General features: G+C 65.3%; 38 protein-coding genes (2 of these 38 only partly in view). 17 read left to right on the forward strand and 21 right to left on the reverse strand.

Annotated elements, in window-relative coordinates:
• Both ACSMEV_RS16360 and ACSMEV_RS16365 read right to left on the reverse strand, forming a co-directional pair.
• Positions 1-292, reverse strand: partial view of a hypothetical protein gene (locus tag ACSMEV_RS16360; protein WP_459206089.1) — the beginning only. Its footprint begins 503 nt before the window's first position; the window shows 292 of its 795 coding nt (coding positions 1-292); its start codon is at positions 290-292; the stop codon falls past the left edge of the window.
• A gap of 70 nt (positions 293-362) precedes the next feature.
• On the reverse strand, positions 363-830 hold the full coding sequence (locus ACSMEV_RS16365) for a DUF1289 domain-containing protein (RefSeq protein WP_459206090.1): 468 nt from the start codon (positions 828-830) through the stop codon (positions 363-365).
• A gap of 401 nt (positions 831-1,231) precedes the next feature.
• Between ACSMEV_RS16365 and acnB the strand changes: the two genes are divergently transcribed.
• Positions 1,232-3,841, forward strand: a complete 2,610-nt coding sequence (gene acnB / locus ACSMEV_RS16370; protein WP_459208367.1) for a bifunctional aconitate hydratase 2/2-methylisocitrate dehydratase — start codon at positions 1,232-1,234, stop codon at positions 3,839-3,841.
• Between the two features lie 120 nt (positions 3,842-3,961).
• Here the strand turns inward: acnB and ACSMEV_RS16375 are convergent, their stop codons facing one another.
• Genes ACSMEV_RS16375 through ACSMEV_RS16385 form a run of 3 tightly spaced genes read right to left on the reverse strand, consistent with a single transcriptional unit; the run spans position 3,962 to position 7,203 of the window.
• Positions 3,962-5,206, reverse strand: a complete 1,245-nt coding sequence (locus ACSMEV_RS16375; protein ID WP_459206091.1) for a lipoprotein-releasing ABC transporter permease subunit — start codon at positions 5,204-5,206, stop codon at positions 3,962-3,964.
• Between the two features lie 58 nt (positions 5,207-5,264).
• On the reverse strand, positions 5,265-5,948 hold the full coding sequence (gene lolD, locus ACSMEV_RS16380) for a lipoprotein-releasing ABC transporter ATP-binding protein LolD (RefSeq protein ID WP_459206092.1): 684 nt from the start codon (positions 5,946-5,948) through the stop codon (positions 5,265-5,267).
• Positions 5,949-5,955: 7 nt separating this feature from the next.
• On the reverse strand, positions 5,956-7,203 hold the full coding sequence (locus tag ACSMEV_RS16385; RefSeq protein WP_459206093.1) for a lipoprotein-releasing ABC transporter permease subunit: 1,248 nt from the start codon (positions 7,201-7,203) through the stop codon (positions 5,956-5,958).
• 93 nt (positions 7,204-7,296) lie between these two features.
• Between ACSMEV_RS16385 and ACSMEV_RS16390 the strand changes: the two genes are divergently transcribed.
• Both ACSMEV_RS16390 and ACSMEV_RS16395 read left to right on the forward strand, forming a co-directional pair.
• Positions 7,297-7,878: a PilZ domain-containing protein gene (locus ACSMEV_RS16390; protein ID WP_459206094.1), complete on the forward strand. Its 582-nt coding sequence runs from the start codon at positions 7,297-7,299 to the stop codon at positions 7,876-7,878.
• A 27-nt stretch (positions 7,879-7,905) separates the two neighbouring features.
• On the forward strand, positions 7,906-8,628 hold the full coding sequence (locus ACSMEV_RS16395; RefSeq protein WP_459206095.1) for a glycerophosphodiester phosphodiesterase: 723 nt from the start codon (positions 7,906-7,908) through the stop codon (positions 8,626-8,628).
• A 42-nt stretch (positions 8,629-8,670) separates the two neighbouring features.
• Here ACSMEV_RS16395 and sthA read toward each other — a convergent pair whose 3' ends face one another.
• A complete protein-coding gene (gene sthA, locus ACSMEV_RS16400) occupies positions 8,671-10,065 on the reverse strand; it encodes a Si-specific NAD(P)(+) transhydrogenase (RefSeq protein WP_314489968.1) in 1,395 nt (464 codons plus the stop codon).
• Between the two features lie 459 nt (positions 10,066-10,524).
• Entirely contained in the window at positions 10,525-11,988 is a 1,464-nt protein-coding gene (locus ACSMEV_RS16405) for a glyceraldehyde-3-phosphate dehydrogenase (RefSeq protein ID WP_459206096.1), read from the reverse strand.
• A gap of 167 nt (positions 11,989-12,155) precedes the next feature.
• Between ACSMEV_RS16405 and mfd the strand changes: the two genes are divergently transcribed.
• From mfd to ACSMEV_RS16420, 3 genes are read left to right on the forward strand one after another with little or no spacing between them, the layout of a single operon-like run.
• Entirely contained in the window at positions 12,156-15,605 is a 3,450-nt protein-coding gene (gene mfd / locus ACSMEV_RS16410; protein WP_459206097.1) for a transcription-repair coupling factor, read from the forward strand.
• Positions 15,606-15,615: 10 nt separating this feature from the next.
• Entirely contained in the window at positions 15,616-16,188 is a 573-nt protein-coding gene (locus tag ACSMEV_RS16415; RefSeq protein ID WP_459206098.1) for a CsiV family protein, read from the forward strand.
• A gap of 1 nt (position 16,189) precedes the next feature.
• Entirely contained in the window at positions 16,190-19,489 is a 3,300-nt protein-coding gene (locus tag ACSMEV_RS16420; RefSeq protein WP_459206099.1) for a DEAD/DEAH box helicase, read from the forward strand.
• Positions 19,490-19,493: 4 nt separating this feature from the next.
• Here the strand turns inward: ACSMEV_RS16420 and nagZ are convergent, their stop codons facing one another.
• Together nagZ and ACSMEV_RS16430 are read right to left on the reverse strand one after the other, a co-directional pair.
• Entirely contained in the window at positions 19,494-20,492 is a 999-nt protein-coding gene (nagZ, locus tag ACSMEV_RS16425; RefSeq protein WP_459208368.1) for a beta-N-acetylhexosaminidase, read from the reverse strand.
• Positions 20,493-20,535: 43 nt separating this feature from the next.
• Positions 20,536-21,249: a TetR/AcrR family transcriptional regulator gene (locus ACSMEV_RS16430; RefSeq protein WP_459206100.1), complete on the reverse strand. Its 714-nt coding sequence runs from the start codon at positions 21,247-21,249 to the stop codon at positions 20,536-20,538.
• A 247-nt stretch (positions 21,250-21,496) separates the two neighbouring features.
• On the opposite strand from ACSMEV_RS16430, the gene lexA reads away from it, so the two are divergent.
• Together lexA and sulA are read left to right on the forward strand one after the other, a co-directional pair.
• Entirely contained in the window at positions 21,497-22,105 is a 609-nt protein-coding gene (gene lexA / locus ACSMEV_RS16435; RefSeq protein ID WP_413047014.1) for a transcriptional repressor LexA, read from the forward strand.
• Between the two features lie 13 nt (positions 22,106-22,118).
• Complete coding sequence (gene sulA / locus ACSMEV_RS16440; RefSeq protein ID WP_459206101.1) at positions 22,119-22,595, forward strand: SOS-induced cell division inhibitor SulA; 477 nt, start codon at positions 22,119-22,121, stop codon at positions 22,593-22,595.
• 60 nt (positions 22,596-22,655) lie between these two features.
• Here the strand turns inward: sulA and ACSMEV_RS16445 are convergent, their stop codons facing one another.
• The 7 genes from ACSMEV_RS16445 to ACSMEV_RS16475 form a co-directional block, all read right to left on the reverse strand.
• Positions 22,656-22,889 carry a hypothetical protein gene (locus ACSMEV_RS16445; RefSeq protein WP_296269022.1) on the reverse strand — a complete coding sequence of 78 codons (234 nt, stop codon included), beginning with the start codon at positions 22,887-22,889 and terminating at the stop codon, positions 22,656-22,658.
• 50 nt (positions 22,890-22,939) lie between these two features.
• On the reverse strand, positions 22,940-23,461 hold the full coding sequence (locus ACSMEV_RS16450) for a DUF6586 family protein (protein WP_459206102.1): 522 nt from the start codon (positions 23,459-23,461) through the stop codon (positions 22,940-22,942).
• Between the two features lie 148 nt (positions 23,462-23,609).
• Positions 23,610-26,219 (reverse strand): type I DNA topoisomerase, encoded by a 2,610-nt coding sequence (topA, locus tag ACSMEV_RS16455; protein WP_459206103.1) that lies wholly within the window; start codon positions 26,217-26,219, stop codon positions 23,610-23,612.
• Between the two features lie 246 nt (positions 26,220-26,465).
• Positions 26,466-26,717 carry a DUF1653 domain-containing protein gene (locus tag ACSMEV_RS16460; protein ID WP_459206104.1) on the reverse strand — a complete coding sequence of 84 codons (252 nt, stop codon included), beginning with the start codon at positions 26,715-26,717 and terminating at the stop codon, positions 26,466-26,468.
• Between the two features lie 74 nt (positions 26,718-26,791).
• Positions 26,792-27,967 carry an acetyl-CoA C-acyltransferase FadA gene (gene fadA, locus ACSMEV_RS16465; protein WP_459206105.1) on the reverse strand — a complete coding sequence of 392 codons (1,176 nt, stop codon included), beginning with the start codon at positions 27,965-27,967 and terminating at the stop codon, positions 26,792-26,794.
• A gap of 31 nt (positions 27,968-27,998) precedes the next feature.
• Positions 27,999-30,146 (reverse strand): fatty acid oxidation complex subunit alpha FadB, encoded by a 2,148-nt coding sequence (gene fadB, locus ACSMEV_RS16470; protein WP_459206106.1) that lies wholly within the window; start codon positions 30,144-30,146, stop codon positions 27,999-28,001.
• Positions 30,147-30,626: 480 nt separating this feature from the next.
• On the reverse strand, positions 30,627-31,064 hold the full coding sequence (locus ACSMEV_RS16475) for a hypothetical protein (RefSeq protein ID WP_459206107.1): 438 nt from the start codon (positions 31,062-31,064) through the stop codon (positions 30,627-30,629).
• 110 nt (positions 31,065-31,174) lie between these two features.
• Here ACSMEV_RS16475 and ACSMEV_RS16480 point away from each other — a divergent pair, with 110 nt between their 5' ends.
• Positions 31,175-31,618, forward strand: coding sequence for a universal stress protein (locus ACSMEV_RS16480; RefSeq protein WP_459206108.1), 444 nt, complete (start codon positions 31,175-31,177; stop codon positions 31,616-31,618).
• 57 nt (positions 31,619-31,675) lie between these two features.
• Here the strand turns inward: ACSMEV_RS16480 and ACSMEV_RS16485 are convergent, their stop codons facing one another.
• On the reverse strand, positions 31,676-33,604 hold the full coding sequence (locus tag ACSMEV_RS16485) for an ATP-binding cassette domain-containing protein (protein ID WP_459206109.1): 1,929 nt from the start codon (positions 33,602-33,604) through the stop codon (positions 31,676-31,678).
• Positions 33,605-33,810: 206 nt separating this feature from the next.
• Between ACSMEV_RS16485 and ACSMEV_RS16490 the strand changes: the two genes are divergently transcribed.
• The 4 genes from ACSMEV_RS16490 (at position 33,811) to dsbG (ending at position 39,237) form a co-directional block, all read left to right on the forward strand.
• On the forward strand, positions 33,811-35,739 hold the full coding sequence (locus tag ACSMEV_RS16490) for a transglycosylase SLT domain-containing protein (protein ID WP_459206110.1): 1,929 nt from the start codon (positions 33,811-33,813) through the stop codon (positions 35,737-35,739).
• Positions 35,740-35,850: 111 nt separating this feature from the next.
• Positions 35,851-37,656 carry a protein-disulfide reductase DsbD gene (gene dsbD / locus ACSMEV_RS16495; RefSeq protein WP_459206111.1) on the forward strand — a complete coding sequence of 602 codons (1,806 nt, stop codon included), beginning with the start codon at positions 35,851-35,853 and terminating at the stop codon, positions 37,654-37,656.
• Positions 37,656-38,480: a TlpA family protein disulfide reductase gene (locus tag ACSMEV_RS16500; RefSeq protein ID WP_459206112.1), complete on the forward strand. Its 825-nt coding sequence runs from the start codon at positions 37,656-37,658 to the stop codon at positions 38,478-38,480. The genes dsbD and ACSMEV_RS16500 overlap by 1 nt, the downstream gene beginning before the upstream one ends.
• Before the next feature lies 1 nt (position 38,481).
• Positions 38,482-39,237 (forward strand): thiol:disulfide interchange protein DsbG, encoded by a 756-nt coding sequence (gene dsbG / locus ACSMEV_RS16505; protein ID WP_459206113.1) that lies wholly within the window; start codon positions 38,482-38,484, stop codon positions 39,235-39,237.
• A gap of 115 nt (positions 39,238-39,352) precedes the next feature.
• Here dsbG and ACSMEV_RS16510 read toward each other — a convergent pair whose 3' ends face one another.
• On the reverse strand, positions 39,353-52,303 hold the full coding sequence (locus ACSMEV_RS16510) for a non-ribosomal peptide synthase/polyketide synthase (RefSeq protein ID WP_459206114.1): 12,951 nt from the start codon (positions 52,301-52,303) through the stop codon (positions 39,353-39,355).
• A 418-nt stretch (positions 52,304-52,721) separates the two neighbouring features.
• Here ACSMEV_RS16510 and ACSMEV_RS16515 point away from each other — a divergent pair, with 418 nt between their 5' ends.
• Complete coding sequence (locus tag ACSMEV_RS16515; protein ID WP_296268633.1) at positions 52,722-53,252, forward strand: RNA polymerase factor sigma-70; 531 nt, start codon at positions 52,722-52,724, stop codon at positions 53,250-53,252.
• Between the two features lie 50 nt (positions 53,253-53,302).
• Here ACSMEV_RS16515 and ACSMEV_RS16520 read toward each other — a convergent pair whose 3' ends face one another.
• Together ACSMEV_RS16520 and ACSMEV_RS16525 are read right to left on the reverse strand one after the other, a co-directional pair.
• The gene (locus ACSMEV_RS16520; RefSeq protein ID WP_459206115.1) at positions 53,303-54,316 is read right to left on the reverse strand and encodes a GNAT family N-acetyltransferase; all 1,014 of its coding nucleotides are present in this window, start codon (positions 54,314-54,316) and stop codon (positions 53,303-53,305) included.
• A 57-nt stretch (positions 54,317-54,373) separates the two neighbouring features.
• Entirely contained in the window at positions 54,374-55,117 is a 744-nt protein-coding gene (locus ACSMEV_RS16525) for a substrate-binding periplasmic protein (RefSeq protein ID WP_459208369.1), read from the reverse strand.
• Positions 55,118-55,314: 197 nt separating this feature from the next.
• Here ACSMEV_RS16525 and ACSMEV_RS16530 point away from each other — a divergent pair, with 197 nt between their 5' ends.
• Both ACSMEV_RS16530 and ppnP read left to right on the forward strand, forming a co-directional pair.
• Complete coding sequence (locus tag ACSMEV_RS16530; RefSeq protein WP_459206116.1) at positions 55,315-55,878, forward strand: 3'-5' exonuclease; 564 nt, start codon at positions 55,315-55,317, stop codon at positions 55,876-55,878.
• Positions 55,879-55,996: 118 nt separating this feature from the next.
• Entirely contained in the window at positions 55,997-56,281 is a 285-nt protein-coding gene (gene ppnP, locus ACSMEV_RS16535; protein WP_459206117.1) for a pyrimidine/purine nucleoside phosphorylase, read from the forward strand.
• 38 nt (positions 56,282-56,319) lie between these two features.
• On the opposite strand, the gene ACSMEV_RS16540 is transcribed toward ppnP, so the two are convergent.
• The gene (locus ACSMEV_RS16540) at positions 56,320-57,012 is read right to left on the reverse strand and encodes an alpha/beta family hydrolase (protein WP_459206118.1); all 693 of its coding nucleotides are present in this window, start codon (positions 57,010-57,012) and stop codon (positions 56,320-56,322) included.
• A gap of 49 nt (positions 57,013-57,061) precedes the next feature.
• On the opposite strand from ACSMEV_RS16540, the gene ccoN reads away from it, so the two are divergent.
• Positions 57,062-57,671, forward strand: partial view of a cytochrome-c oxidase, cbb3-type subunit I gene (gene ccoN / locus ACSMEV_RS16545; RefSeq protein ID WP_459206119.1) — the 5' portion only. 815 nt of this gene lie beyond the right edge of the window; only the first 610 of its 1,425 coding nucleotides appear in the window; its start codon is at positions 57,062-57,064; the stop codon falls past the right edge of the window.

Genomic DNA, 57,671 nt, shown 5'->3' on the forward strand with positions numbered 1-57,671 from the left:
CGATTTGATAGACACCGAACCAGAAGTATTCGCAGTAGATGCGTTGACGGGGCTCGAGAAACGGCAGGTTGTCGTGCAGGGAGGACTGGATTTCTTCGGGGCGGTAGTCACGGCCTGACATCAGCCAGCCGTCATCACCGTTCCAGTCGTTGAATTCGACCCAGATCGGCTTGACCAGCTCACCTCGGGATTTCAGCAACTGGCGTGGGCTGATCGACTCTTCACCGAATTGCCAGAAGCACCTGGCATTGAAAGACAGCAGGGGTTGGAAAACGTATTCGCTCATGGGCATGCACCGCTGGTTGGAGACAAAGGCGGCGACTGTAGAGCGGCCGCTTTAGGCCAAGCAGCGGGAATCAGTTCTAACGCAATGCGTCTTCCAGAAAGGCCGGAGCGATGTAGCGCTCGTAATGCGCTTCGGACAGCAGAAAGAATTCGCGATCGATGGCGTCGCGCAGTTCCGGCAGTTCCCAATCGCGGAACTCCGGCAACAGCGCCATGCCATAGGCATCCAGGTCTCGGATCATGCGGGCGCCGCGGGCGATCAACTGATACGCCCAGCAGTATTCGGACTGCCGCGCGAGGTAGCGAATGGACCGCTGCTCCAACTGCTGACGCAGCCGCTCCTTATCGAACACTTCCAGCTTGGCCATCATCACCTGGCCGAGCAATTGTTCCAGACGCAGCCAGACCGCACGCTTGGCCTCTTCGTCGTAACTGTTCCAATGGATCACCTCGTGGTGAAAACGCTTGCAACCGCGGCACACCAGGTCGCCGTAAACGGTGGAACACAGGCCGACACAGGGGGTTTTGATGGACTTGCTGGACATGGGCAAACGACAGCTGGGCGGTGGCACACGGCGCCATGTTAGCCCTTTGTCTAACCAGGGTCACCCGTAAAGTCCCGCGGGGCGCCTTACCATCGCAGACTTTTTCCCGTAGAATCATCCGGCCTTTTCCAAGGCAACCATGTCCGTTGGAAGCTGTTTTCAAAGCGTCACGAGCACAGTCATCCGGTAGAACGGCGTTGGCCCGGCACATGCCCCGCATGCACGGCGCCAACCCCTCATCAGCCTTCCGTTCTACAGGCGTAAAACTTTGAAAACAGCTTCTGCAAGGATTTTCGGCACCCTGGCCTGACGGCCCACAACGCCGTCGCTGCGCAGCCTTGCCGGAAGCCTGGATGAGCGTCCCGGACTCCCTTTTGGGACCACTGATGAGGGTAATAACTGTGCTTGAAGCCTACCGCAAACACATCGAAGAGCGTGCCGCCCTGGGTATCGTGCCCCAGCCGCTGAACGCCGAACAAACCGCAGGCCTGGTCGAGCTGCTGAAGAATCCCCCCGCCGGCGAAGAAGCCTTCCTCCTCGAACTGATCACCGACCGCGTACCGCCAGGCGTCGACGAAGCTGCCTATGTCAAGGCCGGCTTCCTTTCGGCCGTGGCCAAGGGCGACGTGCAGTCGCCGCTGATCGACCGCAAACGCGCTACCGAACTGCTCGGCACCATGCAAGGCGGCTACAATATCGCGACCCTGGTCGAGCTGCTGGACGACGCCACCCTCGGCGCCGTCGCGGCCGAACAGCTCAAGCACACGCTGCTGATGTTCGACGCCTTCCACGACGTGGCGGAAAAAGCCAAGGCCGGCAATGCCAACGCCAAGGCCGTACTGGAATCCTGGGCCGCCGGTGAGTGGTTCACCAAACGTCCGGCCATCGCCGACAAATACACCCTGACCGTGTTCAAGGTGCCCGGCGAAACCAACACCGACGACCTCTCCCCTGCTCCAGACGCCTGGTCACGCCCGGACATCCCGCTGCACGCCCTGGCCATGCTGAAGATGGCCCGCGACGGCATCGAGCCCGAGCAACCCGGCTCGGTCGGCCCGCTCAAGCAAATCGCCGACATGCGCGCCAAGGGCTTCCCGGTCGCCTACGTCGGTGACGTGGTCGGTACCGGTTCCTCGCGTAAATCGGCCACCAACTCGGTGCTGTGGTTCTTCGGCGACGACATCCCCAACGTGCCGAACAAGCGCGCCGGTGGCTTCTGCTTCGGCACCAAGATCGCCCCGATCTTCTACAACACCATGGAAGACGCCGGCGCCCTGCCGATCGAGTTCGACTGCACCGACCTGAACATGGGCGACGTCATCGACGTGTACCCCTACAAAGGCGAAGTGCGCCGCCATGGCAGCGACGAGCTGGTCACCACCTTCGCGCTGAAAACCGAAGTGCTGCTCGACGAAGTCCGTGCCGGCGGTCGGATTCCGCTGATCGTCGGCCGCGGCCTGACCGACAAGGCCCGTGCCGAGCTGAACCTTGGTGCTACTGACCTGTTCAAGCTGCCCGAAGCGCCGGTCGACACCGGCAAAGGCTACACCCTGGCGCAGAAGATGGTCGGTCGCGCCTGCGGCCTGCCGGAAGGCCAAGGCGTGCGCCCTGGCACCTACTGCGAACCGAAGATGACCACCGTCGGCTCCCAGGACACCACCGGCCCGATGACCCGCGACGAGCTCAAAGACCTCGCCTGCCTGGGCTTCTCCGCCGACCTGGTGATGCAGTCGTTCTGCCACACCGCGGCCTATCCGAAGCCGATCGACGTCACCACCCACCACACCCTGCCCGACTTCATCCGCACCCGTGGCGGCGTGTCGCTGCGCCCAGGCGACGGCATCATCCACAGCTGGCTGAACCGCATGCTGATGCCCGACACCGTCGGCACCGGCGGCGATTCGCACACCCGCTTCCCGATCGGCATCTCGTTCCCGGCAGGTTCGGGCCTGGTGGCCTTCGCCGCCGCGACTGGCGTGATGCCGCTGGACATGCCCGAGTCGATCCTGGTGCGCTTCAAAGGCAAGCTGCAACCTGGCATCACCCTGCGCGACCTGGTCCACGCCATTCCGTACTACGCCATCCAGAGCGGCCTGCTGACCGTCGAGAAGAAGGGCAAGAAGAACGCCTTCTCCGGCCGCATCCTCGAGATCGAAGGCCTAGACGAGCTGACCGTCGAGCAAGCCTTCGAGCTGTCCGACGCTTCGGCCGAGCGTTCGGCGGCCGGCTGCACCATCAAACTGCCGGAAAAGGCCATCGCCGAGTACCTGCAATCCAACATCACCCTGCTGCGCTGGATGATCGGCGAAGGCTACGGCGACCCACGCACCCTGGAGCGCCGCGCACAAGCCATGGAAGCCTGGCTGGCCAACCCTGAGCTGCTGTCGGCCGACGCCGATGCCGAGTACGCCGAAATCATCGAAATCGACCTGGCCGACGTCAAGGAGCCCGTGCTCTGCGCGCCGAACGACCCGGACGACGCGCGTCTGTTGTCGAGCGTCCAGGGCGAGAAGATCGACGAAGTGTTCATCGGTTCGTGCATGACCAACATCGGCCACTTCCGCGCCGCCGGCAAGCTGCTGGACAAGGTCAAAGGCGGCATCCCTACCCGTCTGTGGCTGGCCCCGCCGACCAAGATGGACGCCCACCAGCTGACCGAAGAAGGCTACTACGGCATCTTCGGCAAGGCCGGCGCGCGCATGGAGATGCCAGGCTGCTCGCTGTGCATGGGCAACCAGGCACGCGTCCAGACCGGCTCCACCGTGGTCTCGACCTCGACCCGCAACTTCCCCAACCGCCTGGGCGACGCCACCAACGTCTACCTGGCTTCGGCGGAACTGGCGGCCGTGGCCTCGATCATCGGCAAACTGCCGACCGTAGAGGAGTACATGGAGTACGCCCAGAGCATCGACAGCATGGCGGCCGACGTCTACCGCTACCTGAGCTTCGACCAGATCGCGGAATTCCGCGACGCGGCAGAAGCGGCGAAGATCCCGGTAGTCCAGGCGTAAGCCAAAGGTTGTAACGCAGTACGAAAAAGCCCCGGCAGCGATGCCGGGGCTTTTTCGTTTCCAGGTCTTGAGGCCTATGAGCTCGGTTGACCAGGGGAAAAGCCATGGTCGCCCAAGGGATCACTCGTAACGCAAGGCCATGGCAGGTTCGACCTGGGAAGCGCGGTAGGCCGGGTACAAGGTCGCCAGGAAGCTCATCACCAACCCCGCCGTGCAGATCAGCGCCACATCGCCCCATTGCAGTTCCGAGGGCAGGCTGCTGATGAAGTACACGTCCGAGGTGAAGATGTGCTGGCCGCTGACGCGCTCCAGCCAGCCGACGATCTGGCTGACGTTGAGCGCAGCGACCACGCCCAGCGCACCGCCGATCAGGGTGCCGACGATACCGATCAGCGAGCCCTGGACCATGAAGGTGCCCATGATCTGCGCTGGGGTGGCGCCGATGGTGCGCAGAATGGCGATGTCAGCGCCCTTGTCGTTCACCACCATGATCAAGGTAGCGATGATGTTAAACGCCGCCACGGCGATGATCATCATCAGCAGCAGACCGATCATGGTCTTTTCCATCTTCATTGCGCTGAACAGGCTGCCCTGGGTGTGCGACCAGTCGTCCGCGCGGTAGGCGGCGCCCAATTCTGCGGCGATGGCTTTGGATACCTGCGGCGCCGCGTAGAGGTCGTGCAGCTTGAGGCGCACGCCTTGCACGCTACCCGCGGGCCAGTGCTGCATTTCGGCGGCGTCGGCGACGTTGATGTAGGCCTGCGCCCCGTCCAGCTCGGCGCCGACCTTGAAGATGCCGACCACGGTCAGGCGTTGCATGCGCGGGGTGATGCCACCTGGCGCCTTGCTGATCTCGGGCACGATGAGGGTCAATTTGTCACCCGTGTTGAGGCGGAAACGCCGCGCCGTGAGCTCGCCGATGACCACGCCGAATTCGCCGGGCACCAGGTCCTGCAAGCGACCCTGGACGATGTGTTGGCCGACGATGGACACCTTGCCCTCCTCGGCCGGCTCGATGCCGCTGATCTGGATCGGCTGCATGGCACCTTTGTACGAGAGCATGCCCTCCATGTCGGTGATGGGCGCTGCCGACATCACCGCCGGATTGCGCAGCGCGGTATCGGCCAAAGCGCGCCAGTTCTGCACGGGCTCCACGCCCAGCAAGCTGGCGTGGGGCACCAGACCGAGGATGCGCGAGCTCATCTCACGCTGGAAGCCGTTCATCACCGACAGCACCACGATCATGGCCAGCACGCCCAGCGATAGACCGATCATCGAGGTCATGGAGATGAACGAAATGAAGTGGTTGCGGCGCTTGGCGCGGGTGTAGCGGGCGCCGATGAACAAGGGCAAGGGTCTGAACATGGACGGGAATACCCAGTGAAGAAGTGAACGAGGGGCCGTAGCCGACCCCCTCCAAAACCTAGATCGGCACCAGGTGACCGTTTTCCAGGCGCAGCACGCGATCCATCTGGCGTGCCAGGTTGAGGTCGTGGGTCACCACCAGGAAGGCGGTGCGCGACGAGGCCGACAGCTCACGCATCAACTCCTGGATGCCCTGGGCGGTGTGATGGTCGAGGTTGCCGGTCGGCTCGTCGAGCATCACCAGGCCTGGCTGGTTGACCAGCGCCCGGGCGATGGCCACCCGCTGGCGCTCGCCACCCGACAGCTCGGCCGGCTTGTGGCTCAGACGATGTCCAAGGCCCACGCGCTTGAGGAGCGCGGTGGCACGCTCACGCGCTTCGGGAATCGGCGTGCGGCCGATCAGCAACGGCATGCACACATTCTCCAGCGCGGTGAACTCGGCCAGCAGGTGGTGGAACTGGTACACGAAGCCCAGCGCCCGGTTGCGCAGTAGGCCACGGGCCCGCTCGCCCAGGGCCGAAAGCTCTTCGCCCGCCAGCCAGACGCTGCCCTGGCTCGGCGTGTCGAGGCCGCCGAGCAGGTTGAGCAAGGTGCTTTTGCCCGAGCCCGAACTGCCGACGATGGCGACGCGCTCGCCGGGCAGCAGTTCGAGTTGCAGGTTAGCCAGCACCTGCACCGACTCAGGGCCTTCCTCGTAGGACTTGCCCAGGTTGCGGCAACTCAATACGGCTTTATCACTCATGCGCGACTCACTCATAACGTAGCGCCTCTGCAGGCTGGGTGCGCGCCGCGCGCCAGGCCGGGTACAGGGTGGCGAGGAAACTCAGGGCCAGGGCCGCGCCGCAGATCATCCAGACGTCTTGGGGCAGGATCTGCGAGGGCAGGTAATCGATGAAATACACGTCGGCATTGAGGAATTTGTGCCCGATCAAGCGCTCGATGCCGGCGATGGCGGCACTGACGTTGAGCGCCGCGAGAATGCCGACCGCCGCGCCGATCAAGGTGCCGACCACGCCGATCACCGTGCCTTGGACCATGAAGATGGCCATGATCTGCCGAGGTGTGGCGCCCAGTGTACGCAGGATGGCGATGTCACCGCGCTTATCGTTGACCACCATCACCAGGGTGGAAATGATGTTGAACGCCGCCACCGCGACGATCAGCAGCAACAGCAGGCCGATCATGGATTTCTCCATGCGGATGGCCTGATAGAGATTGCCGTGGGTGCGAGTCCAGTCCCGCGAGTAATACTCGCCGCCCAGGTGCTGGGCGATGTCGTAGGCCATGCGCGGCGCTTCGAACAGGTCGTCGAACTTTAAGCGCAGCCCCTGGACTTGGTCGGCCTTCCAACGGTGCAGGCGCGACAGGTCGGAAATGTTGGTCAGACCCAGGTAACCGTCGATTTCGCCGGCACCCACGTGGAAGGTGCCGACCACGGTGAAGCGCTTCATGCGCGGAAACATGCCGGCCGGGGTGATGCTGACTTCCGGGGCGACGAAGGTCAGCTTGTCGCCGATGTCCACGCCGAGCTTGGCCGCCGCCTTGTCGCCGATCATGATGCCCCACTCGCCTGGCGCGAGCTTGTCGAGCCCACCCTGCAGGGTGAATCGGTCGATGATCGAGACCTTGCGTTCCAGGTTCGGATCGACGCCGTTGAGCAGCACCTTTTGCACCTTGCCGTCGTGGGTCAGCAAGCCCTGCATCTGGGTGAACGGCGCCACGTCCAGTACCTGCGGGTTTTGCTTGACCCGTTCGGCCACCGCCGGCCAGTTGTCGATCGGCTGGCTCGACTCCAGGGTAGCGTGCGGGATCATGCCCAGCACGCGGGTACGCATCTCGTGGTCGAAGCCGTTCATCACCGACAGCACGACGATCATCACCACCACGCCAAGGGCGAGGCCGATCATCGAGGTCAGGGAAATGAACGAGACGAAATGGTTGCGACGCTTGGCACGGGTGTAGCGCGTACCAATGAATACGAAGAGAGGTCTGAACATGTCTGGGCTTGTTCGGATGAAAGGGAACGTCTTTGTGGCGGGGCGTGCTAGGCAGCTTTACACTCCGACCATTGCCGCCACCATGGGTTCACCATGACGACTCCAGACGCAGAAGAACGCCGCGAATACTACCGCATCGAAGACTGGATCGCACTGCAAATCCGCCCCTTGAGCGCCGCCGAACTGAGCGACGCCCCGCTGGCGCAGAGCGCCCCGCCCTTGATGGGCCTGCTCGGCGAATTGCACCTGGCCGACTTCGAAAGCCAGCACCTGCTGCGCCAGCTCAGCGACAAGGACCGCATCCTCGCCGCCTTTCTGCGCGCGCAGAACAAGCGCATCGACCTGCTCAGCGCCGTGGTGGCGCAGAGCATGCTCGGCCAGCTTGGCGAGCCGCAGGCGGTGATGCTCTCCGAAGGCGGGCTCGACTCGATCAGCGCCGAACCCTTCGCCGTAGGCACCCGCGTCGCCTTGCAGATGGTGCTGCTGCCCCGGGGTCACGGCTTGCTGCTGCGCGGACGGATCAGCCGCTGCGAGCCCAATGTCGACGGCGGCTATGCCCTGGGTACCGAATTCACCGACCTGACCGACGCCGAGCGGCAACTGCTGGCTCGCCACATCCTGCAGCACCAGCAGCAGCAGCGGCGTCAGGCACTGGAACAGCAAGACCCGACTTGAGCCCACCCCCTACCTGAAGGAACGACCGTGACACTCATCTATGGCCACCGCGGCGCCAAAGGCGAAGCCCCCGAGAACACGCTGAACAGTTTCCGCCAGTGCCTTTCCCACGGCGTCGACCGCTGCGAACTCGACCTGCACCTGTCAGCCGACAACGAATTGATGGTCATCCACGACACTACCCTCAAACGCACCACCGGTCGGCGCGGCAAAGTGGCCGAGCACACGGCGGCGGAGTTGGTGACCTACGACGCACGCCAGGGCGGCCCGAGCTGGGTGCAGCCCTGCCCTATTCCGACCTTGCAGACGCTGTTCGAGCAGTGCGCGTTCGAGCACTGGCAACTGGAGGTCAAGAGCGCGTCGCGCACCCGTGCCGCCAGCACCGTGCTGGCCATTCGCGAACTGGCCCAGGCCCACGGCCTGCTGGACAAGATCACCATTACTTCCAGCTCTCGCGAGGTGCTAGGCGCGGCATTGGAACTGGTGCCGGACGTAGCCCGCGGTCTGGTGGCCGAATATGCCTGGCTCGACCCATTGAAGGTCGCCCAGAACTATGGCTGCAATCTGCTGGCGCTGAACTGGACGCTGTGCACCCCGGAACGCCTGCACAAGGCTCAGGCGCTGGGCTTGCACGTGTCGGTATGGACGGTCAACGAGCCGGCACTGATGCACCGGCTGGCTGATTTTGGCGTCGACAGCCTGATCACAGACTTTCCCGGTTTGGCCAGGACCACCCTCGGAACAGACTGAAACCACTCTCCCCGACCGGCTCAGGCGACCGGCCGGAGCCGGTCAAAAAAGCCGGTTCAGGCCGTCGTAGGCGGCGACTCGATAGGCTTCGGCCATGGTCGGGTAGTTGAAGGTGGTGTTGACGAAGTACTTGAGGTTGTTCAACTCGCCGGGCTGGTTCATCACCGCCTGGCCGATGTGCACGATCTCCGACGCCTGATAGCCGAAGCAATGTACGCCCAGCACCTCCAGGGTTTCGCGGTGGAACAGGATCTTCAGCATGCCCTGCGGCTCACCGGCGATCTGCGCGCGGGCCATGCTCTTGAAGAAGGCCTTGCCCACTTCGTACGGCACCTTGGCCTGGGTCAGTTCCTGCTCGTTCTTGCCCAGCGAGCTGATCTCCGGAATGGTGTAGATACCGGTCGGCACGTCGTCGACGAAACGCCAGCTGCCGTTGTCGACGATGCTGCCCGCCGCCGAACGACCCTGATCATGGGCAGCACTGGCCAGGCTCGGCCAGCCGATCACATCGCCCGCGCCGTAGATGTTGCTGACCACGGTGCGATAGGCCTCGTCGACCTCGATCTGGCCACGGCTGTTGACCTTGATGCCGATGTTTTCCAGGCCCAGCTTGTCGGTGTTGCCGGTACGGCCGTTGCACCAGAGCAAGGCGTCAGCCTTGATCTTCTTGCCGGACTTCAGATGCAGCACCACGCCGTTGTCCAATCCTTCGACCCGCTCGTAGTCTTCGTTGTGGCGCACGGTGATGTTGTTGTTGCTGAAGTGGTAGCTCAACGCCTGGGAGATTTCCGAGTCCAGGAAGCTCAGCAACTGGCCACGGTTGTCGACCAGTTCGATCAGCACGCCCAAGCCACTGAAGATCGAGGCGTATTCGCAACCGATCACCCCGGCGCCGTAGATGATCAGCTTGCGCGGGGTGTGGCTGAGGCTGAGGATGGTGTCGCTGTCGTAGACCCGTGGGTGGCTGAAGTCGATGTCGACCGGGCGGTACGGGCGCGAACCGGTGGCGATGATGATGTGCTTGGCCACCAATTTTTCCACCACACCATTGGGGCAGACCACTTCGATGGTCTGCTCGTCGGCGAAGCTGCCGGTGCCGAAGAACAGGTCCACCCGGTTGCGCGCGTAGTAGCCGGTGCGCGAGGCGACCTGCTTGGCGATGACCTTCTCGGCGCTTTTCAATACGTTGGGGAAGGAGAACCAGCGCGGTTCGCCGATGGCGCGGAACATCGGGTTGGTGTTGAACTGCATGATCTGCCGCACCGAGTGACGCAGGGCCTTGGACGGAATGGTGCCCAAGTGGGTGCAGTTACCGCCGACCTGGCGACGGCTGTCGACCATCGCCACCTTGCGCCCCGCTTTGGCAGCGTTCATCGCCGCGCCTTCACCGGCCGGGCCGGAACCCAGCACCACCACGTCGTAGTTATAGACAGCCATGCGTACTCCTTCAGAACGGGCCCGGCGGCCGACTCGGCGGCGGGGCTTGGCCATGTCGCCGCAGCGCCATGGAAAAATTCGGGTTGCAGTCTAAACAAGCCTGAACGCCGCGCACATTAACCCTTGGTCGCGTCGTAGGCCAATTCTGCCTGCACTACATGTTCGTCAAGCGCCTATTCCCTGGTGATCTTGCATACTTCGAGTGCGCCGCCACAGCCCAGGCCCGGGCAGTCGACGCCGCACGAAAAACGAGAACCCTAGGGCTGGTGTCCGTCGGTTAAGCAATTGGGGCCGCTTAGCGGCCCATCGCGGCTGAAGCCGCTCCTAAAGGGCCATTATGATCCTGTAGGAGCGGCTTCAGCCGCGATGAGCTGCAAAGCAGCCCCAATCAACGCTATTTCGGCTCAACGGCCGGTCTCAACCCAAGGGCTCCCGTACCGTTGATGCGTTACACGCCGATCAGCGTGGGAAGGCTGGCGGGTTGACCCCGGCCATGTCTTCCATTACCCGCACGACCTGGCAGCTGTAGCCGAACTCGTTGTCGTACCAGACGTACAGCACGACGCGGTTGTCGTTGGCGATGGTCGCTTCGGCGTCCACCACGCCGGCGTAGCGCGAACCGACGAAATCGGTCGACACCACTTCCTGCGAGCTGACGTAGTCGATCTGCTTGTGCAGGTCGGAGTGCATGGCGGTCTGGCGCAGGTACTCGTTGATCTCCTCGCGGGAGGTCGGCTTTTCCAGGTTCAGGTTGAGGATGGCCATGGACACGTTCGGCGTCGGTACGCGGATGGCGTTGCCGGTCAGCTTGCCCTTGAGCACTGGCAGCGCCTTGGCGGCGGCCGTGGCGGCGCCGGTTTCGGTGATGACCATGTTCAGGGTGGCGGCACGGCCGCGGCGGCTGCCTTTATGGAAGTTGTCGATCAGGTTCTGGTCGTTGGTGAACGAGTGAACGGTTTCGACGTGGCCATTGATGATGCCGTACTTGTCGTTGACTGCCTTGAGCACCGGCACGATGGCGTTGGTGGTGCAGGAGGCGGCGGAAACGATCTTGTCGTCCGGGGTGATGTCGCCGTGGTTGATGCCGTGTACGACGTTCTTCAGCGCACCCTTGCCTGGGGCAGTGAGGATCACGCGGGCGGCGCCCGGGCAGGCCAGGTGCTGGCCCAGGCCGTCGGCGTCGCGCCAGACACCGGTGTTGTCGACGATCAGCGCATCCTTGATGCCGTACTGGGTGTAGTCGACGTCGCTCGGGTTCTTGGCGTAGATCACCTGAATCAGGTTGCCGTTGGCGGTGATGGTGTTGTTGGCTTCGTCGATGACGATGGTGCCGTCGAACGGGCCGTGCACCGAATCGCGGCGCAGCAGGCTGGCGCGCTTGGCCAGGTCGTTCTCGGCGCCCTTGCGCACGACGATGGCGCGCAGGCGCAGGCCGTCGCCACCACCGGTTTTCTCGATCAGGATGCGCGCCAACAGGCGGCCGATACGGCCAAAGCCGTACAGCACCACGTCGGTGCCTTTGGCTTCGCCAGCGCCCTGCTTGCCGACCACATCGGCCAGCTCTTCACGCACAAAGGCTTCGGCGCTGCGGCCGTTGCCTTGCTGCTTGAACTTGTTGGCCAGCTTGCCCAGGTCGACCGAAGCCGCGCCGAGCTTGAGTTCGCTCATGGCCTTGAGCAGGGGGAACGTCTCGTGCACGGACAGCTCGCATTCGTCGCTCTGACGGTGGCGGGCAAAGCGGTGCGCCTTGAGGATCGAGATCACCGAACGGTTGATCAGGCTGCGGCCATAGATCGAACTCACCACGTTGTTGTTGCGGTAGAGCTGACCAATCAGCGGAATCATCGCCTCGGCGAGCGCTTCACGATCGATCCACTCACCAAGGCACTGGTCGGGCTTCTGAGTCACGGGAACCTTCCACATGTAGGGACAGAAAAAAGGGGCTACATTATGCAGCGACTGGGGCTATCGGGCAATCGGCGACACGTGCGCAGGGTAGTAGCCGGGTAATACCACGCATGAGCCTGACAGCACTGCCCGCCCTCGGTACAATCGATCTCTTTGCCGCAACGCTTGGAGCCCGATCTCCCGTGTCAGTTCTGCGCCTCCCGAAAATGTCGGCTACGGCCGGCAAGCAAACCTGGGGCAATCTGCAGGGCGCCGCCCTGAGCCTTGCCATTGCCGAAGCCGCCAGCAGTGCCGGCCGCTTCACCTTGCTGCTGACCGCCGACAGCCAGGCCGCCGACCGCCTCGAACAGGAGCTGCGCTTCTTCGCGCCCAACCTGCCGGTGCTGCCATTTCCCGACTGGGAGACCCTGCCCTACGACCTGTTCTCGCCGCACCAGGACATCATTTCCCAACGCATCGCCAGCCTATATAGGCTTCCGGAGCTGGACCACGGCATTCTCGTGGTGCCCATCACCACCGCCCTGCACCGCCTGGCGCCGACGCGCTTCCTGCTGGGCAGCAGCCTGGTGCTGGACATCGGCCAGAAGATCGACGTCGAACAGATGCGCGCGCGTCTGGAAGCCAGCGGTTATCGCTGCGTCGACACGGTCTACGAGCATGGCGAATTCGCCGTGCGCGGCGCGTTGCTCGACCTGTTCCCGATGGGCAGCAAACAGCCCTATCGCATCGACCTGTTCGACGACGAGATCGAAACCCTGCGCACCTTCGACCCGGAAACCCAGCGCTCGGTGGACAAGGTCGACTCGGTGCGCCTGCTGCCGGCCCGCGAGTTCCCCATGCAGAAGGACGAAGTCACCCGTTTCAAGGCGCGCTTTCGCGAACGCTTCGACGTCGACTTCCGCCGCAGCGCGATCTTCCAGGACCTGGCCAGCGGCATCATTCCCGCCGGCATCGAGTACTACCTGCCGCTGTTCTTCGAAGACACCGCGACCCTGTTCGACTACCTGCCGAGCGACACCCAGGTGTTCTCGCTACCGGGCGTCGAGCAGGCCGCGGAAACCTTCTGGAACGATGTGCGCGGCCGCTACGAAGACCGTCGCGGCGACCTGAGCCGCCCGCTGCTGCCACCGGCCGAGCTGTTCCTGCCGGTCGAAGACTGCTTCGCCCGCCTCAAGCAGTGGCCCCGGGTGGTGGTCAGCCCTGAAGACGTGGGCAGCGGTAGTGGCCGCGAGCACTTCCCTACCCAGCGCCTGCCGGACCTGGCCATCGAAGCCAAGGCCAACCAGCCGCTGGCGGCGCTGTCGCAGTTCCTCGAGCAGTTCCCCGGCCGGGTGCTGTTCACGGCAGAATCGGCGGGCCGCCGCGAAGTGCTGCTCGAGCTGCTCGAACGGCTCAAGCTGCGGCCCAAGACGGTCGACAGCTGGGAAGACTTCCTTACCCACACGGCGCGCCTGGCCATCACCATCGCGCCCTTGGACGAAGGCTTGCTGCTGGAGCAGCCCGAGCTTGCGCTGATCGCCGAGAGTCCGCTGTTCGGCCAGCGCGTGATGCAGCGCCGGCGCCGCGAGAAACGTGGGGAAACGGCCAACGATGCGGTGATCAAGAACCTCACCGAGCTGCGCGAAGGCGCACCGGTGGTGCACATCGACCACGGCGTGGGCCGCTACCTGGGCCTGGCCACCCTGGAGATCGACGGTCAGGCGGCCGAGTTCCTGACCCTCGAATACGCCGAGAACGCCAAGCTCTACGTGCCGGTGGCCAACCTGCACCTGATCGCCCGCTACACCGGTAGCGACGACGCCCTGGCGCCGCTGCACCGACTCGGCTCGGAAACCTGGCAGAAAGCCAAGCGCAAGGCCGCCGAGCAAGTGCGCGACGTCGCCGCCGAACTGCTCGACATCTATGCCCGCCGCGCCGCGCGCAAGGGCCATGCCTTCGCCGATCCGGCCGCCGACTACGCAAGCTTCAGCGCCGGCTTCCCCTTCGAGGAAACCCCAGACCAGCAGTCGGCCATCGAAGCGGTGCGCCAGGACATGCTGGCTGCCAAGCCCATGGACCGCCTGGTGTGCGGCGACGTCGGCTTCGGCAAGACCGAAGTGGCCATGCGCGCGGCGTTCATCGCCGTGCACAGCGGCCGCCAGGTGGCGCTGCTGGTGCCCACCACCCTGCTGGCCCAGCAGCACTACAACAGCTTCCGCGACCGCTTCGCCGAGTGGCCGGTGAAGGTCGAGGTGATGAGCCGCTTCAAGACCGCCAAGGACATCACCGCCGCCGCCGACGCGCTGGCCGAGGGCAAGATCGACATCCTCATCGGCACCCACAAGCTGCTGCAGGACGACGTCAAGTTCAAAGACCTGGGCCTGGTCATCATCGACGAGGAACACCGTTTCGGTGTGCGCCAGAAAGAACAGCTCAAGGCCCTGCGCAGCGAGGTGGACATCCTCACCCTCACCGCAACGCCCATCCCGCGCACGCTGAACATGGCCGTGGCCGGCATGCGCGACCTGTCGATCATCGCCACCCCGCCGGCGCGGCGCCTGTCGGTGCGCACCTTCGTCATGGAAGCGAACAACAGCACCATCAAGGAAGCGTTGCTGCGCGAACTGCTGCGCGGCGGCCAGGTGTACTACCTGCACAACGACGTCAAGACCATCGAGAAATGCGCTGCCGACCTGGCCGCACTGGTGCCAGAGGCGCGCATCGGCATCGGCCATGGGCAGATGCGCGAGCGCGAGCTGGAACAGGTGATGAGCGATTTCTACCACAAGCGCTTCAACGTGCTGGTGGCCTCGACCATCATCGAAACCGGGATCGACGTGCCCAGCGCCAACACCATCGTCATCGAGCGCGCCGACAAGTTCGGCCTGGCCCAGCTGCACCAGCTGCGCGGCCGGGTCGGGCGCAGCCACCACCAGGCCTACGCCTACCTGCTCACCCCGGCGCGACAAGGCATCAGCAGCGATGCCGAGAAGCGCCTGGAGGCGATCGCCAACACCCAGGATCTGGGCGCAGGTTTCGTGCTGGCCACCAACGATCTGGAGATCCGCGGCGCTGGCGAGCTGCTCGGCGAAGGTCAGAGCGGGCAGATCCAGGCGGTCGGTTTCACCCTGTACATGGAAATGCTCGAACGTGCGGTGAAAGCCATCCGCAAAGGCACCCAGCCCAATCTCGAACAACCCTTGGGCGGCGGTCCGGAGATCAACCTGCGCCTGCCGGCGCTGATCCCCGAAGACTACCTGCCCGATGTGCACGCGCGGTTGATCCTGTACAAGCGCATCGCCTCGGCGGTCGACGAAGAGGGCTTGAAGGACTTGCAAGTGGAAATGATCGACCGCTTCGGCCTGCTGCCCGAACCGACCAAGAACCTCATGCGTCTGACCCTGCTCAAGCTGCAGGCGGAAAAGCTCGGTATCAAGAAACTCGACGCCGGCCCCAATGGCGGCAAGATCGACTTCGAAGCAGAGACCGCAGTGGAGCCGATCACCCTGATCAAGCTGATCCAGAGCCAGCCCAAGCGCTACAAATTCGAGGGCGCCACGCAGTTCCGCTTCATGGTGCCCATGGAGCGTGCCGACGAGCGTTTCTCGACCATCGAAGCGCTATTCGAACGCCTTACCCCACCGATTGCCTGAAGGAAGACCCATGCGTGCCATTCGTTACCTGAGCGTGCTCGCGGCGCTGTTCGTTCCGCTCGCCAATGCCGAGGGCTTGTACCAGGTCGAGATGATCCTGATCAGGCAGAACGCCGAACCTGCGCTGTACCACGCCCCCGCCCCGGAAGACTGGCGCGCGGGCGCCACCCTGCTGGCCGCCGACGCCGAGCGTCCGGCGCGCCTGGACGACACCCTGCAACGCCTGCAAGCCAACGGCGACTACACCGTGCTGCTGCACAAAGCCTGGGAGCAGACCCTGAGCGACAAGCCGAGCCGCGTGGCCCTGAGCGCCGGCGAGCAGGTCTATGGCCGCTCGCCCATCGAAGGCACGCTGAGCCTGACCGAAGGGCGCTTCATCGCTGCGCAGGCGCGCTTCTGGGTCAACCAGATCGATGGCAACGGCAGCGTGCTGCGCAGCGAGCAGTTCAAGCAGAGCAACAGCAACATGAAGCGCGGGCAACTGAATTTCCTCGACGGCGGCCACCTGGCCCTGCTGGTCAAGGTCACCCCGGCCGGCATGCGCAAACTGCCAGAGATGAATCCGGAGCTGATGGAGCAGTGAGATGAGCGAGGACGAGCTGGGCCATCGTCTGCGCCAGCACCCCGACTGGACGCGCGCCTTCGCCACGGCGGTCCTGCAACGCGGTGAGCGCTACGCCCGCGATGGTCGGGTCAGGCTCGAGCTCTGCAACACCAAGCGCGTCCAGGCGCGCTGTTCGGGCAGCGAAGGCCAGCTCTATCGGCAGGACATCGACCTGCATCTAGGCGAGCCGCAGAGTCAGCTGGTCGCGCGCTGCACATGCCCGGTGCGGCGCAACTGCAAGCATTGCGCGGCAGTGCTCTACAGCCTGCAGGCGCGCGCCGGCGACAAGCGCGCGTCCAACGGCCTGCCCGCCGAGCTGCAGCACTGGCTGCAAGGCCTGCAACCGCGCGACGCCTCGGCCCGCGCAGAGAAGCGCGGGCGCATGGTCTGCTATCAACTGCGCTTGCACGGCGCAGGCTGCGCGCTGCGAGTGCGCAAGGGCATCGTGCAGGAGGGCCAGACACGCTTCAGCCGCATCCAGTCGCTCTACGAACTGCTCTACGAGCCGCCACGGTTCGTGCAGGAAGACGACTTGCGCATCCTGCGCCTGCTGTCGACCCTGAACAATCCCAGCGGCGCCGAAGAAGGCTTTGCCCTGCAGGGCCAGGAAGGCGGCGAACTGCTGCAACGGGCATTGGACACCGGCCGCTTGTTCCATGACGAAGATCGTCCCTTCATCCGCCAGGGCGGCGAGCGTATGGCAGAGTTTCGCTGGGTTCGCCTGGACAATGGCCATTACCGGGGGGTGTGGCTGCGCGAGGAAAAGCCTGTAGGCCACGTAATGGCATTGCTGCCGCTGTACTACTACGACAGCGCAAGCGAAGAGGTGGGCGTCATCGACCATGCGCTGGACCCCCATACCGCCCAGCACCTGACCCTGGCCCCGGATGTGCCCGAACACCTGATCGTGCCCTTGAGCCATAAGCTCAACGCCTTGAACCAGCGCCTACCGACCCCGACCACCCTGGATGAGGAAATCGTCGATCAGGTACAACCGACCGCGCACCTGACGCTCGGCAGCGTGGAATTCAGCGCCTACGCCCCCAAGACCGGACGCATGCAGCGCCAGATGCAGCACCGCGCCGCCCTGGCCTTCGACTACGACGGCTTGCGTGCCAGCGGTAACGACGACAAACCTCTGTCGCGTCTGATGGGCAACACGCACCAGCGCATCCAACGCCAGCCGGAGGCCGAACTGGCCCTGCGCAAGGCGCTGCAAGGCTGGGGCTTCAAAGTAGCGACCCGGCAGAGCAAGGCCCTGCCTGACAGCGCGGGGCAGATGCTGCAACTGGCCGACGACGAAGCCTGGCTGCGCTTCGCCCGCGCGGGCCTGCCGGCGCTGCGTGAGGCGGGCTGGACGATCGACGTGCAGCGCGACTTCGCCTTCAACCTCAATGAGGTGCAGGACTGGTATGCAGACATCGACGAGGCGCCCGGACACGAATGGTTCGACCTGGAGCTGGGCATCGTGGTGGAGGGCGAGCGCCACAGCCTGCTGCCGATCATGCTGCAGTTGCTGCGCAGCAACCCGGAGCTGCTGCGCAGCCAAGAGCTGGCCAGGCGTGGCGACGACGAACACCTGCTGGTCGACCTCAACGCCGCGCGCCATGACAGCCCACCCTTGCGTGTGGCCCTACCCTACAGCCGCATTCGCGCGGTCATGCGCACCCTGGGCGAGCTGTACCTGCATGAAGAAGTCGGCGGCCCGAGCGTACGCCTGGAGCGCGCCGACGCCGCGCGCCTCAACGAGATCGCCGAACTGCCGTTGCAATGGGCCGGCGGCGAGCAGATCCGCGACCTGGGCCGGCGCCTGCGCGATGCACGTAACCTGCAGGTGGCTCCACCCCAGGGCTTGAATGCCACCTTGCGGCCCTACCAGCAACAAGGACTGAACTGGCTGCAGGCGCTGCGCGAGATCGGCACCGGGGCGATCCTCGGCGACGACATGGGCCTGGGCAAGACCTTGCAGACCCTGGCCCATCTGCTACTGGAGAAGCGATCCGGGCGCCTGACCCAACCCGCCCTGGCGGTGATGCCCACCAGCCTGATCCCCAACTGGCTCGACGAAGCCCAGCGCTTCGCCCCCGACCTGCGCGTCCTGGCCCTGCACGGAGCGAGCCGCAACCAGCACTTCGCCGCGCTGGCCGAATACGATCTGGTGCTGACCACCTATGCCCTGCTGCCGCGCGACCTGGAACACCTCCAGGGGCATTGCTGGCATCTGCTGGTGCTCGACGAAGCGCAGAGCATCAAGACCAGCACCAGCAAGGCGGCCCAGGCGGCACGCGAGCTACAGGCCCAACAGCGCCTATGCCTGACCGGCACGCCCATGGAAAACAATCTAGGTGAGCTGTGGTCGCTGTTCCACTTCCTCATGCCGGGCTGGCTGGGCGACAGCAAGCAGTTCAACAAGGAATACCGCACCCCCATCGAGCGACATGGCGACAGCGAACGGCTCAACCACCTGATCCGGCGCATCCGCCCCTTCCTGCTGCGCCGCACCAAGGAGGAAGTCGCCACCGACCTGCCGCCCAAGACCGAGATGGTGCATTGGGTCGACCTCAGCGACGCCCAGCGCGATACCTACGAAACGGTGCGCGTGGCCATGGACAAGAAGGTGCGTGAGCAGATCGCCCGCAACGGCGCGGCGCGCAGCCAGATCGTCATCCTCGATGCGCTGCTCAAACTGCGTCAGGTGTGTTGCGACCTGCGACTGGTCAAAGGCGTCGACGCCAAAGGACCACAACACGACAAAGGCAAGTTGGGCGCCTTGCTCGACATGCTTGGCGAACTACTCAGCGAAGGTCGGCGCGTGCTGTTGTTCTCGCAGTTCACCTCGATGCTGGCATTGATCGAAGAGGAGTTGATCAAGCGCGAGATCCGCTACAGCCTGCTCACGGGCGACACGCGCGATCGGCGGGCGCCGGTCGAGCAGTTCCAGAGCGGCGCCAGCGAAGTGTTTCTGATCAGTCTCAAGGCGGGTGGCACCGGCCTGAATCTGACCGCTGCCGACACCGTCATCCACTATGACCCCTGGTGGAACCCAGCCAGCGAAAACCAGGCCACCGACCGCGCCTACCGCATCGGTCAGGACAAGCCGGTGTTCGTCTACAAGCTGATCACTCGAGGTACGGTGGAAGAGAAGATCCAGCAACTCCAGCAGGAAAAGGCCGCGCTGGCAGCCGGCTTGCTGGAGGATGGCGAAGCCGGGCAATGGCGCGTGGCCGACGAAGACATCGACGCCCTGTTCGCACCGCTGCCCGGTAAACGCAGTCGCTGAAGGCTCAGTCGATCAACTGCGCAGCACGCAGCGCGCTGAGCGCTTGCAGCCAGCGTGGCTGCTCGCGGTAGTCGGTGCGGGCGAAGCCCTGGCCACGCATGCTGGCGATACGCGGCGAAGGGCTGACCCTCAAGCGTTGCGTAGCGCTCAGGGCCAGCTCGGCTGCCGCGCGATCGTTGCACACCAACCCCATGTCGCAGCCGGCGCTCAGCGCAGCTTCGATGCGGTTGGCGGCATCGCCCACCACATGGGCACCGGCCATGGACAGGTCGTCACTGAAGATCACGCCATCGAAGCCCAGTTCGCCGCGCAGGATGTCTTGCAGCCAGCGGCGCGAGAAGCCGGCGGGCTGGTTGTCGACTTGAGGGTAGATGACGTGGGCTGGCATCACGGCGGCCAGTTGTCTGCTCAAGCTGCGGAATGGCAGCAGGTCGGCTTGGCGCAGTTCGTCCAGGCTGCGCTCGTCGGTGGGGATCGCCACGTGCGAATCAGCTTCGGCCCAACCGTGCCCCGGAAAATGTTTGCCACAGGCCGCCATACCGGCGGCGTTCATACCTCGAATGAAGGCGCCGGCCAATTGCGTGGCACGCTGTGGATCGCCCTCGAAGGCGCGGCTGCCGACTACCGCGCTGCGCTGATGGTCGAGGTCCAGAACCGGGGCGAAACTCAAGTCCAGGCCCACGGCGAGCACCTCACTGGCCATCACCCAGCCACAATGCTCGGCCAGCTGTTCGGCGTTGGCGTTGTCGGCCAGTGCGCGCATGGCCGGCAGGCGCACGAAGCCCTGGCGCAGGCGTTGGACGCGACCGCCCTCTTGATCGACGGCCAGAATCAGGTCGGGGCGGATGGCGCGGATGGCGGCACACAGCTCGCGCACCTGGCGCGGGGTTTCGATGTTGCGGGCGAACAGGATCAGGCCGGCGACTTGCGGCTGGCGCAGCAGCGCGCGGTCTTCGGCGGTCAGCCAGGTGCCGGCGATATCCACCATCAGGGAGCCTTGCAGGCGGGCAGTCATAGGAAATCCTTCGAATACAAGAAGAGCAGCCTCAGGCCTTGGCCGGAGCGCCCTGGACAGAGGGTTTGCTGCGCGGACGCAACTGGGCGTCGGCCATTCGCGGATCGGTCACGCCACTGTCGGCGCGCATGCCGGCCGCGAGGAACGGCACCATCAGGCGCATGACCTGTTCGATCGAGGTATTGAGGCCGAAGTCGTTTTCGGCGATGGCGCGCAGGGCCTTGATGCCCGACATGCTGAACGCCGCCGCGCCGAGCATGAAGTGGACGCGCCAGAACAGCTCCAGCGGCGGAATGCGCGGCGCGGCTTCGTTGACCAGCAACATGTAGCGGCGGAAGACCTTGCCGTACATGTCTTCGAGGTAGCGGCGCAGGTGCCCTTGGCTTTCGCTGAAGGCCAAGCCCAACAGGCGCATGAAGGTGGACAGGTCGTTGTTACTGCGCGGCTGCACGGCCAGCGCTTGGTCGACCAGCATTTCCAGAAGTTCTTCGAGGCTCGGCTTGAGCTCGGGCTGGGCCTGGCGGCGCTCCAGTTCGCGCTCGAGGCTGGCGCAGAACGGGCCGAGGAAACGTGAGAAAACCGCCTGGATCAGGGCTTTCTTCGAACCGAAGTGGTAATTTACCGCCGCCAGGTTGACCCCGGCCTTGCTGGTGATCAGACGCAGCGAGGTCTCGGCGAAGCCTCGTTCCGCGAACAGCTGCTCGGCAGCGTCGAGAATGCGTTCAACGGTTTCGGATTGAGCCATGACTTACCTATTCGCCAGACAAACAGTTGTTTGAAACATACGTTTCAACCCCGCCGCTGTCAAGGTCGCGTGACCTGCCGGTCGCATTTTGACAAGGGCGTCTCGATCACTGCCACACCCCGCGCCGCCGCAGGCCTGGAGCTCGCATGCCATGACCGACGGGCGGCGGCGTGCAAAGGGAAAGCTTGCAGCGGGATCACTACTGTATATAATCCCAGTCACTGGATAAAAAAACAGAGCGCATGCCATGTTGAAACTGACGCCACGCCAAGCCGAAATCCTCGCCTTCATCAAGCGCTGCTTGGAAGACAACGGTTTCCCGCCCACCCGCGCGGAAATCGCCCAGGAGCTGGGCTTCAAATCACCCAATGCTGCTGAAGAACACCTCAAGGCTTTGGCCCGCAAGGGCGCCATCGAGATGACACCAGGCGCTTCACGCGGCATCCGCATTCCGGGCCTCGAAGCCAAGCCCGAGAGCGCCACCCTGCCCATCGTGGGTCGGGTCGCGGCGGGTGCGCCAATCCTTGCCGAACAGCACATCGAGCAATCGTGCAACATCAACCCGGACTTCTTCAATCCTCGTGCCGATTACCTGCTGCGGGTGCATGGCACCAGCATGAAGGACGTCGGCATCTTCGACGGTGACCTGCTGGCCGTGCACACCTGCCGCGAGGCCCGCAATGGCCAGATCGTCGTCGCACGCATCGGTGATGAAGTCACGGTCAAGCGATTCAAGCGCGAAGGCAGCAAAGTCTGGCTGATCGCCGAGAATCCCGAGTTCGCGCCGATCGAAGTCGATCTCAAAGATCAGGAACTGGTCATCGAAGGTTTGAGCGTCGGCGTTATTCGCCGCTGACCCAGGAGGCGCCATGTACACGTCCACCCACGCATCGGAGCATATCCAGTTGTCACTGTTTGAGGCGTTTTTGGCCCAACCCGTGCTACCTGGCTTGAAGGCCCGCGAACCGTCCGCAGACTACTGCCGGCCCGAACTGTTCAGCGAGCTGAGCCTACGGGGTGCGTCTGGCCACTGTCACAGCCTGCTGGCGCCCGTCCTGCGAGAGTTGAGCGAAAAAGACGACACCCGCTGGCTCACCCTGATCGCTCCGCCTGCCAGCCTGACGCAGGCCTGGCTGCGCGACGCGGGTTTGAACCGCGAACGCATTCTACTGCTACACCCCCGTGGCACCCAGAGCGCGCTGCACCTGGCCGGCGAAGCGCTGCGCCTGAAACGCAGCCACACCGTCGTCAGTTGGTTGGGCAGCCTCAACGCCAGCGCTCGGCACTTGTTGATCCGCGCAGCCAGTGCCGGTAATGCACAAAGCCTGAACATCCGCATCAGCTGATGTTCAGGCTTTGCCTGCAACGCTCACTTTCGAAGGCGAGCTGTGGGCAGTCCGGCAGCGTCAGTGCAACACACGCGGCCCTTCGTCACGTTCCAGTTCGCCTTCGGCCAACCGCCCCGCCATTTGTACGCCTACGCTGAGCATGGCCTTGGCCACTTCGACATGCTGTCCTTGCAGAAATACCTTGGCATCCTCCGAGAAATTCAAGGTCACCAATGACCCTTCATCCTCTGCGCGGCGCAGCTCGATGCGACCATCAGGCAACTCGACAATTTCTAGAAACGACGTTGACATAAAGGGTTGTTCTCCACGAAAGGCCATCATTGTAACAGCCACTGTGGGGATCAGCACTCACTCAGCGCGTCACGGAAACGTCTGGCCACGTCTTTCAGATGGGCGCGCCAGCTCTGCAACTCTTCGTAGCTGAGCGCCGGTGTGTCAGGCGCATCCAGGTTCACCGCCTGGATCAGCGGTTGGGTAACGTCCGTCTTGGGCGTTTTTTTCGCCATTGGGGGTCGAAACAGGTCGGCATGGGCTTTGAGCAGCCGCGCCAACCAGCTCTGCGGATTGCCTGCCAGCTCCAACAGCTCGGCCATCTCTGGAATCGCAATCTCGCGCAGCATGTCTTCGTTGAGCAATGCTTCTGCCTGGGTGGCGTTGGCCTGCGGCAGTCGGTAGAAGCCAGCGATCTCATGACACAGACCCAACAAGCCGCCGTACAGGTGGAACAGCGCCGCCTCGCGTTCGGCCTGGATCAAACCCTGAGCGTTCATGGCTCGGCTTTCTTGGGCCTTGCTCATCGACTCCAGGGCCAGCCCTGCGAAAAACAACTTCTGGTTGGTGCGGGTATACAGTTCCTGGGCCATGGCGCGTGGTGTCCTCGAAGGTGGGGCGAACCGCTGTTGTAACGGCAGGTTGCTCTTCAGCGCAAGCCAAATGCAGCGGGGGCAAGTCGGTCACCCGCCTTGCCCCCGCCTATACCGCTTGAGTGAGCGCCCTTTGTAGAGCGCCCTCTCAACGCTTGTCTTCGACCTTCCAGGCCGAGCCGTCGTAGAACGCCTTCCAGCCGGTCGGCTTGCCTTCGACTTCGGTCTGCACGTATTGCTCCTTGGTCTTGCGGCTATAGCGGATCACGGTTGGACGACCTTCCGGATCCTGCTGCGGCGCTTCGCACAGGAAATGGTACTTGGGGTCGATCTCGGCCTTGTGCGGCACGATCTCCTTGACCAACGGCGCGCGGGTTTCGCGGTTCTTGGGGAACTGGCTGGCGGCCAGAAACAGACCCGAGGCACCGTCGCGCAGCACGTAAGTGTCGTCGACCTTCTCGCACTTGAGCTCGGGCATCTCCACCTTGTCCATCTTCGGCGGCGCGGCCTCGCCATTTTTCAGCAATTTGCGCGTGTTCTTGCAGGCTGGATTAGTACAGCCGAAGAACTTACCGAAGCGGCCGGTCTTGAGCTGCATCTCGCTCCCGCACTTGTCGCATTCCAGGCTCGGGCCTTCGTAGCCTTTGATGCGGTAGCTGCCCTCTTCGATCTCATAACCTGGGCAATCCGGGTTGTTGCCGCAGATGTGCAGCTTGTGCTTCTCATCCAGCAAGTAAGCATCCATGGCCGTGGCGCAGATCGGGCAGCGATGCTTGCCGCGCAATACGCGCGATTCCGATTCACCTTCGTCGTCGGCCGCGATTTCATCGCCCGGGACAAGGTTGACCGTTGCCTTGCAACGCTCTTTGGGCGGCAAGGCATAGCCCGAGCAACCGAGGAACACACCGGTGGACGCCGTACGAATCATCATCGGCCGGCCACATTCCTTGCAGGGAATGTTGGTCATGGTCGGCTGGTTGGCGCGCATGCCATTCTCGGCCGCTTCGGCGGTCAGCAGTTTCTTGCTGAAATCCCCGTAGAACTCGTCGAGCACGTTCTTCCAGTCGCGTCCGCCTTGGGCGACGTCGTCCAGATGCTCTTCCATGCCGGCGGTGAAGCCGTAGTCCATGAGGTTGGAGAAGCTTTCCGAGAGCCGCTCGGTGACGATGTCACCCATCTTTTCCGAATAGAAACGACGGTTGTGCAGGGTCACGTAACCACGGTCCTGGATGGTGGAGATGATCGCGGCGTAGGTCGATGGGCGACCGATCCCGCGTTTTTCCATCTCCTTGACCAGGCTGGCTTCGGTGAAGCGCGCCGGCGGCTTGGTGAAGTGCTGGCTCGGGTCGAGCTCGACCAGCTGCAACGCCTCGCCTTGGGCCATTTCCGGCAGCACGTCGTCTTCGCCTGGTTTGCTCTGTTGCGGCAACACGCGGGTGTAGCCATCGAACTTGAGAATCCGACCCTTGGCACGCAACTCGAAGTTGCCGGCCACTGCCGTGATGCTGGTGGACAGGTACTGGGCTGGCGGCATCTGGCAAGCCAGGAACTGGCGCCAGATCAGCTCGTACAGACGTTCGGCATCGCGCTCCATGCCGCTGAGCTTGCTCGGGTGCGTATTCACGTCCGAAGGCCGTATGGCTTCGTGCGCCTCTTGTGCGCCTTGCTTGCTGCCGTACACCACAGGCGATTCAGGCAGGTACTGTTTGCCGAATTCGTGCTCGATGTAGCTGCGCGCCATTTCGACCGCGTCCGCGGACAGGTTGGTCGAGTCGGTACGCATGTAGGTAATGTAGCCCGCTTCGTACAAGCGCTGCGCCATCATCATGGTCTTCTTCACACCATAGCCCAGGCGATTGCTCGCCGCCTGCTGCAGGGTGGAGGTGATGAACGGCGCCGAAGGCTTGCTGCTGGTCGGCCGGTCTTCGCGTTTGCTGACGCTGTAGCTGGACGTCTTGAGCTGCTCGAGCGCCGCCATGGCTTGGGCCTGGTTCAGCGGCTTGAAGGCCTCGCCGTTCTGGCGCGCGACTTCGAAACGCACCTTGGCGTTCTTGGCGCTGCTCAGGTCGGCGTGAATTTCCCAATATTCTTCGGGGTTGAAGGCACGGATTTCACGCTCGCGCTCCACCACCAGCTTGACCGCCACCGATTGCACACGGCCCGCCGACAAGCCACGGGCGATCTTGGCCCACAGCAGTGGAGAAACCATGTAACCGACCACGCGGTCGAGGAAGCGCCGCGCCTGCTGGGCGTTGACCCGGGCGATGTCCAGCTCGCCAGGCTGCGAGAACGCTTCCTGGATGGCTTTCTTGGTGATCTCGTTGAACACCACGCGCTTGTAACGGCTGTCGTCGCCGCCGATGGCTTCGCGCAGGTGCCAGGCGATGGCTTCCCCTTCGCGGTCCAAGTCGGTCGCGAGGTAGATGGTGTCGGCATCCTTGGCCAAACGCCGCAACTCGTCGATGACTTTTTCCTTGCCGGGCAGGATTTCGTATTTGGCTTTCCAGCCGGCGTCAGGGTCGACACCCATGCGCGCCACCAGTTGCCGGCGGGCCTTCTCTTTCGGCGGCAGCACCGGCGCATCGGCTGCGGCCTTGCCACGCTTGGCCGCCGGCTCCTTGGAGGCGCTGGCCGAACCGCTGGTGGGAAGGTCGCGGATGTGGCCGATACTCGACTTCACCACGTACTGGTTGCCCAGGTACTTGTTGATGGTCTTGGCCTTGGCCGGGGATTCCACAATGACCAGCGATTTGCCCATGGATCGGTGTATTCCTGAATCTGGAGATGAATAACGCGCCAGGTGCCGGACGCGGCACCGCTATATATAGTGGCGACAAGATGAGGTCAAGCGCAGTCGCCCAAGCCGTGTACGAAATCTGCCTGCGGTGCGGTCGGCGCAGAAGGCTCGCGGATCGGGCCCGGATGGATAACCCGCCATGCCTTCACCCTAGCCTGTTTGCGCTGAGGTCCGAAACGCCCCCTGCAAGCATATTTCGTCCAAGGCCTACAGACCCGGTGCGTTCCCCTCCCCGAGCGTTGGCGCCTCGGCCTTGCGCAACGCAAAGCGCGGCACCTGTTGTCCGTCGATCTCGACGGTCTCGAGGAACATCGACAACGGCCGTACCCACAGGCCGAAATCGCCGTACAGGCATTGGTAGACCACGACCCACTCTTCGCTTTCCGAATGCCGGGCCGTACCGAACACGCGGTACTCAGGCCCTTTGTAATGCTGGTAGATGCCTGGCTGGACCTGCATGTCACATGCTCCTGAACATAAGGGAAAAACAAAAGCCGGGGCACTGGGCCCCGGCTGCTGTGACAACGAAAGGATCAGCGCCGTTCGAACACAGTAGTGATGCCCTGGCCGAGGCCTACGCACATGGTGGCGACCCCGAGGGTGCCGCCCTTCTGCTTCATCACGTTGAGCAGAGTCCCGGAAATCCGGGCGCCCGAACAACCGAAAGGATGGCCGAGGGCGATCGCGCCGCCGTGCAGGTTAACCTTCTCATTCATCTTGTCGAGCACTTTCAAATCTTTCAGTACCGGCAAGGCTTGTGCGGCGAAGGCTTCGTTGAGTTCGAAGTAGTCGATGTCGGCGATGGTCAGACCCGCGCGCTTGAGCGCTTTCTGCGTCGAAGGCACTGGACCGTAGCCCATGATCGCAGGGTCCACTCCCGCCACCGCCATGGAACGGATCACTGCCAGGGGCTCGATGCCCAGATCCATCGCGCGCTGACCGGACATGACGATCATGCACGAGGCGCCGTCGGTGATCTGCGAGGAACTTCCGGCCGTCACGGTACCGCCCTTGGGGTTGAACGCAGGCTTGAGTGCGGCCAGGCCTTCGAGGGTGGTTTCCGGACGAATGGTTTCGTCGAAGTCGAAAACCTTGAGGAAACCGTTCTCGTCATACCCTTGCATGGGGATGATTTCGTCCTTGAAATTGCCCTCGACCGTGGCCTTGTGCGCCAACTGGTGCGAACGCAGGGCGAACTGGTCCTGCTGCTCGCGGGTGATGCCGTGCATCTTGCCCAGCATCTCGGCGGTCAGGCCCATCATGCCCGAGGCCTTGGCCGCATGCAGCGACAGATGCGGGTTGGGGTCGACGCCGTGCATCATGCTGACGTGGCCCATGTGCTCCACGCCGCCGATGACGAACACATCGCCGTTGCCAGTCATGATCGCCTGGGCGGCGGTGTGCAGCGCGCTCATCGACGAACCGCACAGACGGCTGACGGTCTGCGCCGCCGAGGTGTGTGGAATGGGCGTCATCAGCGAGGCCATGCGCGCCACGTTCCAACCCTGTTCGAGGGTCTGGTTGACGCAGCCCCAGATCACGTCCTCGACTTCTTTCGGATCGACCTTGGCGTTGCGCTCGAGCAATTTCGTGATCAGGTGCGCCGACATGTCTTCGGCGCGGGTGTTGCGGTGCATGCCACCCTTGGAGCGGCCCATGGGCGTGCGACCGAAGTCGACGATCACCACGTCTCTTGGATTCAGGCTCATATCAAATCTCTCGCTCTAGCTCGTTGACCGCTCAGTTGAAGAAACGCTGGCCGTTCTTGGCCATTTCGCGCAGCTTAGCGGTCGGGTGGTACAGCGGGCCCAGTTCGGCATACTGGTCGGCCAGGGCGACGAACTCGGCGACCCCAATCGAATCGATGTAGCGCAGCGCACCGCCACGGAAGGGTGGGAAACCGATGCCATAGACCAGGCCCATGTCGGCTTCGGCGGCGCTTTCGACGATACCGTCTTCCAGGCAGCGCACCACTTCCAGGCACAGCGGGATCATCATCCAGTTGAGGATGTCGTCATCGCTCAGCTCGCGCTGCTCGTAGATCACCGGTTGCAGTACGTCGAGCACGGCAGGATCGGCGACTTTCTTCGGCTTGCCGCGTTTGTCAGTCTCATAGGCGTAGAAGCCCTTGCCGTTTTTCTGCCCCAGACGCTTGGCCTCGTACAGCGCGTCGATGGCCGAGCGGCGGTCGTCCTTCATACGGTCAGGGAAGCCTTCGGCCATCACGTCGCGGCCATGGTGACCGGTGTCGATGCCGACCACGTCCATCAGGTAGGCCGGGCCCATGGGCCAGCCGAACTTCTCCATGACCTTGTCGATACGCACGAAGTCGACGCCGGCGCTGACCAGACGGGCGAAACCGCCGAAGTAGGGGAACAGCACGCGGTTGACCAGAAAGCCTGGGCAGTCGTTGACCACGATGGGGTTCTTGCCCATTTTCTTGGCGTAAGCCACGGTGGTGGCGACGGCTTCGTCGCTGGACTTTTCACCGCGGATCACTTCCACCAGCGGCATCATGTGCACGGGGTTGAAGAAGTGCATGCCGACGAAGTTTTCCGGGCGTTTGAGCGCCTGGGCCAGGAGGTTGATGGAAATGGTCGAGGTGTTGGACGCCAGGATCGTATCGTCCTTGACCTGCCCTTCCACTTCGGCCAGGACCGCCTGCTTGACCTTGGGGTTTTCGACCACGGCTTCGACGACGATGTCGACCGTGCCGAAATCGCCATAGGACAGCACCGGGCGAATGGCGTTGAGCGACTCGGCCATTTGCGCGGCGGTCAGGCGGCCTTTCTCGACACGGCTGCCGAGTAGCTTGGAGGCTTCGCTCAGGCCCAGTTGGATTGCCTCTTCGCGAATGTCCTTCATCAGGATCGGCGTGCCTTTGACGGCCGATTGGTAGGCGATGCCGCCCCCCATGATGCCGGCGCCGAGCACGGCGGCCTGCTTCACGTCACGGGCGATGCGGTCGTAGGCCTTGGCCTTGCGCTTGAGTTCCTGATCGTTGAGGAAAAGGCCGATCAGGCTTTGCGCCACAGCGGTCTTGGCCAGCTTGGCGAAACCCGCCGCTTCGACTTCCAGCGCTTTGTCGCGGCCGAAGTTGGCGGCTTTCTGGATGCTCTTGATGGCCTCGACCGGGGCTGGGTAGTTCGGCCCGGCTTGCCCGGCGACGAAGCCCTTGGCGGTTTCGAAGGCCATCATCTGTTCGATGGCGTTGAGCTTGAGCTTGTCCAGCTTGGGCTGGCGCTTGGCCTTGTGGTCCAGCTCGCCGCTGATGGCGCGCTTGATCAGGTCGAGGGCCGCAGCGTGCAGCAGTTGCGGTGCGACCACGGCGTCGACGGCGCCGAGCTTCAGCGCGTCTTCGGCACGGTTCTCCTTGCCCGAAGCGATCCACTCGATGGCGTTGTCCGGACCGATCAGGCGCGGCAGGCGCACGGTGCCGCCGAAGCCGGGGTAGATGCCCAGCTTGACTTCCGGCAGGCCGATCTTGGCCTCGCTGGACATGACCCGGTAATCGGCCGCCAGGCACATTTCCAGGCCGCCACCCAGGGCGATGCCGTTGATGGCCGCAACGGTGGGCACCTGCAGGTCTTCGAAGGCGTTGAAGATACGGTTGGCCTGCAGGCTGCCGGCGACCAGCTCGGCTTCGGGCAACTTGAAGTTGTCGACGAATTCAGTGATGTCGGCGCCGACGATGAACACGTCCTTGCCGCTGCTGACGATCACGCCCTTGACCGAGGCATCGCTGGCGATGGCCTCGACGGCCTGGCGCAGTTCTTCGAGGGTGAGGCGATTGAACTTGTTGACGGACTCACCCTTGAGGTCGAACTGCAGTTCGACGATGCCGCTTTCAAGAGCCTTAACCGTGATGGCTTTACCTTCGTAAATCATCAACTGATCTCCATGGGATGGAAGCTGAACGGTACCTGCCGGTCGCCGGACACAGGCGCGATTCGCCGCGTGTTCCAGGCACACCCGCCAGCAGACTGTTCGGGATTCTGTAGAAGCGTTCGGACATCTAAACGCTCAATTCATACGCCCGTTTGATTCGGGTGCGCACACATTCTCCGAAAAGATCAAGGATGTCAAATGCCCGAAAGCATTCGGCCAAACCGACCGTTCGGTCATTCTGCACCGCCTAGGTCGAGGGCGTGACGAGCGTGATCGGCGATCATTCATGCCAGGCATGCAGGCTCGCCACACATGCGCGTACTGGACTATAGTCAATGCGTTTCCCGGCCTGCCTGGCCTTTTCTGCGGCAGCAGAACGCATCGCGGGGCCGTACCCGTTTCGCTCGACTGGTCAACCCAGCCATCGAAACGGGTACGGCCCCGCGATGTCGTTTCAGCAGTGGTGAGTGAGGGCTCGTCTCAGGCGAGCGTATCGAGCGCTCGCTTGACGGTCTCCACCACACCCTCGTCGCCACGCTCGCCCCAGTACAGGGCGAGCATGCGCGAATCGGCTTCGACCTTGTAGACGCTCTCCGGCAGCTCGGCGAACACCGCCACCAGCCGCGCTTCGTCGCACACCTCGCGCCACTGGTTCCACCACACGCCTGGGCTCACCTGCCAATAGCTCCAGGTGTCGACGCGCCCGGCACGGCGTGCGCGGTGGTACTGCGGGCAAGGGCTGGGCGGCTGCTTTTCCAGCCAGTGCGGCCACTGCTGCGGCGCCAGTTGCATGGCCAGCCCTGCGCGGCGCGCTTGCAGGCGCAGGTCCATCTGCCGACTCTGCTTGCGCGAGGGCCGCAGCCAGGCGAGCGGGCTGAGAATCAGCGCAAGGATTGACACAACCAGCCATACCGTCATATCTGTACGTCCCCTGAAACGTTGCACATGAGCGTGTTAGTCCGTTTTACGGCGAGCGTCTCGAAAGCGACCATACTTCCCTTATCCCCCGATCCTCAGGAGTGCCGCTCATGCCCTACATTCATCTTCTGGTCGCCGTCGACCTGACGGAAGAGTGTGATCCCGTGATCAAGCGTGCCATGGAAATCGCCACACCGAACAACGCCAAGGTATCGCTGGTGCACATCGTCGAGCCCATGGCCATGGCGTTCGGCGGCGACGTACCGATGGACCTCTCGCAGTTGCAGCAACAGCAGCTCGACCAGGCCAAGGAGCGCATGGACCGTCTGTTCACCAAATACGCTGGTATCCAGCGCGGCGATTCGCACCTGGCCTATGGCCAACCCCGTCAGGAGATCCATCAACTGGCCAAGGAACGGCAGTGCGACCTGATCGTGGTCGGCAGCCACGGTCGTCATGGCTTGGCACTGCTGCTCGGCTCCACTGCCAACGACGTGCTGCACGGCGCGCCCTGCGATGTACTGGCGGTGCGCTTGCAGAAAAAAGACAGCTGATGCAGTCGCGGCGCCCCAAGGGGCGCCGCGCGCATTACCGGGCCGCTCGGCCCGAATTCAACCTTCGAGTTCCGCCCAACGCTCCACCAGCACGTCCAGCTCGCCCTGCAACTGCTCCAACTGCGCCAGCACGGCCGCGGTTTCGGCGGCAGGCCGCTGGTAGAAACCAGCGTCGGCGATGGTGTCCTGCACCTTGGCCATCTTCTGTTCCAACGCGTCGATCTGCTGCGGCAATAGCTCCAGCTCGCGCTGCAATTTGTAGCTGAGCTTCTTCTTCGCAGGTTCTACGCCAGGCTGTGCCACCGGTGCCGGCTGCACCTCGGCGACCTTCTCCACCACGGCGCTGTTGAGCTCGGACTTGCCGCCCTTGCTTTCGGTCACGCCCAGCAGGCGCGGCGAACCGCCTTGGCGAATCCAGTCCTCGAAGCCACCGACGTACTCGCGCACCCGGCCCTCGCCTTCGAACACCAGGGTGCTGGTGACCACGTTGTCGAGGAAGGCCCGGTCGTGGCTGACCATCAGCACTGTGCCCTTGTAGTTGCACAGCACTTCTTCGAGCAGTTCCAGGGTCTCGACATCAAGGTCGTTGGTGGGTTCGTCGAGCACCAGCAGGTTGGCCGGCTTGCTGAACAGCTTGGCCAGCAACAGGCGCGCGCGCTCGCCGCCCGACAGCGCCTTGACCGGCGTACGGGCACGCTGCGGGCTGAACAGGAAGTCGCCGAGGTAGCTGAGGGCGTGACGGTTCTGCCCATCGATCTCGATGAAGTCGCGGCCTTCGGCGAGGTTGTCGATCACCGTCTTTTCCAGATCCAGCTGATGGCGCAACTGGTCGAAGTAGGCCACTTCCAGCTTGGTGCCCCGGTCGACCTTGCCGGAGGTGGGCTCCAGGTCGCCGAGCATCATCTTCAGCAAGGTGGTCTTGCCGGTACCGTTGGCGCCCAGCAGGCCGATACGGTCCTGGCGCTGCACGACCATGGAGAAGTCCTTGACCAGCAGCGGGCCGCCGGGATGGGCGAAGCTGACGTTCTCCAGCGCCATCACCTGTTTGCCGGACTTGTCCGCCGATTCGATGACGATGTTCGCCTTGCCCTGACGCTCGCGGCGCTCGCCACGTTCCACGCGCAAGGCCTTCAAGGCGCGCACACGGCCTTCGTTGCGGGTACGGCGGGCCTTGATGCCCTGACGAATCCACACCTCCTCCTGGGCCAGGCGCTTGTCGAACAGCGCGTTGGCGGTTTCTTCGGCGGCCAAAGCCGCTTCCTTGTGCACCAGGAAGCTGGCGTAGTCGCCGTTCCAGTCGATCAGCCCGCCACGGTCCAGTTCGAGGATGCGCGTGGCCAGGTTCTGCAGGAAGGAACGGTCGTGGGTGATGAACAGCACGGCGCCGGTGAAGCCTTTGAGCGCTTCTTCGAGCCAGGCGATGGCGCCGATGTCCAGGTGGTTGGTCGGCTCGTCGAGCAGCAGCAGGTCCGGCTCGGAGACCAGCGCCTGGGCCAGCAGCACACGGCGACGCCAGCCGCCGGAGAGTTCGGCGAGGGTCTTGTCGGCCGGCAATTGCAGGCGGCTCAGGGTGCTGTCGACCAACTGCTGCAAGCGCCAGCCGTCGCGCGATTCCAGTTCGTGCTGGACGTGCATGAGCTTGTTCAGGTCTTCGTCGGTGACGATGTTCTGGCTCAGGTGGTGGTACTCGGCCAGTAACGCGCCCACGCCGTCGAGGCCTTCGGCGACCACGTCGAACACCGAGCGACCATCGGCCAGGGGCAACTCCTGGGGCAGCTCGCCGATCTTGAGCCCTGGGCTGCGCCAGACATCGCCGTCGTCGGGGCGCTGCTCGCCCTTGACCAGGCGCAGCATGCTGGATTTGCCGGTGCCGTTGCGGCCGATGATGCACACCCGCTCGCCGCGGCCGATCTGCCAGGACACCTTGTCCAACAGCGGCATGGCGCCGAACGCGAGGGACACATCGCTGAATTTGAGAAGGGTCATGGCGGTCTCCAGAAAACGGGCGCGCAGTCTACCCGGTTTGGCGCGGCGCGGCATCAAGCGCAGGCCCTGTCGCGCCCCGCTCGTCCGCAATCGGCCAATCGCTGCGCGGCGCTTTCGCCGCCTCTGGGCAACGGCTAAGCTAGGGCGCTCATTTCACAGTGCTGGCCACGCCGTCACTTTCCATGGTTCAACTGCACGGACGTATCATGCGCAGCCGCCTGTTCCAGATCGTTTCCTGCCTGCTGCTCGGCGCTGCGTCCAGCGGCGCGGCCCAGGCCACCGACCTCATCCAGCAACGTCAGTACTACGACGAAGCCAAGCGCGCCCTGGCCAAGGGGGACAAAGGCCCGTACCTGCGTTACGCCCAGGCCCTGAGCGACTACCCGCTGACGCCGTACCTGGCCTACGACGAACTCACCGCGCGACTGAAATCGGCCAGCAACGGCGAGATCGAAGCCTTCCTCAAGGAACACGGCGACCTGCCCCAAGCCAACTGGATGAAACTGCGCTGGTTGCGCTGGCTGGCCGAGCGCGGCGAGTGGGACACCTTCGCCCGCTACTACGACCCCAAGCTCAACTTCACCGAGCTCGACTGCCTCAACGGCCAGTACCAGCTCAGCCACGGTCTGCACGCCGAAGGCCTGGCCAGCGCCGAAAAGCTGTGGCACACCGGCAAGTCGCAACCGGCGGCCTGCGATGTGCTGTTCGGCATGTGGTCGGCCGAAGGCCAACTGACCGAAGCGCGGCGCTGGGAACGCCTCAAGCTCGCGGCGCAGGCGCGCAACTACGGCCTGGCCAACGCCCTGGCCAAGACCCTCATCACGCTCAATGGCCAAGGCCAGTTGCTGATCGATGTGGCGCAAAAGCCCGAGCTGCTGAACCAGCCCTCGCGCTTCGCCCCGCCCAGCGAGGCGATGTCCGACATCGTTAGCCTGGGCCTGCGCCGCCTGGCCCGGCAAGATCCGGAACGGGCCATGTCGATGCTCGACGACTATGCCCAGCGCATGCATTTCTCCCGTGACGAGCAGGTGGCCATCGCCCGCGAGATCGGTTTGAGCCTGGCGCGCCGCTACGACCCGCGCGCCCTCGACCTGATGACCCGTTACGACCCGGAGCTGCGCGACGACACCGTCAGCGAATGGCGCATGCGCCTGCTGCTGCGCCTGGGCCGTTGGCAGGACGCCTACGACCTGACCCGCCGCCTGCCCGCAGACCTGGCCAACAGCAATCGCTGGCGCTACTGGCAGGCGCGCAGCCTGGAACTGGCCAAGCCCAACGATCCGCAGATCCCGCAGCTGTACAAGGCCGTGGCCCGCGAGCGCGACTTCTACGGCTTCCTCGCCGCCGACCGCGCGCAGACGCCCTACCAGCTCAACAACAAGCCGCTGGTGCTGAGCCAGGCGCTGGTCAACAAGGTGCGCAACACCCCTGGCGTGCGCCGCGCCCTGGAATTCCATGCGCGCGGGCAGATCGTCGACGGGCGCCGCGAGTGGTACTACGTCAGCCGCCACTTCAGCCGCGACGAGATGGTCGCCCAGGCGCGCCTGGCCTACGAGCTGCGCTGGTACTTCCCGGCCATCCGCACCATCAGCCAGGCGCAGTACTGGGACGACCTGGACATCCGCTTCCCCATGGCCCACCGCGACACCCTGGTGCGCGAGGCCAAGGTGCGCGGCCTGCATTCGAGCTGGGTGTTCGCCATCACCCGCCAGGAAAGCGCGTTCATGGACGACGCCCGCTCCGGGGTCGGCGCCAGTGGCCTGATGCAGCTGATGCCGGCCACCGCCAAGGAAACCGCACGCAAGTTCAGCATCCCGCTGGCCTCGCCGGCGCAGGTGCTCGACCCCGACACCAACATCCAGCTCGGCGCAGCCTACCTCAGCCAGGTGCACAGCCAGTTCAACGGCAACCGGGTACTGGCCTCGGCCGCCTACAACGCCGGCCCCGGCCGCGTGCGCCAGTGGCTGCGCGGTGCCAAGCACCTGAGCTTCGATGTCTGGGTGGAGTCGATTCCGTTCGACGAGACGCGCCAGTACGTGCAGAACGTGCTGTCCTATTCGGTGATCTACGGGCAGAAGCTCAATTCGCCGCAGCCTCTGGTCGATTGGCACGAGCGTTATTTCGACGACATGTAAGCGTGTCGGCGGCGCGGCCTGAAGGCCCGCCGCCGCTCGTTCGGCGTTAACTCCCCGTTAATCACTCCTCGCCAGGCTACGCGCTCCTTCACCGTCAGCAAGGCACCTGTGATGCGCGTCTTCCTCCTTCTCGCGGGTCTGTTGCTGAGCACCTTGCTCAGCGCCAACCCTTTCGCCAGCAAACCGGATTTTCTGCCCGTGACGCAGGCCTTCGACGTGACACACGAACGCCAGGCCGACGGCCGATGGCTGATCGATGTGCGTATCCAGCCGGGCTATTACCTGTACCAGAAGCGGCTCACGTTCGACGGTCTGCCCGTCGAGCAACGCCCTGCCCTGCCGCCTGCACTGAATCACCATGATGAGTTCTTCGGCGACAGCCCGGTGTACCGCGAACGGTTGGCCTTGCGACTTCCGGCCAACGTGCGGGGCACCTTGCGCTTGGGCTGGCAAGGGTGTGCCGATGCCGGATTGTGCTACCCGCCGCAAACGACGGTGATCGATCTGGGCGAAGGCTCGACCGGCTTGATAGCCGACCCGAGGTCGGACGCACAGGTCGCACTGGAGCAGGCCGCAGAGGCCGATGCCCGCCCTGCTTCGACCGCAGCTCCCGCGATCACCACCGAGCAAGCCAGCGATCAGGCCCTGGCCAGCGATCTGCTGAACGGCTCGCTGGCCTGGAGCCTGCTCGCCTTCTTCGGCCTCGGCCTGCTGCTGGCCTTCACCCCCTGCTCGCTGCCGATGCTGCCGATCCTCGCCGGCCTGGTGCTGGGCAACGGCGCCAGTGCCCGGCGCGGCGGGTTGTTGGCCGGTAGCTACGTGGTGAGCATGGCGTCGGTCTACGCTGCGCTGGGCGTACTGGCCGCCGCCCTGGGCGCCAGCTTGCAAGCCTGGCTGCAACAGCCCTGGCTGCTCGGCGCGCTGGCGGCGCTGTTCGTGTTGCTGGCGCTGCCGATGTTCGGGGCGTTCGAACTGCAATTGCCGGTGGCCCTGCGCGACCGCCTCGACCGCGCCGGGCGCAATACCCAAGGCGGCAGCCTGTCGGGCGCGGCGTTGCTGGGCGCGTTGTCCGGCCTGCTGCTCGGTCCTTGCATGACCGCGCCGCTGGCCGGCGCGCTGCTGTTCATCGCGCAGAGCGGCGACCTGCTGCAAGGCGGCCTGGTGTTGTTCAGCCTCGGCCTGGGCATGGGCGTGCCACTATTGCTGATAGTGACCCTGGGCAATCGTTTCCTGCCGCGCCCCGGTGCATGGATGGAGCGGGTCAAGGCGGTATTCGGCTTCGTATTCCTGGCGATGGCTTTGTACATCCTGCGCAATCTACTGCCGGCTTCGCTGGTGTTGGGTCTTGCCGCAGCCTGGCTACTGGCGCTGGCCTGGAGCGCCTGGCCGACGCTGCGCGCCAGGCCGGCACTGCGCGCGCTGTCAGCGATGGCCGGGCTCTGGGGCGGTTTGATGCTGATTGGTGCGGCAGCCGGCGGTGACGATCCTTGGCAGCCACTGCGGCCTTTCGCAGCGTTGCCCGCCGCCACGGTCGCAGCGCCCGCTCCGACAGCGTTCGACACGGTAACGTCGCACAGCCAACTGCAAGCCGCCCTGGACGCCGCCAAGGCGGCGAACCAGTGGGTCATGCTCGACTACACGGCCGACTGGTGCGTGGCCTGCAAGGTGCTGGAACAGCAGGTGTTCTCCCGCGCCGATGTGCAGGCAAGCCTGGCGGCCGTGCGCCTGATCCGCGTCGATGTCAGCACCGATTCCGCCGACAGCCGCGCGCTGCTGCAACGCTACCAGGTCCCAGGCCCGCCTAGCCTGCTCTGGATCGGCCCCGAAGGTGAAGAGCGGCGCGCGCGGCGCATCACCGGCGCCATCGACGCCCCCGCGCTGCTCGAGCACTGGACACTGACGCGGGGCCAAGGCTGATGCTGACCGTCACCCTCGGGCCGCTGACCATGGCCCTCAACCACCTGCTGTTACTCGCCGCTCTGGGCCTGGCCAGCCTGGTCGGCTGGCTCGTGGGTCGACGACAGGGGGCTAATCCCGAGTCGGCATTGTTCAACTTGTTTCTGTTGGGACTGCTGGGCGCACGCATCGGCTTCGTGGTGGCCTACTGGCCTTTGTACTGGGAGGACCCCGCGCAGATCGTCGACATTCGCGACGGTGGATTCCAGCTCTGGGGCGGAGTGCTCGGTATCGCACTGGGTGGCTTGTGGTACGGGAATCGGCGCCCAGCGCTGCGCCGGCCATTGGCCTGGGCCTTGGGCAGCGGCGCCTTGTTCTGGTGCCTGGCGTCGCTGGCCAGCCACCTCTACGACAAGGGCACCGAACTGCCGGCGATCAGCCTGCGCGATGCCCAAGGTCAGGCCGTGGCGCTGCACAGCTATCGTGGCCGCCCGCTGGTGGTCAACCTCTGGGCCACCTGGTGCCCGCCCTGTCGCCGGGAAATGCCGGTTTTGCAGGAAGCGCAGCACGCCTACCCGCACGTGACGTTCCTCTTCGTCAACCAAGGCGAGACGCCGGCCAGCGTGCGCACCTTCATAACTACCACTGGCCTGAGACTCTCCCACGTACTGTTCGACGGCACGGGCGATCTGGCGCGCACAGTCGGCTCCATGGCCCTGCCCACCACACTGTTCTACAGCGCCGAGGGACGGTTGCTCGGCAGCCACCTCGGCGAGCTGTCGCGCGCCAGCTTGCGAAACGCACTCGAACGCTTCGACGCCACCCCCTCCGAACAAGGAAACTGACATGCGCCTTTCCCTTCTGCCGATCACCGTCGCCCTGCTTGGCGCCCCTCTGGCACAAGCCGCCGAACTGCCCGCCCCTGTCCAACAGATCGAAGCCAAAGGCGCCGTGATCAAAGGCCGCTTCGACGCGCCCGGCGGCCTCCAGGGCTACGCCGCCGAATACCAGGGCAACGCCTTGGCGCTCTATCTCACTGCCGACGGCCAACACGTGCTGGTCGGCAACCTGTTCGACGCCAAGGGCAATGACCTGAGCGCCAAACCCTTGGACGAACTGGTCCACCAGCCCATGAGCAAGGCTGCGTGGAGCCAGCTGGAACAGACCACCTGGATCGCCGACGGCAAGCCTGACGCGCCGCGCACGCTTTACGTGTTCAGCGACCCGAACTGTCCGTACTGCACGATGTTCTGGGAGCAGGCACGGCCCTGGGTCAAGGCCGGAAAAGTGCAATTGCGCCATATCCCGGTCGGCATTATCCGCCCCGACAGCCTGGGCAAGTCGGCCGCGCTGCTGGCCGCGAAAGACCCGGCCAAGGCATTGCACGACCACGAAGCGGCCGGCAAGGCGAGCGCCCTCAAGCCGCTGGCGCAGATTCCGGCGCCAATCGAAAAACAATTGCAAGCCAACCAGCGCACGATGGAAGCCCTAGGCCTGCACGCCACGCCAGCCATCTTCTACCTCGACGACGAAGGCCGCCTGCAACGCCAGCAAGGCGCCCCGCGGCCCGAGACGCTCAAGACTTTATTGGGCGAGCGCTAGTCGTCGGCGCTATCGACCTTGCCATCGTGCGGATCGTGCCCACGCGGGGCTGCCGTACAGCCCCGCACACGCCTCGACGGCCCGGCCCGCAAAGGCTGGCGAGCCGCACGTCCGCCTACAGCGCCTCCAGCTCCGCCATCAAATCGCTCAACCGATCAACCTTGTCATCGTCCAGCACGCTGCTCTGCAACCCCCGCACATATTCGGCCAACGCCTCCACCGTGCTGCACTCGAACATCGCCCGCAGCGGCACGTCGAGCTGCAATTGTTTCTGCACCCGCGAGGCGATCTGCGTGGCCAGCAGCGAATGCCCGCCCAATTCGAAGAAGTTGTCGCGCACGCCCACCTGTTCGACGCCGAGCACATCGGCCCAGACATCGGCCAGGGTCTGCTCCAGCTCGTCGCGCGGCGCCAGGTACTCGCTACGCGCAGCCAAGCCGATCTCCACCGCTGGCAGCGCCTTGCGGTCGAGTTTGCCGTTGGCGTTGTGCGGCAGTTCGCTCAGCCAGGCGAAGTGCAGCGGCACCATGTACTCGGGCAAAGCCTCGCGCAGGCGCTGCTTGAACACCTCGACCAGCGCCGCATCGCCTACGACGCCTTCGCGTGCCACCAGATAACCGACCAGGTAACGCCCAGTGGCACCGTCCTGTACACCGACGGCCACATCGCGCAGCTCGGGCTGCTCGTGCAGACGGGCTTCGATTTCGCCCAGCTCGATGCGGTAGCCGCGAATCTTCACCTGGTGATCGATGCGCCCCACGTACTCCAGCACACCGTCGGCACGCCGCCGCGCCAGGTCGCCGGTGCGGTACAGGCGTTCGCCCGGCGCGCCGTGCGGGTGCGGCACGAAAGCCAGGGCCGTGCGCTGCGGGTCACCCACGTAGCCACGACCGACGCCAGTCCCGGCCACGCACAGCTCGCCCACCGCACCGAGTGCCACCAGCGTTTGCTCCTCGTCGTACAGGTACAGACGGTTGTTGTCGGTCGGCGTGCCGATGGGCAGGTAGCTGCCCTCGGTGGACGCGACGTCGACGCGGAAGAAGGCCACATCGTCCGAGCACTCGGCCGGGCCATAGGCGTTGACCAAGCCGATGTCGGGATAACGGTGCAACCACTGCGCCGCCAACTCCGGCGGCATGGCTTCGCCGGTCGGCAACATCCAGCGCAGCCCCTCCAGCGCCACCGGTTCATCCACGAGCATCCCCTGGATCAGCGATGGCACGCTCTCCAGCACACTGATGCCGGTCCGCGCCACATGCGCCAGCAAGCCTTGCGGATCATGGGCGATGGCATTGGGCACGATCTCCACACACGCGCCGAACAGGGGCGCGGCAAGGAACTGCCAGACCGAGATGTCGAAGCTTTGCGACGCGGTCTGGGCGATCACGTCGTCGGCGCTCAGGCGCAGATAAGGCACCTTGCTCAACTGGTTGTTGAGCATGCCACGCTGCTCGACCATCACCCCCTTGGGCAAGCCGGTGGAGCCGGAGGTGTAGATCACATAGGCCAGGTTGTCCGGCCCGCTGTGGACGCCTGGGTTGTGGCTGGCCACCGCGCTGGCCTGGACCTCCTCCCAGATCAGCAGACGCGGACGAACCGCGCCTGCGAGTTCGTCTAGCAGGGCATTGGCCTGCTCGGCGCAGGCCGCGCTGCACACCAGCACCGGTGTGCGGCTCAGCTCGACGATGCGTTGCAGGCGCGCGCTCGGCAGGCCCGGGTCGAGCGGCAGATAACCCGCGCCGGCCTTGAAGCTGCCGACGATCATGCCGAGCAGCGGCAGGCCGCGTTCGGCGAGCAAGGCCACCGGCTGATCGATACCCACCCCGGTCGTCAGCAGGGCATGGCCCAAGCGGTTGGCCGCCAGGTTCAACCCCGCATAGTCGAAACTCGCCTCCAGACAGCGGGCCACGGTGCGCTGCGGCTGGGCCGCGACCTGTGCTTCGAACAGGCGCACGTAGCCCTGCTCCAGCGGATAGGCGTGGTCCGTCTGGTTGCAGTCATGCAAGAGGAACTGCCGCTCGGCCTCGCCCAACAGCGGCAAAGCGGCCATGTCGGCGTCGACGTGCTCGACCAGGGCCAGGAGCAGGCGTTTGAACTCGCCCAACAGGCGCTCGACCGTGCTGGCCTCGAAGTAGCGTCGGTCGTAGGACAGGTGCAGGCCCAGGTCGTCGCCGGGGTAGCACACCGCTGTCAGCGGGAAGTTGGTGTGGGTACGGCCCGAGTCGGAACTGGCATTGAGCTGCTGGGCGTGGTCGAGCACCGCGCTTTGCACCGGCGCGTTCTCGAACACGAACAGGCTGTCGAACAGCGGCTGGCCTTTGGGCAGTTCGCTGCACGCCTGGATCGCCACCAGGGGCAGGTATTCGTACTCGCGCAGTTCAAGGTTGCGCTCCAGCAGGCCTTGCAGCCACTGGCGCACGCTGAGGCGCTCCCCGGCTGCCGGCAGTTGCACGCGCAGCGCCACGCTGTTGATGAACAGGCCGACGGTCTGCTGCATCTGCGGCAGGCTTACCGGGCGACCGGCCACGGTCACACCGAAGGCCACGTCGCGCTCGCCGCTGTAACGCGCCAGCACCAAAGCCCAGGCCGCCTGGGCGAAAGTGTTGACGGTCAACTGATGGGCCTGGGCCAGTTCGCGCAAGCGTGCGCCCTGCGACGCTTCCAGGCGGGTGTAGCAATCGCCCACCTGCATGCCGTCGCCGGCATGGTCGTTGCGCAGCGGTCGGTCGCTGGGCAGCGCGGTGGCGCGCTCGAAGCCGGCCAGGTTGCGTTGCCACCATTGCCGTGCTTCGTCCAGGTCCTGGTGCTGCAACCAGCCGATGTAGTCGCGGTAGCGCGGCGGCGGCGGCAACTGCGCCGGTTGGCCGGCGCCCAGGGCCTGGTAGATGACGAAGAAGTCGTTCATCAGCAACGAACGGCACCAGGCATCGATGAGGATGTGGTGGTTGCTCATCATGAACCAGTAGCGCGCCTCGTCCACGCGCACCAGGCGCAGGTGGAACGGCGGGGTTTCCAGCAACGCGAAGCCGGCCTCGCGCTCGGCCTTGTGCAGCGCTTGCAGGCGCGCTTCCTGAGCGTCGACGTCGAGTTCGCGCCAGTCCTGGTAATCGACCTGCACGGCGCCTGGCTTGTGGATGATCTGCAGCATGGCCTCGCCGGCGTTCCAGCTGAACGAGGCGCGCAATGCTTCGTGACGGGCCACCACGGCCTGCCAGGCGGCGGCGAAGCGCGGCTGGTCCAGGGCGCTGTCGATGCGGTAGCGGTCCTGCATGTAGTAGATGCCGGTGCCGGGTTCGAGCAGGGTGTGCAGCAGCATGCCCTCCTGCATCGGCGTCAGCGGATAGACGTCCTCGACCTCGGCGGCGGGCACGGGCAACTGGTCGATTTGCGCCTGGGTCAGGGCCGCCAGGGCGAAGTCCGACGGGGTGAAGCCGCCGTGGCCCGGCGTCAGGCAATGCCCGACCAGCGCCAGCAGTTCGTCGCGGTAGGCTTCGGCCAGGCCGCGTACGGTGGCCTCGGCGTAACGCTCGGTGCTGTAGGTCCAGCGCAGTTGCAGCGCACCCCCGTATACCTGGCCATCGACGCTGAGCCAGTTGGGCAGCGGCGCGTCCAGGTCATGGGCCAAGCCCGCTGGGGCATCGAGTGGCTGGAACAGCGCTGCATCGTCGAACTGCTGGTCGAACTGGCCCAGGTAGTTGAAGGTGATGCGCGCCTGGGGCAAGGCCGCCATCTGCTCGCGTACACCGTCTTCGGCCAGGTAACGCAGCACGCCATAGCCCAGGCCCTTGTGCGGCACCTGGCGCAGTTGCTCCTTGATGCGCTTGAGCGAAGCGCCGCGGGCCTCATCGTCAGCGCCCGCGATCGGGCTGAGGCGCAGTGGGTAGGCGTTGGTGAACCAGCCGACGCTGCGGGTCAGGTCGATGTCGTCGAACAACCCGTCGCGGCCATGCCCTTCCAGTTGCACCAGCGCGTCAGGGGCGCCAGTCCAGCGGCACAGCACGCGGGCCAGGGCGGTCAGCAGCAGGTCGTTGACCTGGGTGCGGTAGGCGGCGGGCGCCTGTTGCAGCAGTTGCTGGGTATGCTCGGGCGCCAGGTCGATGACCACGCTGCGGGCGTTGCGCTGCAGGTTGCCGCCTTGTGGATGGTCGCACGGCAGTTCATGGCTCACGGCGCGCAACTGGTCTTGCCACCAGTGCAGTTCGTCGCGCAGCGAATCGCTGCCGGCGTACTGCACCAGGCGGGCGCTCCAGTCGCCCAGGGCATGGGTCTTGGCCGTCAGCGGCTGGCCGCGGTAGAGCGCCTGTACGTCTTCGAGCAGCACGCGCCACGACACGCCGTCCACCACCAGGTGGTGGATCGCCAGTAGCAGACGCTGCTCGCCGCGCCCGTCGCTGACCAGCAGGCCGCGCAGCAACGGCCCTTCGGACAGGTCAAGGCTGCGCTGCACGTCGCTGTACAGCGCTTGGCAGTCGTCCAGGTCGGCGACTTCGGCGCTCCACAGCAAGGTCTGGTCGGTGACGGCGGCATAGCTGGCCTGCCAGCGGCCTGCCGTCTCGGCGAAGCGCAGGCGCAAGGTGTCGTGGTGCGCCACCAGTGCGTTCAGCGCCCGTTGCAGTGCCTCGGCATCCAGGGGTTGCCGGGCGTGCAAGAGGACTGCCTGGTTCCAGTGCTGCGGTGCCGGCACGTCGCTGTCGAAGAACCAGTGCTGGATCGGCGTCAGGGCGCTGTCGCCCTGGCGTGCGCCCTGCTCGACCTGGCTCGCTTCGGCGCCTTGGGTGACTACGCTCGCCAGGGTCTGGATGGTCTGGTGCTGGAACAGGTCGCGCGGGGTGAACTGCAAGCCCAGCTGTCGCGCGCGGCTGACCACCTGGATCGACAGGATCGAGTCGCCGCCCAGTTCGAAGAAGTTGTCCTGCACGCCGACCTGGGCCAGGTTCAATACCTCGCCCCACACCTGCGCAAGTTGCGTTTCCAGCGCACCGGACGGTGCCTGGTAAGTCTGCTGGGCCTGTTGCAGATCGGGGGCGGGCAAGGCGCGGCGGTCGAGCTTACCGTTGCCCATCAACGGCAGCTGGTCGAGCAGCACCAGGTGCGCCGGCACCATGTGATCGGGCAGTTGCTGGCGGGCATGGGCCTTGACCGCATCGCGCAGCGCCGCCTGGGCCGCCGAATCGGCGCGGGCCAGCGCGCTGACCAGGTAGCCCACCAGCTGCTTGCCGCCGGGCAGGTCGAGGGCCAAGACCACCGCTTCGTCGACTTGGGCATGGTCTTGCAGACGGCTTTCGATTTCACCGAGTTCGATGCGGAAGCCGCGGATCTTCACCTGCTGGTCGGCACGGCCGACGTACTCCACCTGGCCATCGACGCGTAGCCGTACCAGGTCGCCGGTGCGGTACAGGCGCCCGCCTGCGTCGCCGAACGGATCGGCGACGAAGCGCTCGGCGGTCAGCCCCGCACGCGCGTGGTAACCCTGGGCCAGGCCCGCGCCACCGACGTACAGCTCACCGATGCCGCCTTGCGGCAGCAGCGCCAGGTCTTCGTCGAGCACATAGCCGGTGCGTGCGCCGACCAGGTGGCCGATCGGTACGCTGCCGGCATCGCTCGGTAGCGACGTCGGTGCGCGGCAGGCTAGCGGCATGACCACGGTTTCGGTCGGCCCATAGGCGTTGAACAGTTCGCCGGGCTGGAAGGCTTCGCGCAAGCGTTGCAGGTGCTCGCCAGTCAGCGCCTCGCCCCCGGTGATGACCAAGCGCACCGGCAGGGTCTCGCCTTGGGCGAGCAGGTGCTGCGCCAACTGGCTGCCATAACTCGGGGTGAAGCCCAGCACGCTGACCCGCTGTTCGCGGATCAACTGGCAGATCTCCTCGGCGCCCCACTGGCCTTGGGCACGCAGTACCACGCGGGCGCCGCACAGCAGCGGCACCAGCAGGCGTTCGCTGGCGGCGTCAAAGTTGATCGAATAGAAGTGCAGCTCGCAGTCGTCGCTGCGCATGCCGAAGGCGCCGATCACGGCTTGGCAGTGCATGGCGATCTGGCCGTGGTCGACCACCACGCCCTTGGGCTGGCCGGTCGAGCCGGAGGTGTAGATGACGTAGGCCGGGTGCTGCGCCACGCTCGCCACGGGGGGCGCCTGGACGGGGTACTCGGCCAAGGCGGCGTGCTCGTCTTCGGGGCTCCACACATGGACGTGCGCCGGCAGCTCGCCGAGGCGTTGCAGGAGCGCTTGGGGAGCTACCAGCAGCTGCAGGCGACTGTCGTCGATCAGGTAGTGCAGGCGCTCGAGCGGGTATTCCGGGTCGAGCGGCACGTAGGCACCGCCGGCCTTGAGGATGGCCAGCAAGCCGACTACCAGGTCCAGCGAGCGCTCCAAGGCCAGGCCCACGCGCACGTCGGGACCGACGCCGCGGGCACGCAAGGCGTGGGCCAGACGATTGGCGCGCTGGTCCAGCTCGGCGTAGCTCAAGTGCTGGCCGGCGAAGGTCAGCGCCAAGGCATCCGGCGTGCGTGACGCTTGGTCGGCGAACAGGCCATGCACGGTCTGGGTCAGGTCCAGGTCGGGCTCGCCTTGCAATTGGCCGAGCAAATCTTGGCGCTCCTCGTCTCCCAGCATCGGCAGCTCGCACAAACGCTGCTGCGGATCGTTTAGCAGGCCTGTCAGCAGGCGTTGCAGGTGCTCGGCCAGGCGCGCGATGCGCGGCTCGTCGAACAGGTCGCGGCTGTAGGTCAGGCAGCAGCCCAAACGGCCGTCGAGGTCGGTGACTTCCAGGTACAGGTCGAACTTGGTCGCGCTGGCGTCGTTGACCAGGTAGTCGACCTGCATGCCCGACAGCTCACGGCTTTGCTGGAAGGTCCAGCGCTGCACGTTGCACATCACCTGGAACAGCGGGTTGTAGGCGCTGCTGCGCGGCGGTTGCAAGGCATCCACCAGTTGCTCGAACGGCAGGTCCTGGTGCGACTGGCCGTCGATGACCGTGTCGCGCATCTGCTCGAGCAGTGCGAGGGCGCTCATCTGCCCGTCCACTTCGCAGCGCAGCACCTGGGTGTTGAGGAAGGCGCCGATCAGCCCTTCGCTCTCCGGGCGGATGCGGTTGGCCACCGGCGCGCCGATGCGCAGGTCGCGTTGGCCACTGTGACGGTGCAACAAGGCGGCCAAGGTGGCGGTCATGGTCATGAACAGGGTCAGGCCATGCTGGCTGTTGAAGGCGTGCACACGCTCGACCAGCGCGGGCGGCAGGTCGAAGCGGTACAAGCCACCGCGGTGGCTCTGCACCGCCGGTCGCGGCCGGTCGCTGGGCAGCGCCAGCACTGGGTGCTCGTCGCCCAGGCGGGCTTTCCAATAGTCCAGTTGCCGCTGGCCTTCGCCGGCTTCGAGCCACTGGCGGTGCCAGACGCTGTAGTCCAGGTACTGCACCGCCAAGGGCGGCAGCGGCGAATCGCGCTCGTCGACGAAGGCTTCGTACAGCTCGCCCAGCTCGCGGGCGAAGATGTCCATGGCCCAGCCCTCGGTGACGATGTGGTGCAAGGTGAGCACGAAATATTGCTCGCGCTCGCCGGTCTTGGCCAGGCAGGCGCGCAGCAGCGGGCCGCGCTCCAGGTCGAAGGGCAAGTGGGCCTGCTGGTCGGCCAGCTGTTGCAGGCACTGCTCGCGCTGGTCGGCGTCGAGCGCCGAGAAATCGTGCCAGCCGAGGGTCAGGCCGGCGCTGTCGGCCACGCACTGGAACGGCTTGCCGTCGATGCTGGGGAAGGTGGTGCGCAACGCTTCGTGGCGCACCAGCAGTGCCTGCACGGCGCGCTCGAAGGCATCCACGTGCAGCGCGCCGCGCAAGCGCGCCATGCCGCCGACGTTGTACGCCGGGCTCTCGGGCTCCATGTGCCAGAGGATCCACATGCGCTGCTGGGAATGCGACAGCGGCACCGCCTGACGGCGATCGACGCGGGCGATCGCGCCCTGCTGGTTGCGCAGGCCGCTGGCCTGGACGCGCGCGATCTCGGCGCAGAACGCGCCCAGTTCGCTGGCTTCGAACAGCGCTTTGAGCGGCAGCTCGACATCGCACGCCTGGCGACTGCGCGAGACGATCTGGGTGGCCAGCAGCGAATGGCCGCCGAGGGCGAAGAAGTCATCCTGCAAACCCACCTGGGCGACGCCCAGCACCTCGCACCAGATCGCCGCGACCTGCTGCTGCAACGGCGTCTGCGGCGCGACGTGCGCGCGCTGTTGCCAGGCAGGGGCCGGCAAGGCACGACGCTCGACCTTGCCGCTCGGGCCCAAGGGCATCTGCGCCAGGTGCAGCAGTTGCGCGGGCACCATGTAGGCCGGCAGTTGCGCGGCCAGGGCCGCGAGCAGTTCGGCGCTGCGCTCGCGGCCACTGTAATACCCGACCAACTGCGCGCCGACGGCGTCCTGATGCACAAGTACCACGGCCTGGTCGACGCCGGCCTGGGCCAACAGCAGCGCTTGCACTTCCTCAGGCTCGACGCGGAAGCCGCGCACCTTCACCTGCTGGTCGAGGCGCCCGAGGTATTCCAGGGCCTGCACGCCGGCGTTCCAGCGGGCGCGATCGCCGCTGCGGTACAGGCGCTGGCCGGCGCCCGCGGGGTCGGGCAGGAAGCGCTCGGCGGTCAGTCCAGGCCGGCCCAGGTAGCCACGGGCAAGCCCCGCACCGCCCAGATACAGCTCACCGGGCACGCCCAAGGGGCTCGGTTGCAGGTCGTCATCGAGCACCTGGCAACGTACGTTGGCCAGTGGTCGACCGATGGGCGACAGCGCACCATCGCCGGCCTGGCAGCGCCAGTGAGTGACATTGATGGCCGTTTCGGTGGGGCCGTAGCGGTTGTCCAGCAGCACGTGCGGCAATACCTGCAAGGCGCGGTCGCGCAGCGCGGCGGGCAGCGCCTCGCCGCCGCAGAACAGGCGCCGCAGCGTGTGGCAACGCGCAGCCTCCGGTTCTTGCAGGAACACCTGCAGCAATGGCGGCACGAAGTGCAGGGTGGTCACGGCGAACTGCTGCACCAGGCGGGCGATGCGCTGAGGGTCGCGGTGCTCGCCAGGCCCGGCGAGCACCAGCGAGCAGCCGCTGAGCAACGGCCAGAAGCATTCCCACACCGACACGTCGAAGCTGATCGGTGCCTTCTGCAAAATCACATCGCTGGCGTCCAGGGCATAGTGCGCCTGCATCCATTGCAAGCGCTCGGCCAGGGCGGCGTGGGTGTTGCCCACCCCTTTCGGACGCCCGGTGGAGCCGGAGGTGTAGATCACGTAGGCCAGGTGCTCGCCGTGCACGTGCGGGCGCGGGGCCTGGCACGGCCAGTTGTCCAGGTGCAGTTGGTCGAGGGCGATGACGCTGAGCCCGTCGCGCTGCGGTAGGCGGCCCAGCACGTCGCTGTGGCTGAGCAGCAGCTCGGCGCCGCAGTCGTCGAGCATGTAGGCCAAGCGCTCGGCCGGGTAGTCGACGTCGAGCGGCACGTAGGCCCCGCCTGCCTTGAGGATCGCCAGCAAGCCGACCAGCAGTTGCGGCGAGCGCTCCAGGGCGATGGCCACGCAGGTGTCCGGGCCTACGCCTTTGTCGCGCAGGTAATGCGCCAGGCGGTTGGCCTGCTGGTGCAGCGCGGCGTAGCTCAGGCTGCCGCCGTCCCACTGTACGGCGATGCGCTCGGCACAGGCGCGGGCCTGCTCGTCGAGTTGCTCGGGCAACAGGCGCGTGGCCGTGGCGGCCGGCGCCTCGCCCCAGGCCAGCAGTCGTTCATGCTCGGCGTCGCTCAGCAGTCGCACGGCACCCACGGCCAGCTGCGGCTGCGCACAGACCTGTTCGAGCAGGGCCAGCAGGTGCCCGGCCAGGCGCTCGACGGTGCTGGCGTCGAACAGCGCGGCGGCATAGTCGAAGGCCAGGCTCAGACGGCCCTGGTGGTCCTGCTCGCTGTGCAGTTGCAGGTCGAACTTGGCCTCGCGGCTGTGCCAGGGCAGCTCCTGGGCCAGCAGCCCGGGCAGCCGGCGCAGCGCCGAGAGGTCGCGTTGCTGGTGGTTGAACATGACCTGGAACAGGCCCTGTTCGCGGGCCTCGGGCAAGGCTTCGAGCAGTTGCTCGAAAGGCAGGTCCTGATGCGCCTGGGCATCCAAGGTGTGGCCGCGCACTTGGTCGAGCAGCGCGCTGAACGGCAGTTGCGCGTCCAGCTCGCTGCGCAGCACCTGGGTGTTGATGAAGAAGCCGACCAGCCCTTGGGCTTCGAGTCGGGGCCGGTTGGCGTTGGGCACGCCGACGCGGATGTCGCCCTGCCCGGTGTAGCGGTACAGCAGCGCCTGCCAGCCGGCCAGCAGCATCATGAACAGACTGGCGCCCTGGTCGCGGGCCAGTCGCTCCAGCGCAGCGCACAGCGGCGCGGGCACCTTGACCTGCAAGCGCGCGGCACGGCGATCCTGGGTGCTGCCGCGTGGGTGGTCGGTGGCCAGGTCGAGCACCGGCAGCGCGTCGCCCAAGCGCTGTTGCCAGTACGCCAGTTGTCGTGCGGCCTCGCCGTCGGCCAGCCATTGCCGCTGCCACTGCCCATAGTCGGCATAGGCCAGCGGCAGCGCAGGCAGCTGTCCTTCGCTACCGGGCGCGGCATAGAGCCGGGCGAATTCGTCGAGCAGGATGTTCAGCGACCAGCCATCGGCGACGATGTGGTGCAGGGTCACCCACAGCTGGTGGTGTTCATCGTCCAGGCGCACCAGGGTCACCCGCAGCAGCGGGCCTTGGCGCAGGTCGAAGGGCTGCTGGGCTTCGGCCTCGCGGTGAGCGGCGACTTCGGCTTCGCCGAGCCCTTCCATATCGCGACGATCAAGCACGAAGGGCTGTTCGCCATGGACGTGCTGAAGCGCCTGGCCATCGACTTCGCTGAACAAGGTGCGCAGCGATTCGTGGCGTGCCACCAGGGTCTGGAATGCGCGCTGCACCGCCTCGGCGTCCAGTTCGCCGCGCAGGCTCAAGCCGGCCGGCACGTTGTAGGCCGCCGATTCGGGTTCGAGTTGCCACAGCAGCCACAAGCGGTTCTGCGCCAGCGACTGGGGCACGGCCTGGTCCTGCGCCTGCCGTGCGATGGCGCTTGGCGCCTGGGCGCCGTTGGCGAGCTGCTCGCCGACCGCCGTGCTGTAGGCGGCGAGCGTCGGCGCCTCGAACAGCAAGCGCAGGCTCAGGGCCACGCCCAGCTCGTCGGCCAGACGCGCAGTGAGCTGGGCGGCGGCGATGGAGTTGCCGCCCAGCAGCAGGAAGTGGTCGTCGGCGGACACCGCCGTGAGCTTGAGCTGCTCGCACCACAGCGCGGCGATGCGCCGTTGCAGCACATCGTGGTCGGCCGCAGGTGCCTGTCGGGATTTCACAGGTGCAGGGAAGCGGGCATAGCAGTCGAGGCTGTCGTCGTCCATGCGCTGGCGGCAGGCCGAGCGTTGCAGCTTGCCGCTCGAGGTCTTGGGCAAGGCGCCGGGGTTGAGCAACAGCACCACGGCCGGCGCCTGGTTGCAGGCTTCGGCGACCACCTGCCGCAGGCGCGCGATCAGCTGATCGGCCGGCAGGGATTTCTGTACGCTGCGGCCCACTTCCACGGCCACGCCGATGCCCTCCTCGCCTTGCTGCTCGACCGCGAACACCGCCACCCGGCCTTTGCGCAGGCCCTCGACCTCGCGCTCCAGAGTCTGCTCGACGTCCTGCGGATAGAGGTTCTGCCCACGTACGATGAGCAGGTCTTTCAAGCGGCCGCTGACGAACAGCTCGCCGTCGCGCAGGAAGCCCAGGTCGCCGGTGCGCAGCCAGGTCTGGCCGTCGCGGGCGACGAAGGTGCGCGCGCTGGCTTCAGGGTTGCGCCAGTAGCCGTGGGCGATGCTCGGCCCGGCCGCCCAGATTTCGCCGACCTGGTCGTCGGCCAGCACGGCCAGGCTGTGCGGCTCGACGATCTGCACGGCGTGACCGGGCTGGGCAAAGCCGCAACTCATCAGCACACTGCCCTCGCCCGGTTCGATGCGGTGCGCGGCGAGCGCCTGGGCATCGACCTGCAAGGCCGGGATGCCGCCACCGCGGCGGCTGCCGCTGACGAACAGCGTGGCCTCGGCCAGGCCATAGCTGGCGAAGAAGCTCGAAGCGTCGAAGCCGGTCGCGCGGAAACGCTCGGCGAAGCCCGCCAGGCTGTCCTGGCGGATCGGCTCGGAACCCGAATAGGCCACCCGCCAGCGGCTCAGGTCGAGCCCGGCCAGGGCCGCGTCGCTGACCCGCTCGCTGCACAGCCGGTAGGCGAAGTCCGGGCCGCCGCTGATGGTGCCGCCGTACTCGCTGATGGCCTGCAACCAGCGCTGTGGCCGGGCGAGGAAATAGCCCGGCGACATCAGTACGCACGGCACGCCGCTGTAGATCGGCTGCAGCAGCCCGCCGATCAGGCCCATGTCGTGGTAGAGCGGCAACCAGCTGACGATCACATCGTCCGGGTTGAGGTCGATGCCGAAGCCGTGGCGGATCAACTGCTCGTTGGCCACCAGGTTGCCATGACTGACCTGCACGCCTTTAGGCAGCGCCGTGGAGCCGGAGGTGTACTGCAAGAAGGCGATGTCGTCGTCGACCAGTGTCGGCGCTTGCCAGGCCTCGGCCCAGGCCGAATCGAGGCGGTCGATAGCCACAAGGGTCGGCGCATCGGTGCGCTGCAACGCCTCGAGGCCCTGCAAACTTTCGCCCAGCGCCTCGACGGTCAGCAGCAGGCGCGGCTGGGCGTCATCGATGATCGACAGCAAACGCTGCTGATGGTGCGGGCGCGAGGACTCGGGCGGATAGGCCGGCACGGCGATGATGCCGGCATACAGGCAGCCGAAGAACGCCGCGACATAATCCGGGCCGCTCGGAAACAGCAGTACCGCGCGCTCGCCAAAGCCGGCGCGGGCCTGCAACGCGGCGGCGATGGTACGGGCACGCCGGTCGAGTTCGCGGTAGCTGAGCACGGCCTGGTCGCCGGGTTGGTCGGCGAGAAAACGCAGGGCGACCTGCTCGGGGCTGCGCGCGGCGCGCTGCGCCAGGGCCTGGACCAGCGTGAGCGGGCGTTCGAAGGCGTCCATCATGGAATGTTCCTGCCAGAGTCTGGGGAGATCGCGCCGGCGCAACCGCGCGGGGCGCGGCGCCGGACGGCGATGGGATACCCAAGGAACGGACGGAGCACTGCGGAAATTAAGGTCTCTGGTCAGACGCGTGCAGGGTTCCAGCTCATCGGCGAAGCCCGCCAGAGGGCCGCTGCACGGTCCGTTCGAACGTCTCGCGCTGCTCGCTGCGGGTGCCGGTAGCGCTAAGGGGGGTCGACGCTCGGCTACGCACGCTCGACGCATGCGGGTCGCACAACACGAGCACGATGAATCAGAAAAATTCCGAAACTTATTAACTTTCGCAATTGACAATCATTATCATCTTGCATAATTTGTCGTCCGTCTTGGGACGTGCCTGACAAACCGCATGTCCTTTTCCTCTTGAGACCAGGTGATTTCCATGGCGGAACAACTATCCACAAGTAAGTGCGATTCACCACTGCTCCAAGCATTCGTCGACAACCGCAACATCCTCGTCAAGATCGCTGCTCGCATCACCGGCTGCCGCTCGCGGGCCGAAGACGTGGTGCAGGATGCCTTCTTCCGGCTCGCGGCCGCGCCGCAGATCACCTCTTCGTTCAAGGCCCAGCTCAGCTACCTGTTCCAGATCGTGCGCAACCTGGCCATCGACCACTACCGCAAGCAGGCCATGGAGCTGAAGTACTCCGGCCCCGAGGAGGAAGGCCTCAACGTCGTCCTGCTCAATGCCTCGCCCGAGGCCAGCCACATCAACTTCAGCACCTTGGAACACATCGCCGTGGCGCTCGACGAACTGCCCCAGCGCACCCGTTACGCCTTCGAGATGTACCGCCTGCATGGCGTGCCGCAAAAAGACATCGCCAAGGAGCTGGGCGTGTCGCCGACCCTGGTCAACTTCATGATCCGCGATGCCCTGATCCACTGCCGCAAAACGGCCAACCGCCACGCCTGAACATCGACCTTCCAAGGGCCGGCATCCCCTGCCGGCCTGGACCGCAGCCCTCAGGCGAGCGGGCAACGGTCGAAGAAACGCTCCCGCCCCAACACCATCAGCGCCGCCCGTTTGTGCGGGAAGTCGAAGGCTTTGTCGCAATGGAAACCCACGCCCTGCAGGTAGTCGATCATGCGCTGGTTGTCGGCGCGCGGTTCGGCGACCACGCGTTGGGTGCGCGGATCGTCGAGGAACAGGTAGTGCACCAGGGCTGACATCCAGCTGGCGACCTTGTGCGGGCCGCGTTGATGTTCTTCGCCGACCAGCATGTGGATGCCGCGGTCGTAGTCGTCGGCGGGGTAGAACGGCGCGATGCGGTCTTCCTTGGCCCAGTAGGCTTCGAAATAGGCGAACGGCTGGTCGTCGAAGCAACCGACCAGGGCCAGCGTATGGGGGTCGGCCGCAAGGTTCTGTAAATAGTGGCGGTGCTGCTCCAGGCTGCCGCCCTCCTCCCAGAACGCCAACACCCGCGGGTTGTTCTGCCAGCGATTGAAGCGCGGCAGGTCCTCTTCGATGTTCAGCGCACGCAACGACACCCAGGCACCGAGGTGCGCGTCGTAGCGGCGGTACACCTCGCCAGTGGGTTTGGGTGGCCGACGCGGATGGCGTTTGCCGCTGCTCATCACCATCTGCGGCGGATACACCGGCGGTAGCGCCTCGCCCAGCCAGGGTTGGGGCAGTTGCCAGAACAGCGCCCGCTCGCAGGTGAACTGGTCGGGCCGTTCGCTGCCGAGCAGCAGGCCCGAGGCCAGGCCGGCGACGGCGATGTTCGGCGGGGACAGCTGCAAAGTCAGGCGTTGGCAGTCGGGGTGGTTGGCGAACCACCAATAGCAAGCGGCCCACAGGCCCTGGTGCGGGCGCTCGGCGCACAACGCCTGCACCGTCAGCAGCGCGCCAGCCGCCAGACCCAGCTGGATCAGGGGGCGACCTTGCAGGCTCAGGTTCAGTCGCTCGGCGCTGCGCTCGGCGGCAAGGCTGCGCCAGCACGGTGGAGTAAGGGGGTGTGCAGGTGCGGCGTCAGGCATGTTCGAGGCTCACGATCGAAGGGACACCTTGCACAAACGTGCGCGCGACCACGGAATTTAAGCGCCGGGTACTGGCTTCACCTCGATCCGGTACGGCCCGAAGATGCGTTGCAGTTCGCCACTGCCACGTAGCTGGGTGAGCAGCGCAGCGAAGGCTGGCGCACTGATCGGCGCCTGGGGGCGGAGCATGGCGTAATGGCGGTACACCTGATCGATGCGCTCGGACACCAGCAGTGCCTGGGCGCTGGCCGGGTGGCGGTCGAGAAAATCGCTGAGGTAGGAACGGGTCACCAGGGCGATATCGGCGCGCCCACGTTCGACCATGTACAGGTTGCTCTCGTGGGAGTAGGTCAGGCTCGCGTCGAAGGTCTGCATCAGGTAATGGCGGTCGGCGTTGAATTGGGCGAAGGCATAGTGGTAGCCGCTGAACAGCGCCAGGCGCTTGTCGGCCAGGCTGTCGAAGTAGGCCTGGGTGCGCTGGGGCGCGCGCCGTGCGACGAACAGCTCGGCATCTTCCAGGCCCATGTCCACCGCTTGATGGGGAATGGCGTCCCAGCCCCAGGCGGGGTTCTCGAAGATGGCCAGGTCCGTGCGGCCGTTCTGCAGATCGGCGAAGCGGCGCGGAATCGAGGTCGGCACCAACACGAAGTGGTAGCGCTGCTGCGCGCCGTTGAGCGCATCGGCCAATCGCTGCAGCAGGCCCTCGTCGCGACCGCGCTCGGGCCGCTCGGCGTAGGGCGGAAAATGCGCGGCACCGATGCGCACTTGCTGCGGCTCGGCGGCATGGGCCATGGCCGCCATCAGCCAGCACAGGACGAACGATAGGCCGCACCTTGCGGTCTTTACACGGGACGGTTGGCTCAAGATGACCCTCGTTGCGATGGCAGCACGCCTTATCCCCTTCACGCTAGGCGCTTTGCGACGTTGTTACAACTGCTTGCAACAGGCGTTGAGCCAGACCTTGGCTACGCTGTAGCCATCACTCTAAGGAGCCTGCCATGGGCCATTGGTTGGTCATTGACCTGGAAGCCACGACCGACGAAGGCGGCTGGCCGGTCACGGATATGGAAATCATCGAAATCGGCGCCACGCTGGTGACACGCGAAGGCCGCGAGGTCGACCATTTCCAGCGCCTGGTGCGCCCAAGGCGCAGGCCGCAGTTGACGTCGTTCTGTCGGCAACTGACGCACATCGACCAGGCCAGCGTGGATGCAGCGGCCCCGCTGGCCCAGGTGTGGATGGCCTTCGAGGCTTGGTTGGCGCAGCATGGCGAGCGCCTACAGGCCTGGGTGAGCTGGGGCGACTATGACCGTCAGCAACTGCTGCAGGAGTGGCGGCTGAATCAGATCCACAGCCTGCTGGCGGACCTGCCGCACATCAACCTCAAGCAACGCTTCGCCAAGGCCCGCCAGCTGCAACGCCCGCTGGGGCTCAACAGTGCCCTGCACCTGGCCGGCCTGCAATTCAGCGGACAACAGCACCGGGCGCTGGAAGACGCGCGCAACACCGCCCGCCTGCTACCCCTGAGCCTGCCGGTGCAAGGGCGCCAGGACTTCGTATGAAAGGTTACGAGACGCGGCAACGGCGCTTTTCGGACAACGCCTAAAGCAGATGACGCTGGTCGGTGCCTTGGGCATACTGGCCAGCCCTTTTCTTTCCCCTGTTTATAGGAGTCGCGCCATGTTCAAGGTCAATGAGTACTTCGACGGCACCGTCAAATCGATCGCCTTCGACAGCGCCAGCGGGCCGGCCACCGTCGGCGTCATGGCTGCCGGCGAATACGAGTTCGGCACTGCCAAGCGCGAGATCATGCACGTGGTGTCGGGCGCGCTGACCGTCAAGCTGCCGGGCAGCGATGCTTGGGACACCTTCGAAGCCGGTAGCCAGTTCCAGGTGCCTGCCAACAGCAAGTTCCAGTTGCAGGTCAAGGTCGCTACCGCTTATCTGTGCGAGTACGTCGACTGATCGACCGCGCTGCGGGGCCGCCCGGCTCCGCGCACCCGTCACGCCTTGAGAAACGCCGCCACCCGCTGCGCCGCCTGCTGCAAATGCCCGTCGTGGGTACATCCCGAAGCCTTCAGCGGCTTGAGGTCGTGGTCGGCCGCCTGCAACCAGCACAGCTCGATCGCGGGCGACAGCGCGTAAGCCTCCACTGCCTGGCGATTGCCCAACGCATCGCGCTCGCCTTGCACGATGAGGCTGCGGGTACCCAGCATCGCCAGATGTTCGGTGCGCGGCTTGTCCGGTTTGCCGGCGGCGTAGAACGGATAGCCCAGGCACACCAAAGCATCGGCACCCAGCTCGTCGGCCAGCAGACTGGCCATACGTCCGCCCATGGACTTGCCGCCGATGGCTAGACGACCCGTGACCAAAGGTCGCACCTGGGCATGCACTTCCCGCCAGCATTCGAGCAGCGCTTTTTGCGGGTTGGGCGGCCGCCGTGTGCCACCTTGCCGCCGCTGGGCCATGTAGGGAAACTCGAAGCGCACTACCGCCACGCCTTGCGCTACCAGCCTCGCTGCCATCTGCTGCATGAACGGGCTGTCCATCGGCGCGCCTGCCCCATGGGCCAGGATCAGCGTCGTCTGGCAGGCGTTCCCCTCCCGCATCTGGGGCGCATCGCAGCGCAAGCCTGGAACTTTTCCGACCGGTGCCCATTGATCCCCGTCAATACCGGCCAATTGCCCTTCTCTCATCCTTCCCTCGCTTTTTAGCCTGCCTATAACCGTGGATGGGAACCCATACATGAACACAACCCTAAGACCTGCCTACAACTACGAGGTGGTCCGCCAATTCTCCATCATGACGGTGGTGTGGGGCATCGTCGGGATGGGGCTCGGCGTCTTCATCGCCGCCCAGCTCGTCTGGCCCGCCCTCAACTTCGATCTGCCCTGGACCAGCTTCGGTCGCCTGCGCCCGCTGCACACCAACGCGGTGATCTTCGCCTTCGGCGGCTGCGCGCTGTTCGCCACTTCCTACTACTCGGTGCAGCGCACCTGCCAGACCACGTTGTTCGCACCCAAGCTCGCGGCCTTCACCTTCTGGGGCTGGCAGCTGGTGATCGTGCTGGCGGCCGTCACGCTGCCGCTGGGCTACACCAGTTCGAAGGAATACGCCGAGCTGGAGTGGCCGATCGACATTCTCATCACCATCGTCTGGGTGGCCTATGCGGTGGTGTTCTTCGGCACCCTGGCCAAGCGCAACACCAAGCACATCTACGTCGGCAACTGGTTCTTCGGCGCCTTCATCCTGACCGTGGCGCTGCTGCACATCGTCAACAACCTCGAAGTGCCGGTGAGCCTGACCAAGTCCTACTCGGTGTATGCCGGGGCCACCGACGCCATGGTGCAGTGGT

This window comes from Pseudomonas sp. MLB6B (assembly GCF_054508135.1).

What these genes read in the sequence shown, in the direction of transcription:
- ACSMEV_RS16450 (WP_459206102.1), bottom strand. Translation starts at nt 23,461, where the DNA reads ATGGCCCAGGAACTGTATACCCGCACCAACCAGAAGTTGTTTTTCGCA.
- dsbD (WP_459206111.1), top strand. Translation starts at nt 35,851, where the DNA reads ATGCGCGTCTTCCTCCTTCTCGCGGGTCTGTTGCTGAGCACCTTGCTC.
- fadA (WP_459206105.1), bottom strand. Translation starts at nt 27,967, where the DNA reads ATGAGCCTGAATCCAAGAGACGTGGTGATCGTCGACTTCGGTCGCACG.
- topA (WP_459206103.1), bottom strand. Translation starts at nt 26,219, where the DNA reads ATGGGCAAATCGCTGGTCATTGTGGAATCCCCGGCCAAGGCCAAGACC.
- ACSMEV_RS16485 (WP_459206109.1), bottom strand. Translation starts at nt 33,604, where the DNA reads ATGACCCTTCTCAAATTCAGCGATGTGTCCCTCGCGTTCGGCGCCATG.
- ACSMEV_RS16445 (WP_296269022.1), bottom strand. Translation starts at nt 22,889, where the DNA reads ATGTCAACGTCGTTTCTAGAAATTGTCGAGTTGCCTGATGGTCGCATC.
- ACSMEV_RS16420 (WP_459206099.1), top strand. Translation starts at nt 16,190, where the DNA reads ATGAGCGAGGACGAGCTGGGCCATCGTCTGCGCCAGCACCCCGACTGG.
- ACSMEV_RS16530 (WP_459206116.1), top strand. Translation starts at nt 55,315, where the DNA reads ATGGGCCATTGGTTGGTCATTGACCTGGAAGCCACGACCGACGAAGGC.
- ACSMEV_RS16515 (WP_296268633.1), top strand. Translation starts at nt 52,722, where the DNA reads ATGGCGGAACAACTATCCACAAGTAAGTGCGATTCACCACTGCTCCAA.
- lolD (WP_459206092.1), bottom strand. Translation starts at nt 5,948, where the DNA reads ATGAGTGATAAAGCCGTATTGAGTTGCCGCAACCTGGGCAAGTCCTAC.
- ACSMEV_RS16460 (WP_459206104.1), bottom strand. Translation starts at nt 26,717, where the DNA reads ATGCAGGTCCAGCCAGGCATCTACCAGCATTACAAAGGGCCTGAGTAC.
- ACSMEV_RS16520 (WP_459206115.1), bottom strand. Translation starts at nt 54,316, where the DNA reads ATGCCTGACGCCGCACCTGCACACCCCCTTACTCCACCGTGCTGGCGC.
- ACSMEV_RS16475 (WP_459206107.1), bottom strand. Translation starts at nt 31,064, where the DNA reads ATGACGGTATGGCTGGTTGTGTCAATCCTTGCGCTGATTCTCAGCCCG.
- ACSMEV_RS16510 (WP_459206114.1), bottom strand. Translation starts at nt 52,303, where the DNA reads ATGATGGACGCCTTCGAACGCCCGCTCACGCTGGTCCAGGCCCTGGCG.
- ppnP (WP_459206117.1), top strand. Translation starts at nt 55,997, where the DNA reads ATGTTCAAGGTCAATGAGTACTTCGACGGCACCGTCAAATCGATCGCC.
- ACSMEV_RS16480 (WP_459206108.1), top strand. Translation starts at nt 31,175, where the DNA reads ATGCCCTACATTCATCTTCTGGTCGCCGTCGACCTGACGGAAGAGTGT.
- sthA (WP_314489968.1), bottom strand. Translation starts at nt 10,065, where the DNA reads ATGGCTGTCTATAACTACGACGTGGTGGTGCTGGGTTCCGGCCCGGCC.
- ACSMEV_RS16390 (WP_459206094.1), top strand. Translation starts at nt 7,297, where the DNA reads ATGACGACTCCAGACGCAGAAGAACGCCGCGAATACTACCGCATCGAA.
- ACSMEV_RS16405 (WP_459206096.1), bottom strand. Translation starts at nt 11,988, where the DNA reads ATGTGGAAGGTTCCCGTGACTCAGAAGCCCGACCAGTGCCTTGGTGAG.
- lexA (WP_413047014.1), top strand. Translation starts at nt 21,497, where the DNA reads ATGTTGAAACTGACGCCACGCCAAGCCGAAATCCTCGCCTTCATCAAG.
- ACSMEV_RS16540 (WP_459206118.1), bottom strand. Translation starts at nt 57,012, where the DNA reads ATGAGAGAAGGGCAATTGGCCGGTATTGACGGGGATCAATGGGCACCG.
- ACSMEV_RS16385 (WP_459206093.1), bottom strand. Translation starts at nt 7,203, where the DNA reads ATGTTCAGACCTCTCTTCGTATTCATTGGTACGCGCTACACCCGTGCC.
- sulA (WP_459206101.1), top strand. Translation starts at nt 22,119, where the DNA reads ATGTACACGTCCACCCACGCATCGGAGCATATCCAGTTGTCACTGTTT.
- fadB (WP_459206106.1), bottom strand. Translation starts at nt 30,146, where the DNA reads ATGATTTACGAAGGTAAAGCCATCACGGTTAAGGCTCTTGAAAGCGGC.
- ACSMEV_RS16430 (WP_459206100.1), bottom strand. Translation starts at nt 21,249, where the DNA reads ATGGCTCAATCCGAAACCGTTGAACGCATTCTCGACGCTGCCGAGCAG.
- ACSMEV_RS16365 (WP_459206090.1), bottom strand. Translation starts at nt 830, where the DNA reads ATGTCCAGCAAGTCCATCAAAACCCCCTGTGTCGGCCTGTGTTCCACC.
- ACSMEV_RS16500 (WP_459206112.1), top strand. Translation starts at nt 37,656, where the DNA reads ATGCTGACCGTCACCCTCGGGCCGCTGACCATGGCCCTCAACCACCTG.
- ACSMEV_RS16490 (WP_459206110.1), top strand. Translation starts at nt 33,811, where the DNA reads ATGCGCAGCCGCCTGTTCCAGATCGTTTCCTGCCTGCTGCTCGGCGCT.
- ACSMEV_RS16415 (WP_459206098.1), top strand. Translation starts at nt 15,616, where the DNA reads ATGCGTGCCATTCGTTACCTGAGCGTGCTCGCGGCGCTGTTCGTTCCG.
- dsbG (WP_459206113.1), top strand. Translation starts at nt 38,482, where the DNA reads ATGCGCCTTTCCCTTCTGCCGATCACCGTCGCCCTGCTTGGCGCCCCT.
- ACSMEV_RS16525 (WP_459208369.1), bottom strand. Translation starts at nt 55,117, where the DNA reads ATGGCGGCCATGGCCCATGCCGCCGAGCCGCAGCAAGTGCGCATCGGT.
- ACSMEV_RS16375 (WP_459206091.1), bottom strand. Translation starts at nt 5,206, where the DNA reads ATGTTCAGACCCTTGCCCTTGTTCATCGGCGCCCGCTACACCCGCGCC.